Raw genomic sequence first — 56,124 nt, 5'->3', positions numbered from 1 at the left:
CGTGGGCACGCAGAAGGCGGCGACAATGTTGGAGGCGCCGCGCTGGGACCGCGCGCTGCTGGCGGAACTCGCGCAGGCGATGGCGGATGGGTCGATCTGCGGCCTCGGTCAGGCGGCGATGAACCCGGTGCTGTCCCTGCTGCGGCACTTCCCGACGGAGGCGATGCCGTGACGCGCTTCGTCCTCGACGGCAGGGAGGTCGAGGCCGCGCCAGGCGAAACGATCTGGACGGTCGCGCAGCGCCAAGGCACGGAGATCCCGCATCTCTGCCACCACCCGAAGCTGGGATACCGGCCGGACGGCAATTGCCGCACCTGCCTGGTGGACGTTGAGGGTGAGCGCACCCTCGTCGCCTCCTGCATCCGCGCGCCGCGGGAGGGGATGACGGTGCGCACCGCCTCGGCGCGTGCGGAAGCCGCGCGACGGATGGTGTTCGAACTGCTGCTTGCGGACATGCCAGGGCCGGAGGGGCGTGATGCTACTTCGACCTTCGCGCGATGGGCGGCGTCACTCGGCGTCACGCGGTCGCGCTTCGCCGCGGATGCGCGGGCGGCACCGGATCTCTCGCATCCCGCCATGGCCGTGGCGCTCGATGCCTGCATCGCCTGCGGCCTGTGCGAGCGCGCCTGCCGGGAGGTGCAGCATAACGACGTCATCGGACTCGCACGTCGCGGAGCAAACGTGACGGTCGCCTTCGACCTGCTCGACCCGATGGGTGCGTCCTCCTGCGTTGCGTGCGGGGAATGCGTGCAGGCGTGCCCGACCGGGGCTCTGTTGCCGAAATCCGTGCTCGACGATCGCGGCCACCGTGCCGCCGAACCTGCGCGGGAGGTCGCCAGCGTCTGCCCGTATTGCGGTGTTGGCTGCCAGGTTGGCTTCCGCGTGCGCGACAACAGGATCGAGGAAGTGGTCGGTCACGACGGCCCCTCCAATCATGGACGCCTTTGTGTGAAGGGCCGCTTCGGCTTCGACTACCTGGCGCATCCGGATCGCCTGATGCGGCCGCTGATCCGCATCGACGGTGCGATCAAGGATCCCAAGGATTGCATCGACCCGTCCCGCGCGCGCGCGAAGTTCCGCGAAGCGACGTGGGAGGAAGCGATGGATCGCGCCGCATCCGGCCTGCGCGTCATCCGCGACCGCGTCGGCCCGGACGCGCTGGCCGGCTTCGGCAGCGCCAAGGGATCGAATGAGGAGGCGTATCTTTTCCAGAAGCTGGTCCGCACCGGCTTCGGCACCAACAATGTCGACCACTGCACGCGGCTGTGCCATGCGGCGTCGGTCGCGGCGCTGCTGGAAGGCATCGGCAGCGGTGCGGTCACCGCGCCATTCACCGCGGTGCGCGATGCAGATCTGATCTTCATCATCGGCGCGCGGCCGACCGAGAACCACCCCGTCGCTGCAACCTTCATCAAGGACGCGGCCGCGCGCGGCGCGACGCTCGTCATCGCCGACCCGCGCGGCAGTTCGCTCGACCGCTTCGCAACGGAGGTCCTGCGTTTCGCGCCTGGCGAGGACGTCGCGCTGCTCAACGCCATGCTGCACGTCATCCTGACAGAGAACCTTCAGGACGAGGCGTTCCTGGCCGCCCGCGTCGATGGCTTCGCCGCGCTGCGCACCCATGCGGAGGCCTATGCGCCCGAGGCTATGGCTGGACGCTGCGGCGTGCCTGCCGAGCAGATCCGCCGCGTCGCGCGGCTCTATGCGCGCTCGCCGGCGGCGCTGACGCTTTGGGGGATGGGTGTTTCGCAGTCGATCCATGGCACCGACAATGCACGGGCGCTGATCGCCCTGGCGCTCGTCTGTGGCCAGATCGGGCGGCCCGGCACGGGGCTGCACCCCCTGCGTGGGCAGAACAACGTGCAGGGTGCCTCCGATGCCGGGCTGATCCCGATGATGCTTCCGGACTACCATCGCACCGGCGACGATGCGGCACGCGCGGCGATGGAGGCGCTGTGGCATGCCGTGATCGATCCGCGCCCCGGCCTGACTGTGGTGGAGATCCTCCAGGCCGCCGAACGTGGCGCGATCCGCGGCATGTACGTCATGGGCGAGAACCCCGCGATGTCCGACCCGGACCTCGAGCATGCGCGCGCGGCACTCGCGCGGCTCGACCATCTCGTTGTGCAGGACCTGTTCCTGACGGAAACGGCGGCGCTCGCTGACGTGGTTCTGCCCGCCTCGGCCTGGCCGGAGAAGGACGGCACCGTCACCAACACCAACCGCCAGGTACAGATGGGCCGCGCCGCCGTGGCACCGCCGGGCGAGGTTCGGCAGGACCTCGCCATCATCGTGGAGATGGCCCGCCACCTTGGCCTCGATTGGAACTACGAGCACCCGCGCGACGTTTTCGCCGAGATGACGCAGGCCATGCCGAGCCTTGCCAACATCACCTGGGACCGGCTCGAACGCGAAGACAGCGTCACGTATCCCTGCTCCGACCCCGGCATGCCGGGCGAGGCGATCGTCTTCCACGACCGCTTCCCCACCCCGGATGGCCGCGCGCTGTTGGTGCCGGCCGGCTTGTCGCATCCGGAGGAGACGCCCGACACCGAGTTCCCCTTCGTGCTGACCACGGGGCGCCAGCTTGAGCACTGGCATACCGGCACGATGACGCGGCGCGCCGGCGTGCTGGATGTGCTGGAGCCGTCGGCCACCGTCTCCCTCGCACCCGGTGCGTTGCGGCGCCTGGGCATTGTGGCCGGCGACAGGCTGCGCATCACGACGCGGCGGGCCTCGATCGAATGCGTGGCGCGCGGCGATCCCGCCCTGCCGGACGACGTGATCTTCCTGCCCTTCGCCTTCCGCGAGGCAGCCGCGAACCTGCTGACCGACGCAAGGCTCGACCCCTATGGGAAGATCCCCGGCTACAAGCTTTGCGCCGCGCGCGTTGAAGCAGCCTGACTTGTGTCGTTCCGGCGGCCGGGCTGTTGCGACCATGGCGTCGCGCGCCGAGGCCGCGGAACCGGGAACGAATGAAGAACCACAGCGGCGCCACGAAGGGCGACTGAACGACGACGAGCGCGGAATCTCGCAGGCGGCAGACGCGTCCACGGCAAGGCGATCCAGCCAGGATCGCCGCCCGCTTCTCGATCCGTAAGCAATGGCTTGGGAATGGTGGGCGCCGTAGGATTCGAACCTACGACCCGCTGATTAAGAGTAAGCGATAGATCACCGCCACGATCCGCCAAATCCCGCCAGATACCTTGCATTCATTCGGGTCCGCAAATAAGTTGGCCGCCACAAACCACCACGCGGACCCGATGCGGACCCAACCGCCGGGTCCGCGTGGGGTCCGCAAGATCGGGGTCCGCGACCGTGCCGAAACTGACCGACCGCTTCCTGACCACCTTCAAGCCCGCGCCGGGCAGCAAGGACCGCATTGCGTTCGATACCGAGTGCCAGGGGCTTGGGGTCCGCGCGACGGCCGCCGGGACCAAGACCTTCATCGTCCAGTGGACCGACCCTGCGACCAAGCTGAAGCGCCGCGAGCCGTTGGGCGTATGGGGCAGCATCACGACCGACCAGGCCCGCGAGGCCGCCCGCGCCCGCCTCGGCGATGTGGCGAAGGGCATCGACCCCCGTGTGGTGCGGCTGGAACAGCGCGAGGCTGCCGCCCGCGACAAGGCCGAGCGCGCCCTGACCCTCGAAACCCTGGTTGATGATTGGGCGAAGCTGCACCTGACGCAGAAGCGCCCGCGCTATGCGACCGAGGCGGTGCGCGCGATCAAGCACGCTTTCGCCAAGCACCTGAAGCGCCCGGCTGCGCGCCTGTCCAAGGCCGAGGCCGTGGCGGTGCTGGATGACCTATTGAAAGCCGGCAGCGCCGCCATGGCGGGCCGGACGCTGGCCTATGCGCGCGCCTGCTACGCCTGGGCTGAGAAGCGCGGGAAGGTGGGCGGCAACCCGTTCGAAGGTATCCCCATCGGCGCCGGCATCGTCGCCCGTGAGCGCGCCCTGACGGCCGAGGAAACCGGCCGCATCTGGAATGCCGCCGCCGGCATGGGCGAGCCGTGGGGGCCGCTGTTCCGCGTCCTGCTGCTGACGCTGGCCCGGCGCGATGAAGTCGCGGGGATGCGGTGGTCCGAACTGTCCGCCGACCTCGCCACATGGACCATTCCCGGCGCGCGCATGAAGCGCGGGCAGGCGCATGTGGTCGCCCTGCCGGAAGCCGCCCGCGCCGCCCTGCGCGACGTGAAGCGCATCAAGGGGCAGGATCTTGTTTTCAGCACCACCGGCGAGACGCCTGTGAGCGGCTTCACGAAGGCGAAGGCCGCGCTCGACAAGGCCGCGAAGGTGAAGGACTGGCGGCTTCACGACATACGCCGCACGGGCGTTTCCGCGCTCGCCGCCATGGGGTTCAACCCGGTGGTCGCGGACATGCTGTTGGCGCACCAGCCGGTGCGGCTTTCGACTGTGGCGCGCGTCTATCAGCGGCATGATTTCGCCGCCGAGCGCGAGGCGGCGTTGACGGCTTGGGCCAAGCATGTGGCGCACTGCGCGGCCGGTAAGGACGATGCCGCCGAGAATGTCGCGGACCTTGCCGCACACCGGGCGACGCGCGGGGTGGCCTGATGACCGCTCGCGTGCGGCGCGCTGTGAAGGTGGCCGAGTGAGGTTCCCTGCTCCTAATTCCCTTCTTCCTTTCGCGTGCGAGAAAATTCACTCCACCTCGCCCCGCCACCGAAGACCGCTGCTTGCGGTTCCCTCCCCCAAAAGTTTCCGACGTGCGTTTGCAGGCCGGGTTTCTGCATTTGCAGGGGGAACGTGGGGGAACGGGGGAACAGCCTAGAGTTTCCTGGCTTTCACGCGTTCCCCCATGCCCAACACGTGGGGGAACAGGGGGAACGCGCTCCGCCCGCCAGACGAGGCGCGGTGCGGCGTGAATTCCAGTTTCCATGCGCGCGGCTGCGAAAGTTGCGAAACCTGCGAAAGCGCGCCGGGCGGTCGAGAAGCGCACGGGATAAAGATCCCGCCTGGCGCCGTTCTTCGCCCCTCGGCAGGCACCCTTCGGCCCGCACCGCTGCGCTGCTCACTCGTTCGTCCGTAGTCCCAACCGTGCGATCACCGCATTCCATCGCGCCGCCTCGCGTGCCTGGTGCGCGGCCAAGGCGGCGGGCGACGTGCCGAGCATCTCGCTGCCCGTCACATCCAAGCCTCCGCGCGCCGATGGGTCGGTTGCCAGCGCGCCGCGGATCACTTCGGCCAGCCGCTCAGCGCTGGCGCGCGGGAAGCCGGCGGGCGCGACCACGCCTGTCCAGCCGAAGAAGGCGGTATCCGGCACACCGGCCTCCTCGAAGGTCGGCACATCGGGCAGCGTCGGCAGGCGCGCCTCTCCAGTCTGCACGATGGCGCGCAGCCTGCCGTCCTGCAGGTGCGGTAGCGCGGCCGAAGGCACGTTGAACATCGCCTGCACCCGACCGGCCACGAGGTCGAGCGTCGCCGGCGGAAAGCCCCGATAGGGCACGTGCGTGATGCTGAGGTCGAGCCGCGCCTTCAGTTCCTCCATGGCGAGATGGGTCACCGTCCCAGGCCCGATCGAGGCATAGGTCACCGCGCCGGGGTTGGCCCGGACATGCGCAACGAAGCCGGCCCAGTCGCGCACCGGCAAGGAAGGATGGACCGTCAGCACGAAGGGGACGCGGGTGATCAGCGTGATCGGTGTGAAGTCCCGCACCGGGTCGTAGGACAAGGCGGGGTTCAGCACCCGAGCCGTGGTGGTCGGCCCGCCCAGCACGAAGCCGAGCGCATGAAGATCGCGCGCCTGTGCCACCACGGCCGCCGCGATCGTGCCGCCGGCGCCCGGCCGGTTCTCGACGATGAAGGGCTGGCCGAAGGCCGCAGCGAGATGCGGCGCGAGGCCGCGAGCGAGCAAATCTGCCTGGCCGCCCGGCGGCAGGCCGACCAACAGGCGCACAGGCCGGTCGGGCCAGGGCGATTGCGCGGCTGCACGGCGGGCAGCGACCAATGCAAGCGAGGCACCGACGACGCGCCGGCGGCGCAGGTGGCCGAGCGCGGCGCGCTGCGGCATTGCCCATGGTGGCGCGGGGCGTGGGTGTGCAGACATGGGGGCACTCCTTCCGGAATCGCTGTTGATCCTGGGGTGGTGCTCCGCGCCTTGTCGGTTGTTGCGCTTGCGGGGCGTGCGAAGATTGCACGCCCGCGCCTGCCCATGTCTAGCGTCCAGCGGGCCAAGGCTGTTGGGTTCCAGCACCCAGGGGGCTGATGAGGACTTCATCGCCGCGCGCCGCATCCTCCTGGAAGGGCGGTAGAGCGCCTCATTAATCACCCTTGCCGTTGAAGCTGATGCAACCGTCGTCCGTGATTGCTGGGCTCTGAAATCCCACGACGCTCTCGATACGGCCACTACGGCCTGCCGCCGAGACTGAAGCGCAGGGGGCAGGCCAACGTTTCGGTGATCTCCCGCAACGCATCAGGCCGCTTGCTCCGGCTCACCGCCGGCTCGGGTCACCGCTTGCCCGCCGGGGGCCTCGTCCTCAGGGTCGGCGGCGCGGGGAGCGAAGTCGCAGCTCCCTCCCGTCATCCATGCCCAATACTCACCCAAGCGCCCGAGCTCGCGCGCCGCATCGCCCACGGCGACCAAGCCAAGCACGTCGTCGGCAAGTTCGTCGCGGTGCGACCAGACCTGTTCGAAGCAGCGATGGCGCTCAACAGGATCGGCGGGTGGCGCCGGTAGGATAACAAAAGTCACAGACGGGATGCTCGCAGGCGTGATGCGCTGCCAGTACTGCGAACTTCGCGCTCCCCGTTGTGACCCTCGTCACCGCGGCGCGTCATGTCACCTATGCATCGCACCGATGGGCGTTGCGCCGTGTTAGCCTTTCAGGCGCTCGTGCCGCATCAGCCAATCGCGCAGGATGCGCTCCGTCTCTGTTACGGAGATGACTTTGCCTGCTCCGCCTTCAGCCCCCCCCGCGATCAGGCGGCGGATGGCGCCGGCGCTCGTCGCCAGCGCAGCGAGGCCGTCGCTCATGTCGGCATGAACGGGACCTGCGCGGGCCGGTTGAAGCTCGGCAAGCCCCGCGCCGCGTCGAATGTCTTTGGCGGACGGGACGCTGCTGGCATCAGAAGTAGGGTGAGGAGAAAGGGGCGAAAGGCCATCCGCGACCGACAGCGGGTGCCGGCGACGCCACGAGCCATCTACGTCACATGCGATTTGCGAGCACCGGCACCCGCTCACCGCCGCGAACGATAGCGACGCAATGCACCGATCGCGGTGCGGTTTGTGCGGCCCGTCGCAGCACGCAATCGGAACATGTGCGACAGGCGAACCGATCAATACTGAAACCCGGCTTCGGCGCGGAGCGTTGACCCCCGCAGCAATGGAGGCGTTCGTTATGGAATCGGTCGTCCCGGTCGCTTCGGCACAACAGAACTACCAGGGTGAACTGCAAGCTTATTGGAAGGCGTGCACAGCGATCCGGGAAGGCGAGACCGCTATCGGCGTTGCGGACCTGCTCACAATCGCCTGGACGCGCTCTCCAATTCTTCGCGAGCGTGTTCGACAGGTGCTCGCGAAGCACGGGGCAGTCTTCCACTAGGCGGGGCGCAAACGGCTGCCTCGCCGTCGCCTTGGAAGCCAGTCCACGCTTCCCGGTCAGCGGCGTGCAACATGAGCGGGCCGCCTGATTCGATGACGGAGTGTCCTATGTCCGACGTGGTTGCCAAGCCGGGAATTCTGCAGCTCACCGCTTCAATCGTGGCCGCGCACGTCTCCAACAATCCCGTGCCTATGAGCGATCTTCCCGGTCTTATTGCCGGCGTCCATGCCGCGCTGGCGGGGACCGGACAACCGGCTCCGGCCAAGGCTGAGGCCCGGCCGGAACCCGCCGTTCCGATCAAGAAGTCGGTCCATCGAGACTACCTCGTGTGCCTTGAAGACGGGAGGAAGCTGAAGATGCTGAAGCGGCACCTCGCGACGGCATTCAACCTCACGCCCGACCAGTACCGGGAGAGGTGGGGCCTGCCTTCCGACTACCCGATGGTCGCGCCAGCTTACTCCGAACGCCGCGCCGCGCTTGCCAGGGAGATTGGCTTGGGCGGGGACGGTCGCATGAAGCCGGCCCGGAAGAAGACATAGGACCGGCGCTACCCGCACCAACGGGGACGCGGCCCTCGGCCGAAATATGGCCCCGCCATTCCTTCGCGGATCAGCACTGCCGCAACATCCTGTCCGCGGCGATCGCGCACGATGGGCAGGGTCACGCCACCCGCTATCACCGCGGCCGCGTCCGCAGCACGCTATAGGAAGAAATCACCCGCCGCGAATGTCACAAGCCCCATGACCTTGATCTGGAAATTCGCGCCGTTCACGCCGTCCGTGTCGCCCTCGACGAAGGTATTGCCGCCGGACTGGAAGGCGCGGAGCTGGCCGGCCACGCCGGTGAAGGAACCGGCGATGAAGGTGAACGCCGCATCACCGGCCGCGGCGCCATTCGCATCGATCACCGAGACGTCGATGCGGTCGCCTTCCGCCTTGCTGAAGCCAAAGATCGCGTCGCGGCCCGACACCAGGGTCGTGGAGTCGCCGATCGCGAGGTAACGGAAGCGATCCGCGCCGAGGCCCCCGTTCAGGATGTCTGCCCCGGCGTCGCCGGTCAGCGTGTCGGCCCCGGCCTCGCCGAGCATGCGGTCGTTGCCCGAGCCGCCTCGCAGGCTGTCATTGCCGATGCCGCCGAGCATGCGGTTCTCGGCGCTGTTGCCGTTCATCACGTCGGCGCCATTGCCGCCGCGCAGCCATTCGAAGCCGCTGAACTGGTCGCCCTCGGCATCGCCGCCGGCAGCGTGCCCGGTTTCGAGGTTTACCGTGACCGCGGCCGCGGCCCCCGCGTAGTCGAGCACATCGATGCCCGCGCCGCCGATGAGCAGGTCGGCGCCCGCACCGCCATTCACCCAGTCCTGGCCGTCACCGCCGTCGATCGAGTCTGAATCGCCTTGGCCGCTGAGGATATCGTCTCCGCCATGGCCCTCGATGACGTCATTGCCGCCGCCGCCGGCCAGCACATTGGCATCCCGGCCGCCGAGGATGGTGTCGCTCCCGAGAAGGGCGGTGACGGCGCCGGTGACGAGCCCCTCGCGGCTGTCGAAGAGGTTGTTGCCCTCGCCGAGGGAGACGCGCCCGAAGATGGTGCCGGTGTTGATGATCGTGTCGGCCTGGAACGACCCGGAATAGGCGTAGGGAAGGCCGGCGATGGTGCCGGAATTGGTCAGCCTTGTCTCGGCCCCGATGGCGCTGGCGACATTGATTGTGGCACCCGGGCCGGGGGCCGTGGCGGAGATCAGCCCGGTGTTGACGATCTCGACGCCGGAATTGCTGATTTGGATGGGGATGCCCCCGCTGATCGTCCCGGTGTTCAGGATGTACGCGAAGGGGCTGTCGATCAGCAGCACCCCGTAGGCGTCGCCGAAGATGCCCCCATGGTTCTCGACGGCCACGCCGCTGAGCCGTTCCCCCCAGAACCCATCGCCGCCGCTGACCTCGCCGAAGTTACGGAAGCGTTCGGGGGCGAACATCTTGATCGCCGCCACGTCGCTCAGGCTGGTCACGAAGGCGTCGGGCCCGATGTCGAGCGTGTGGCCGCCACCGCTGACGGAATCGCCCCACAGGTTGATCGCGGTTCCGAAGGCGGACACCACGTCTCCCCGGCTGGTGATCCTCACCGCGCAGTCGCTGGCATAGGTCGCACCGTTGAAGACGTTCTCGACCACCGCGTAGTTCGCCTCATAATAAGAGATGTTTGCGACCTGACCGGTGCTGAGCGCGATGGTCGGCTGCGCAATGAAGTAGGAAGCCATGACCGTTCCTTCCCTTCGAGCGGGTGCAGTGGCGCGGCGATGCTGTCGCGCGGCGTGCGACGCATGCGACGAGATCAGCCTTGGCTGCGACCACTGGAAGCGTCGTCGGTTAGGTGGCGGCCTGTCCCGCCACATGACCATCCGGATCTAGTGCCGACACTCCCGCGACGGGTCCGTCAGGCATCTGTGGGAAGCCTAGGCGCCCGCCAAGTCGTTCTGCAATGGCAATCACGGAGGCGGGAGCCAGCGGGGCATCTGTGCCCGCCCTGGTTTCAAACGACGCGCGAGCGTCGGCCGTGGCGAGGCGAGATGGAACGCCGCAGCGGTGGACGTTCGCATGCCGACCGATTTGCCGCTGTTCGGCGCTGCGACGGCAAGGAGGCTGCCCCATCGTCCCCGGCCTCGTGGCTGAGCGATGCGGGCTTTCCGACTCTCGGCAGGGCACTGGCCGCGCATCTCGGGTGCGTCGAGACCGACCATACGGACCCCGCTCGCTTCCGCATCGGAGCGTGCTCCGTCGATTGCGCGGCATCGTGACGCCTAATCCTGGCGGCGACGCCGCTGCCGTGAGCTCACGCGGCAGCTGCCGCTCAGCACGAACAGGAAAGCGACGTGCCGCGCCGGGGGGGCGTGATATCGGTGCGTGGCGTCAATGCATCTCCGCGAGGCCAAGGACCATGAGCCGCCGATCCGCCATCCTGCTGACCTTGCTGGTCACCGCCTGTGCTCCCCAAGCTCCTCTGCCGACCCTGCCCGGCACGTCAAATTTCATGATGGGACGCGATCCCATCGTCGTCATCGGCCAGTCCATGGTCGTCTTCTTCCGCGCACCGCAAGCGAACCAGCCGGCCGCCGCCGCGCGCGCCATCGCGGAGCTGGAGTGGCTGGCCGACACCACCCCGCGCAATCCGCGCTGGCAGACGGCGAGCGGCGCAGGCCTCAACGAGCTGGAGCAGGCGCGGGCGGAAGCCCGCAATGCCCTTGGCATTCCCCGCAACGCGCCGACCCAGGGAGTCATCAACGGCCTGTGGACCGCCGCTGACGCTATCGATGCGAACCACCAGACCGCGCTCGCCGCCGCGCTGCCGGTCAGCCTGTTCCCGCTCGGCCCGGCGGCGACCGTGCAACGCCTGTCCCAGCCGCCCTTGGTGCCGAGCGTGATGCAAGCAGCCTGGGCGCTGTCCAGCGGACCAAGTCCGCGTGGCCGCCGCTGAGACAGGGCAATGGCTGAAGGCTGCGGGGCGGCTTCTGCGGTCCGGCGATGCGCGCAGCATTACCGAGATCGCTGAGTCAGTGGGCCACTTTGACGCTTCGTCATTCAGCCGGAGGTTTCGCCGGACCTTCGGCACAACGGCGAGCGCCTGGCGCAGCGAGGGCCGACTTCACAGGGACGACCCAATCAGGTCGCGCGGGTTCGGCCTTTCCGATTTCCTGCATTGAGTGGAAGGCGCTATCGCCTCGCGGCTCATCAATCGGTCGAATCTGCTGCGGCATTTGGCGGCGTCTATGAAGCGCCGAGGCGGCCGAGTCGCCAATCGCGCACCAGCGTCGCTGCCGCGCGTGTTGTAATCCGCCCGGCGTGCAGCGTGTCAGCCACGACTTCGCATGTCGCCGCAACCGTCGGCGCGTCGTGGTGCTGCAGTGCCCGCCCCAACTCTGTCCAGAATGCCCGTCCCGCCGCCAGGCCACGGTATGCGGGATGGAACGCAAGGTCGGCGACCGCCTGCTCCGCAAACATCGTGTCGAGCTCCGCGCGCCTCGCGTGGAGCGGGAATGTGTAGAGATAGGCAGGATGCTTGCGAGCCACGAGCGTCTGCGTAGCAAATACGGACCGGCGGGGCGCGTAGAGCGTGAGGACCAGCATTCGGAGGTGCCGATCATCCACCTCATTGCGGCGCGGTTGATCGACCGGTCGGATCTGCTGCGGAAGTTGGCGGCGATAGGCGAGGACGGGATCGAGACAGCGAAGCCGGGCGCAGAGGTGAAGATGCCCGCGACGCGCGATTTTCAATAAATATCCGCCACGATCCGCCAGTAACCGTCATGTCTATCGTCTGAAATTACTGTTACACTGTTAGTATAACGACCTGACTGTTATGCTCTCGGCGAAGCAGAGCCGTCGAGGGCCTCCCATGGCTATAGCATCCCGCTACATCATCGGCCTTCCATACGATCCCGGCATGGGCGTGGGGCGCTATCCGAACGCGGCATCGCTCGGCACCACGCCTGGTGTCGTCAATATTCCGGGCGTGCAGCCTGTGGCCGGCGGCGGCAGCGGGACGGTTACGCCTATCTCGTCTGCTGTCGCGAGCGGTGGTGGCGCCGCCAGCGGGGGAGGGGACAACCTGCTGGCGTCGCTGCTGCTGGGCGGCTTGGGCGCGCTGCAATACCTGCCGGACGCCTACGACGCGCTGTTCGGCGATCCGGCTGCCCAGACCGCTTCGCCGGGGGCGTTCGATACCGGCACCTTCACCGGGCCGGGCGGCGTGGCGGTTTCGAACGCGGCGTTCGGCGGCCTCCGGACACCGTGTGGTATCATTCTGACTCGGTGAAGGGGCGATCCCGGTGCCGCTGGCGGGGCACCGGGATAGGGTCACTTGGCACCCTCGCTTCCAGTGGGGAACGGACTTCTTGGTGCGAACAGAAGCCCCAGCCAGGGACCTAGAAGCGACGCTGACGACCACCTGAGGCGCTCTGCACGACGCCCCACGATCGTCAGTTCCCTATCGCCCAGCGGGCCGAGAGGTTGCGCCTTGGGCCCACGGCCCTGCCCAACCAGCCACGATCCCCACACCTGCGTGACGCCCTGGGACCGTCACTGCAGACCCATCCCATCGTGCGGGCGCGCCGCGCGAGTGACACTATGCTGGCCGTCCGCTTTGCCCATTGGGATCCATGAATGTGCCACGTCTCGAATCAGCCGGCCATCCGGCAGCCCGCGATGACGCTCAAGGACACCGTCGGCTGAGCATGCGGCCGACGAACGAAGGGATTGTCGCCGGTCAGGACGCCGCCGAGGCCGGACTTGCGCTAACCACCGCCGCGCCTGGAGGACCGAGACGAGCTAACCCTCGGAAGCGGCGCCGCTGCGTTCACGAAGTCCGGCCATGGATCGGTTGGCAGCCGCCCAGGCAGCAAGGCCGCGAGGTGGAACTGGTCTGGACGAGCCACCTTCGCCAGGCTGCCCCAGGAGACAGGACGGGCGATCGGTGCGCCGGGCCGCGCGCGCGGCGACCAGCCTGCGACCGCCGTCGCCAGCCGATCGTTGCGGAGGTAGTCGAGGAAGATGCGCCCGCCCCGCGCCGCCTTCGCCATCCGCGTGGTGAAGGTGTCCGGCGCCTGGCGCTCGAGCGCCCTGCACAGTTCGAGCGCGAAGGCCTTCGCCCCCGGCCAGCCTAGCGGGGGACCGCGGCGCGGCGCGGCGATAGGCACCACGACATGAATCCCCTTTCCTCCCGACAATCGCGGAAAGCCCGTCAGGCCGAGCGCGGCGAGTTCGTCGCGCAGCCGCCGCGCCGCGGCCCGGACGTTCGCGAAGGTGACATCCGGCCCCGGGTCGAGATCGAAGATCAGCCTGTCCGGCGTGTCCGGGGTCGCGGCCATCGCGCCCCAGGGGTGCAGTTCCGTCGCCGCGATTTGGGCCAGCGCCAGCAGTCCGCCTTCATCCTCGATCATCAGATAGGGCTTCGCCTGACCCGGGATCGTCACCTGCTTCAGCAGCGGCGACATGCCGCGCATGGCGTGGCGCTGGAAGAAGCGCTCGCCGTTAACGCCCTCCGGCGTACGCAGGATGGACAGAGGGCGGCCACGCAGATGCGGTAGCATCAGCGGCGCAAGGCGCGCGTAGTAGTCGGCCAGCATCGCCTTGGTGATCGCCGGCTGGTCGCCCGAGGCCGGCCATAGCACACGATCGGCGTTGGTCAGCCGGGGGGCCGCCGGCGCGACGGGTGCGGTCCGAAGGGCCGGCCTTGGCGGCGTTGCCGCGGCCCGCCATGGCTTCGAGCGCTCGGCGGCGTCCTGCGGCGGGCGTGTTGGCATCTGCACCTCCTGCGCCGGCTTGTCCTCCCGGAGGGCTATAAAGCTCGCGTGACGCAGCAGGCCATCTTCCGTCCAGCCAGCGTAAGCGACCTGCGCAACCAACTCCGGCGCTGCCCAATGTACGTCACCCAGCCGCGCCGGCTGGCGGCCCTCGAATGGGCTGCTGCGCTGTTCAAGCGGCCTCAACGCGGCAACTAGATTGCGCGATGTCGCTTCCCCGAAGCCCGTGCCGACACGGCCGAGATAGACGAGCCGGCCTTGGCGCCGCGCGCCCGCCAACAGCGCCCCGAGACCCGTGCCACGCCGGTTCAAGCTCCAGCCGCCAATCACCACCTCCTCGTTACCGCGACACTTGGTCTTCACCCAATTGCCGCTACGGCCTTCGGCATAGGGCCGGTCAGCGCGCTTCGAGACGACGCCTTCCATCGACAATTGGCACGCGCTGCGCAGCACGGCCTCACCGGCTACCGCGAAATCCTCGACATAGCGGATGATTGCGCCACCCTTCCCGACAAGGAAGTGGAGAAGCCGGTCCTTGCGCTGGCGCTGAGGCAGGCCACGCATGTCGCGCCGGCCCTCGTACAGCAGGTCGAAGGCGAAGAAGACGATGGCGCCGCGACGCTCCTCGGCCAGGATCGCCTGGAGACGACCGAAATCCGGCATGCCATCGTCGTTCAGCGCTACGGCCTCGCCATCCAACACGCAGTCGGGCAGGGCGGCTGCGGCCGCGGTCAGGTCGGGAAAGCGGGCACTCCAGTCCAAGCCTGTGCGCGTCCGCAGCATCACCGCGCCGCCCGCCACCGCACATTGCAGCCGGTAGCCGTCGAGCTTCAGTTCATGGATCCAGGCGACGCCAGAGGGCGGCGTTTCCGCCGCCACACAATGCTGCATGGTGAGAAAGCTGGGCACCGCAGCCCCCGACCGTTGCCGCGCGGATGGTGCTGCGGCACCCGCGGCGTCGGCATCGCGTTCCTTGATCAACAGCCAGTTCCGCCCAGGATTCCAGTCCTTCGGCTTCGGCTTCATGCGAATCAGCGCAAAACCACCGTGCAAGCGTTGGCCGACGAGCACGAATTTCAGGTGACCCTCCGCCAGGTCCTCGTCCACCGTTTGTCGATCGAGCGGTGCCCAAGCGCCTCGGTCCCAAATCTCAACGGTCCCCGCACCATACTGGCCCCGCGGGATGGTGCCAGCGAAGCTGCCATAGCTGAGGGGATGGTCCTCCACCTCCACCGCCAGGCGTTTGATGGCGGGGTCCTGCACCGGTTCATTGGTGACCGCCCAGCTTTTCAGGACACCACGCCATTCCAAGCGGAGGTCGTAGTGCAGCCGCCGCGCGGCATGCTTCTGCACAACAAAGCTGAGTCGCTTTCCGCTTCGCCTTGTCGCCGCGCCGGGTTCGGGCGTGCGGGCAAAGTCCCGCTTCGCGCGGTAAGCCTCCAGCGCCCGCGCCATGTCAGCCGGCGCGACGGCGGGCAGGCCTGGCACGGCCGCCCGTCGCTTTGGCCTTCGCGGTCTTCGTCGCCGGTGCCTTCGTCCGTGCGGTTGCCGCGCGCGTCGGCTCCTTCGTCTTGTCGCCGGTCAGGCTGCGCTTCAGCGCCTCCATCAGGTCGATGACGTTGTCCTTCGCCGGTGGCGGGGCTGAGACTCCGCCGTCGCCGCCATCCTGCTTGCTCCGAATCAGCTCGCGCAACGCATCTTCATAGTGGTCCACGAATCCGGCGGGATCGAAGGGCCCCTGCTGCTGAGCGATGATCTGCTCCGCGATCTGCACCATCTTCGGATCGGCCTTGCGCGCCGGGATGTTGTCGAAGGCCTCCGCTTCCGGGCGGATTTCGTCATGGCTGCGTAGGGTGGTCACGAGGATGCCCCCACCGCGCGGTTCCAATGCGACCATGCGTTCCCGCGTATGGATGACGACACGGCCGATCGCGATCTGGCCGCTCCGACGCAGGGCTTCGCGGATCACCACGAAGGCTTCGATGCCGGCCTTCTCCGATGGCGCCAGGTAATACGGGTCCTCCCACCAGATGCGATCAATGCCCTCGACCTTCACGAATTGCTCAATGTCGATGGTCTTGGTGCTTTCCAGGCGGACGCTTTTGATCTCCTCATCCGTCAGCAGGACGTAGCGATCCTTCTCGATCTCGAAGCCGCGCACCAGGTCGCCGCGCCCGACTTCCTTGCCCGTCTCGGCATCGACCGTGATCTGGCGGATGCGGTTGCCGGTATCCGGGTTGATCAGCCGAAAACTCACGTCGCCAGCACGCGACGTGGCTCCGTAGAGAGCGACGGGGCAGGAGACGAGGGAGAGGCGCAGATGGCCCTCCCAACTCGGACGCTGTGCCATCACGGATCAACGCTTCCATATGGCTGTGGTTGCAGCGACGCCTTGCGCCTGGGCATCGGGCCCGGGACGCGCCGGAGATGAGCCGCAGCACACGCTGACAATACTAAGAATCATCGGAACGCCAGCCACCGAGCACGTTCCCGGCTCGCTCTGAGGACACCGCGCTGGGCTACATCAGCTCGGGCCTCACGCTGCGGCAGCACCACCGATGCTTGTGCCCTGGCCTCGCCCGTCTACGCTGCGATGACACGCGGACGCTGGCGCGGGCACCGGCGGGCCGGCGCCTGCGCATCCCTGGCCTGGTGCTGATGCGGCAGCAACCGATGACGGCGAAGGGCGTGATCTTCGTGACGATCGAGGATGAGCACGGCCAGGCCAATGTCGTGGTCTACACCCGCGCCCGAACTGACGCCGAAGAGCGCCGCGCGACCTGCGCTTTCGCAGCTTTCGCAGCTTTCGCGGGCGCGTGTTCTAGAAACCAAAACCGCGGGCCATGCCGCGCCAGGCGGTGACTGGTGGCTAGCTCACGCGGCGAAGGCTCTGGTCGAGACGCTGAGCGCAGGTGCCGAGCGCGAGGCCGACGACGAGGGATGGATCGTATTGGTCCGGCCATCGGGCGAACGCCACGTGCTCTCACCGGGCATTATCGCGCAGTTGGAAGGCGCCGGGTTGATGCCGGACCTGCCGCGCGCCGTGTCTGCGTCCTGCTTCGCGGCCCATGCCCGCCCGCCGTGCTGGTCCGATCCGGCCGACCTTCCGGTTGAAGGCGACCGCTGCACCTGCGGCGGCCGGCGCTGGTGGACGATGAAGACGATCCCCGACGGGTGGTGCTGCGCCACCTGCCATCCGCCGATCCATCTGCCGCCCGAAGCTGTGCGGGAAGTCGAAACGTGACGCCGCGCTACCGAGCGGCGGGCTTTCGGTGCCCGCCCCATTCATCGCCAACCGAGAAGGAACCGCAAGAATGACTCACGCTTTGAGCGCCGTGACCGCGCTGCGCGTCACCATCCCCGACAATGATGTGCGCAACCCTATGGTGCTCGTTGACCTGAACCTCAGCGACATGTGCGTCGTTCGGGTCGGGATGCAGCGGCGGAAGTCCGGCCTCGTGATGCATCGGCCGCGCGCAGCGGACGGCAGCGAAGGGATTAGCGTCGGGGGCGATCTTTGGCAGCGGATGGCTGACGCTGCCCTCGCCATCGTCCTTGCCACCCCTGAAGCAAAGGCTCGGATCATCGACGTTGAGGCGAGGCACCCCAGTGGCCCTCGGCAGCACAAGCTGCTGGAAGCGAAACCCGTAGTGCTTGCGCCATCCCACGAGATGGAGGCTGCCGCGGCGTCCGCGCGCGCGAGGACGGCGGGTTAGCCAGTTCATTTCGGAGAATCCGAATGATGGAGGCTTCGCCATGGGCGGCATGAATAGCGGTAGGCGCAGCGGGCGTGGGACGGTGGAAGGCTGCGCGTCCATCGTCCTGAGCATCAACACGATCCTCCGCGCCACTGGAGGCCGTTCCCCGTCGGGATTGCTGGCGACCGTCATGGTGAACGGGCAGCCGCAAACCATCATGGTGCGTCTCGAACTCGACCCCGAGGCAGGAACGGGCGCGCTTACCCTGAAGTACGATGTACAGCACGCCAGCGCCGCCACCGGGCCGCAGCACTATGCGGTGCGGCTGGTCTCTACGCCTTGCCCGTTTGGCGGTCGCCGGTGGTGGGCGCTCTGCCCTGCGACGGGCCGCCGCGTGGTGAAACTCTATCTGCCGAATGGTGGCCGGCGGTTCCTGAGCCGCGCCGCCTATGGAATGCCGTACCAGTCGCAGCGCGAGACGGAAGCCGGGCGGGCATGGCGAGCGATCCGCGAGGTGGACCGGCGGCTTGGATTGCCGCCTGCCGGAATCGGCGCCGCGCTGAAGAAACCGAAATGGATGCGCTGGCGCACCTTCAACCGGCTTTGCGATCGGCGCCTTGCAGCAGAGGACGCGCTTGATACGGACATGCTCCGCACCATGGATCGCTTCGCGCGGTATCTGCCCGGTTGAGTGGCCCGGACGGTAGTGGGTGAGCGTGTGGCCGCCAGCGCGAGAGCGCGAGAGGATCGGCAACGCGATCCTGGCAGCGGTGCGAGCGGACGCCGAGGCGCAAGCGGTGCTGCGGTAGTTGGTTCGCGAGCCGGGGCGGGCTTTCCGGCCAGTACGCGCAGACGCGCGCGCGGAGCGGGAGGCTGGCTGGCTGGCTTGAAGCCTACATCCGCAATCGCGCCTCGATCGCCTGAACCCGGCGCTCTAGAGCGGCCGTCCTGTTCAAGGCGTTGATCGCGTTCACTTCGGCGCGCTCCGACCTGGCAGACGCGCTTTCCCCGCAGCTAGCCAGCATGCCGACACTGAGCGTGGCCGCCACCCCGGCCATGAAGGACCATACCCTCATCCTATCCCCCCTGGTTGCCGGGCCTTAGCGCCCATGCCCGGATGATCACCAGGACCATTGTACCGGCCAACAAAATGCGGCGCGAGGCGCGCGAATTTCGCCCACCGGGTCCGCATGGGGTCCGCAAGGATTTTCGAGGCTGTGGATAACTTGGCTAAGTGTTGGTGGGCGCCGTAGGATTCGAACCTACGACCCGCTGATTAAGAGTCAGCTGCTCTACCAACTGAGCTAGGCGCCCGCCGGGAACCGGCCGACGCGCCGTCCGGTTCCAAGGACGCGCTTCATAGCCTGCGCGACGGCTTTGTCCAGCCCCTTTTGCGCAGTCGCCGCGATCACTCGCGCATGGGGCCGAGTTCGGCATCCCGGTGCACATAGGCCGACAGCAGCAGCCCAAAGCCCAGCATCACCGTCAGCATCGCCGAACCGCCATGGCTGATCAGCGGCAGGGGCACGCCGCCCACTGGGATCGAACCCGTCACCATTGCGACATTCACGAAAACATAGAGGAAGAAGTTGGTGCCGAGCCCAATCGCCAGCAAGCGCCCGAACTGGTGCTTGCTGCGGAACGCCACCAGGTAGCAGAAGGCCACCACCAGCAGCAGCATCGCCAGCGTCGTCAGCGCGCCGACCAGGCCGAATTCCTCGGCAATCATGGTGAAGATGAAGTCGGTCTGTTTCTCGGGCAGGAAGTTGAGGTGACCCTGCGTGCCCTGCAGGAAGCCCTTGCCCCACATGCCGCCCGATCCCAGCGCGATCTTCGACTGGATGATGTTGTAGCCGGCGCCGAGCGGATCGCTCTCCGGATCAAGGAAGGTCGTGATGCGCGCCCGCTGGTAATCGTGCAGCCGCTCATAGGCGATGGGCGCCGCGACCCCCGCCGCCCCGAACAGCAGCGCGAATTTCCACCACCGCATGCCGGCGGCCCAGAATACCGCGGCCCCCACCATGCCGGTGATCAGCGCAGTGCCAAGATTGGGCTGCTTCAGGATCAGCCCGACCGGCACCAGCACAGCGATCGCCGGCGGTATGAGGAACAGCGGATTGCCCACCTTCTCCCACGACGCCCGGTGGAACCAGGCCGCGAGGGCGAGCACCAGCATGATCTTCATCAGCTCGGACGGCTGCAGCTGGATCGGGCCGATGTCGATCCAGCGCTGCGCCCCCTTGCCGACATTGCCATGCAGCAGCACCAGCACGAGCAGGCCGATAGCCCCGAGATACCCCAGCCAGGCAAAGCGCGCGATTACCCGGATGTCGATCATCGCCAGGCCGAGCATCAGCACCAGGCCGAAGCCGAAGCGAATGGCGTGCTTCTGCGCATAGGTGTCCGGATTGCCGCTGCCGGCCGAGAGCAGCGCGACATAGCCGATCGCCGCCACGGCACCGAGCAGCAGCACGAAGGACCAGGGGATCTGCCAGAATTTCTCGAGGATCCCGGCCCCGCGATCGCGCGTGAGCAAACGGCGTTCAAAGATCATCGCGGCGCCTCCGCAACGCGCTGGCCCTGGCGCGCCGGCCCCAGGCGCTGGAAGGCCTCGACCATGATGTCGCGCGCCAGCGGCGCGGCCGCACCCGACCCGCTGGTCCCGTGCTCGACGATCACCGACAGGGCGAAAAGCGGATTGTCGTGCGGCGCATAGGCGACGAACAACGCGTGCGGCCGCCACTCGCGCGGCACGGCATTGACGTTGAAGCCGCGCTCGCGCTGCTCACGTGTCACGCGGCGCACCTGTGTGGTCCCGGTCTTGCCCGCCATCTGGCCGTACTGCGCTGGCAGGCGGGACGCCCCCGCGGTGCCGCCGCCATTGACGACGGCCCACATCGCCTCACGGATCAGCCGCAGATCGGCGTCGGGAATGCCAAGGCTCGGCCAGTCCTCCGTCCGGCTGCCGCGCACCGGGCGGCCGCCGATCGCCCGCGTCAGATGCGGCTGCACCGCCCGGCCGGAAGCGAGACGAGCAGCCATCACCGCCATGGACAGTGGCGTCAGCTGGTAGAAGCCCTGGCCGATGCCATGCACGATGGTATCGCCGATCGACCAGGGCTTGCCCTGGGCCTGCCGCCAGCCCCGCGTCGGCACCAGGCCGCGCCGCGTGCCGGGAAGCTCGATCTCGAGATCGACGCCCATGCCGAAACGGTTCGCCATGGCCGCGATGCGATCCATGCCAGTCCGCCGCGCCATCTCATAGAAATACACGTCGCAGGACGCCATGATGGCGGTGCGCATATTCACGCCGCCATGGCCGTTGCGATTGTGGCAGTGGAAGCGCGTATCGCCGAAATCCAGGTGCCCCGGGCAACTGACGATGTCGCCCGGGCGGCAGACCTTCGCGTCCAGCGCCGCCAGCGCGACCATCATCTTGAAGGTCGAGCCCGGTGCATAGAGCCCGTTCGTTGCCTTGTTGATCAGCGGCGTGGTGCGCGCCGCGGTCCATTGCCGCCACTGCGCCGCGCTGACACCGGAATTGAAGATGTTCGGGTCGAAGGATGGCTTGGTCGCCATCGCCAGGACCTCGCCATTGCGGGCATCGAGAAGGACGGCCGTCGTGCCTTCCTCGATCTTGCCGCGGATCGCCTTCTGCAGCTCGGCATCGACGCTGATCTGTACGTCCTGGCCGGGAATGCCCTCCCGCCGGTCCAACTCGCGGATGACACGGCCGACGGCGTTCACCTCGACCTGCACGGCGCCGGCGCGGCCGCGCAGGATGCGGTCATGGTGGCGCTCGACGCCGGCGCGGCCGACGCGGATGCCGGGCAATTGCAGCAGCGGATCGTCGCCCACGTCGCTTTCCGCCGGGGCGGCGACATAGCCGACGACATGGGCCAGGTGCTCCGTCTCCGGATAGATGCGCGTGGTGCCCATATCGACGGTGATGCCGGGCAGGTCGGGCGCATTGACCTCGATCCGCGCCATCTCCTCCCAAGTCAGGAACTCTCGCAGGATGACGGGCACGAAGCGGCGGTTGCGCCGGATCTCGCGTTCGATCCGCGCCTTCTCATGATCGCCGAGGGGCACGATCTTGGAGAAGGTCTCGAGCGTCGCGGCGTGGTCGGCCGTCTGCTCCGCGACAAGAAGGGCACGCCAGTTCAGGCGGTTGCCCGCCACCACCTTGCCGTTGCGGTCCAGCACGCGCCCGCGCGGCGGGGCAAAAAGCCGGGCGCTGACGCGGTTTTCCTCCGCAAGCGTCGCGTAGCGCGCGCCTTCCTCCACCTGCAGGCGATAGAGCCGCGACGCCAGGAAGCCGAAGGCGCCGAGCTGTATCGCGCCCAGCACGGCGGCGCGGCGGGTGAAGATGCCGCGGCGGCGCTCCTCCTCCTTGCGGACGGTCCTCTCGCGCCCGAGCAGCCCGGTCCCGCCCCAGGGACGCCAGGTCATGGCGCCACCTCGGCGTGGCGCATCGCCTCATGGATCCGAGTCAGGACAAGGGCGATCGCCGGATAAAGGCCGCAAGCCAGCAACGCCGCATGCAGGGCCGGCGCAATCGGCGACAGGTGGAGCGCGAGCAGCGACTGCAGGCCCCAGTAGAAGCAGGTCGCGCCGAAGGCCGCCACGCAGAAGCCGAGCCAGACCGCGAGGAAGGATTGCCGCGCCAGGAAATGCCGGAACCGCAGCGCCGCCGCGTGCAACGCCAGCAACACGACCACCCCCGAACCCAGCGGCGCCAAGGTGAGCAGATCCATCAGCAATCCCAGGAGGAACACCACCGGCGGCATCATTGCCCCCGGCCGAAACACCGACCAGAAGGCGACGCAAGGCAACGTCACCGCCAGGACCGGGGATGGCAAGTTGATCGGCGCCGCCGCCAGCACCATCAGGAAAGCGGTCGAGAACCCCGGAAACGCCAGCCGCGCGAAGGCATCGATGCGCCGCAACAGGCCGGGTGCCGGGGCCGGCCGTCCCTGCGGGCGGCGGGCGGGGGGCATTGCCATGGCATTCCCCTCAGCGGCGACCGGGCCGAGGTTCGGGCCGCGCCACCGCCTCGGGCGGGATGATGCCGCGCAGGCCGTAGTCGAACAGCCGAACCGCATCCAGCCGGTCAAGTCGGGCGAAGAGTTCGACCTCAGGCACGCCCTGGGAGGACAACCGCACGATCCCGACCGGTAGTCCGGCGGGGAAGGCGCCGGCCTCGGCGCTGGTGACGATGCGCTCGCCATCCACCGGGATCACCCCTTCCGGCCAATGCGCGAGCCGCGGCCGCGTCGCATTGTTGCCGGCCATGATGGCGCGCGCCCTGCTCGACTCGAGCGTGACCGGAATGCGGCTGTTCATGTCGGTGGCAAGCAGGACCCGGGCCGAACGGCTGCCGACCTCGGTCACCCGGCCGACGAATCCGCGTTCGTCCAGCGCCACCTGGCCCTTGCGGATCGCATGCTGCGGCCCGGTCGCCAGCAGTACGGCACGGGCATAGGTACCGCCGCCATCGGCGACGACGCGCGCTGTGACGAAGGCGGGCGCCGCCTCCGGCAGGAAATTGAGCTGCCGCCGCAACATCTCGTTCTCGGTTTCGAGAGCAAGGGCCGAGGCATGCCAGCGGCGCAGCCGCTCATTCTCCTCCCGCAACTGGGCATTTTCCTCCCGCAGCGTGGCGAGGCTTTGCACCTCCTCCACGGCGGACCGTACGGCGGCCATGGGTTCGGCGAGCGCGGCGTAGATCGGGGAGAGCGCGTCGGAGAGATGCGTACGCAGGCGTTCCGCCAGCAGAGTATCGGCCTTGCCGAGGAGCATGACGCCGAAGGCAGCCGCGATCATCAGCGGCAGCGAAAGCCGCGCCAGGGCCTGCCGGAGCGGAATGCTCAGCCGGATCACGCGCCCCTCATCCCCCTGTCAGGACTTTGAAGCCTATGGGCCCCACCGGAACGGCGGGGCCGGGACTCACATCAATACATCGAACTCAGGACGTGGCGAAGCCGCTTGATGTCCTCAAGCGCGCGGCCGGTGCCGAGGGCGACGCAGGACAGTGCATCCTCTGCCACCACGACAGGCAGGCCGGTCGCATCGCGCAGCACCTGGTCGAGCCGGTTGAGCAACGCTCCGCCGCCGGTCAGCACGATGCCCTTGTCCACGATGTCGGCGGCCAGCTCAGGGGGCGTGTTCTCCAGCGCGACCTTCACCGCCTCAACGATCTGGGCGACCGGCTCGGACAGGGACTCGGCGACCTGGCGCTGGCCGACCACGACCTCGCGCGGCACGCCGTTCATCAGGTCGCGGCCCTTCACCTCGGCCAGCGGGCCGTCCTCGCCATCCTCCGGCGGGGCGGCGGCGCCGATCTCGAGCTTGATGCGCTCGGCCGTGCTCTCGCCGATCAGCAGGTTAAACTGCCGACGGATGTAGGAGATGATCGCCTCATCCAGCTTGTCGCCGCCGACGCGCACGGAGCGCGCGTAGACGATGCCGCCGAGCGAGATGACGGCGACCTCGGTCGTGCCACCGCCGATATCGACGATCATCGAGCCCGATGGTTCGGTCACCGGCAGGCCGGCGCCGATCGCGGCAGCCATCGGCTCCTCGATCAGCAGCACCTTGCGTGCCCCGGCCGATTCGGCGCTTTCCTGGATGGCGCGTCGTTCCACCGCCGTCGAACCCGACGGCACGCAGACGATGATCATCGGCGAGGCGAAGGACCGCCGGTTGTGAACCTTGCGGATGAAATGCTTGATCATTTCCTCCGCCACCTCGAAATCGGCGATGACGCCGTCGCGCAGCGGACGGATGGCGGCGATGTTGCCCGGCGTGCGGCCGAGCATCAGCTTGGCCTCCTCACCCACGGCAAGCACCTGCTTGCGGCCGCGCAGGTCGGAGATGGCGACCACGCTCGGCTCATTCAGCACGATCCCGCGACCCTTCACGTACACGAGCGTGTTGGCAGTGCCGAGATCGATGGCCATGTCGGCGGACAGGAAGCCGAACAGGCGAGAAAACATGCGTACCGGACCTTCCGACGGGGCCGTACAGCCCACGGTGCGGGCCTGGGCCGCAGTCGCGACTGATGGGGCTTGAGAGGATGGGGGGCTTTACCCCCCCCTGGCCCGACTCTCAAGACGGATTCCCCACGCCACAATCCCGCCGCGCAACCGTACCGGCCGCGGGGCGTTCTTCCGTCAGTCGTTCCAACGGGAGACAGAGATGAAAACCACCGGTTTCGCGATCCTGGCCGTTGCCGGCCTCGCCCTTGGCGCCTGCGGGCAGACGCCGGGCGAACGTGCCCTCACCGGCGGCCTTCTCGGCGCCGGCGGCGGCGCGGCGATCGGCTCGCTGTCCGGCAATGCCGGGGCGGGTGCGCTGATCGGCGGCGCGGTGGGTGCGGTCGGCGGTGCCGTCACGGCCCCGGCGCAGCCGCGCTCGGACTACTACTACCGCTGACCCGCTGTCTGGCGGAACCTGTTTGCGTCGAGCCGCAACTTGCAGAAGGCGCCGATCATCCCGAAATCGGGATGATCGGCGCACATCAACGGGCAGAGCCGGCAGCGTTGCCAGCTCTGTCCGGCAAGCCTTTGGCCTCAGGCGCGGAGCACCACCGGCGGTTCGGTGCGCTGCCGCTTCACCAGCAGCTTGTTCAGGGCGTGCACATAGGCCCGGGCCGAGGCGACGATGGTGTCGGTATCGGCCCCCTGCCCGTCGACCATCTTGCCGTCCTCCTCCAACCGCACGGTGACGCGCGCCTGCGCGTCGGTGCCACTGGTGACGGCCTGCACGGCGTAGAGCTTCAGCGTCACCTCATGCGGGAAGGCCTGGCGCAGCGCGGCGAAGGTCGCATCCACGCCGCCATCGCCCGTCGCCATGCCGTCGGCGCGCTCGCCATCGACCTCGATCGCAACCGTTGCCATCGGCTTGGTGCCCATGCCGGTCGATACATTGAGGCCGGTCAGCCGAATGCGCTCATTCGCGCGGCCGACCTCGTCGTCGACCAGGGCGGCGATGTCCTCGTCGTAGACGACCTTCTTGCGGTCGGCGACGTCCTTGAAGCGCTTGAAGGCGTCGTTGAGCTGGTTGTCGCCGACGTCATAGCCCAGCGTCTTCAGCCGGTCGCGGAAGGCAGCGCGGCCCGAATGCTTGCCGAGGATGATGCTGTTGGTGGTCCAGCCCACGCTCTCCGGCGTCATGATCTCGTAGGTCGAGGCATCCTTCAGCACACCGTCCTGGTGGATGCCCGATTCATGGGCGAAGGCGTTGCGGCCGACGATCGCCTTGTTGGGCTGCACGTCGAAGCCGGTGATGGTTGCGAGCAGCTTCGAGGTCTTGAGGATCCGCTGCGAGGCGACACCCGTCGCGACGCCCAGCGCGTCGTGGCGCGTACGCAGCGCCATCGCCACTTCCTCGAGGCTGGCATTGCCGGCGCGCTCGCCGATGCCATTGATGGTGCATTCCACCTGGCGCGCACCGGCCTGGATCGCCGCCAGCGTGTTCGCGACCGCGAGACCCAGGTCGTTGTGGTTGTGGGTGGAGAAGATGACCTTCTCCGCCCCCGGCACCTTGTTCATCAGGGTCGAGAAGATCAGCCCCATATCGGCCGGCAGCGAATAGCCCACGGTGTCGGGGATGTTGATGGTGGTCGCCCCGGCCTTGATCGCCGTCTCCACGCAGCGGCAGAGGAATTCGAGGTCGGAGCGCGACCCGTCCTCGGCCGACCATTCGACGTCGGCGGCGTGGTTGCGGGCCAGGCTCACGCTGTCGGTGATGCGCTCAAGCACCTCCTCGCGCGTCATGCGCAGCTTCACGCGCATGTGCAGGTCCGACGTGGCGAGCACGATGTGGATGCGCGGCCGCGCGGCAGGCTTCGTCGCCTCGGCCGATGACAGGATGTCGGCGGTGTTGGCGCGCGACAGGCTGGCAATGACCGGACCGTCCTTGGCAAAGCGCTTCGCGATGGACTGCACGGAATCGAAATCGCCGGGGCTCGCGATGGCGAAGCCGGCTTCCAGCACATCTGCGCCCAGTTCGTGCAGTGCCTCGGCCATGCGCAGCTTCTCCTCGAGGTTCATCGAGAAGCCGGGGCTCTGTTCCCCGTCGCGCAGCGTGGTGTCGAAGATGATGATGCGGCCGTCGGCCAGGGTGCCGAACGAAGGATGATTGATGGCCATGGAATGCGTTTCCCGTTGGCGATGATGTGGATATGCGCGCTCGGTCCCAGGTCCCCCTGAGCGATGTCCGGCCAGCGTCAGCCGGGCGTCACGCCCAGGGGCGGATAAGTCGAAGAAGAAGGAGGCCGAGCGGGGCGCGCGCAGCGGCCGGGGCGGAAAGCCCCAGGGTCAGGCCGACCGGAATGGCGCGCAGGTTCATCGCGGGCCGGAGATTACGCATAGCGCCGCCCAGCGGCAAGCGGGGATCGCGCGGGCGCCGAGGCGGTTGCGGCAGCGGATGACGGCAGGCACAAGGTCGGCACAAGAATGGAGGAAACCGATGCTGCGCCGGATCGCCCTTGCCCTGCTGACGGGGCTGCTCGCCATGCCCGCCCAGGCCCAGAACTGGGCCCCGGACCGTCCGGTGCGCATCATCCTGCCCTTCCCGCCCGGGGGTTCGACCGACCTCGTGGCCCGGATCCTGGCCGACCGCATCAGCCGGTCCTCCCCGCAGCCCTGGGTGGTCGAGAACCGGTCCGGCGCCAACGGCAACATCGGCATGGAAGCTGCCGCACGCAGCGCCCCGGATGGCTACACCCTCGGCGCCTGCACCATCGGGAACTGCGCCATCAACCCGGCGATCTACCGCCGCATGCCCTATGACATCGAACGCGACCTGGTGCCGGTGTACTGGAGCGGCAGCGTGATGAACGTGCTGGCGGTGAACCCCGCCGTGCCGGCGCGCACGCTGCAGGAATTCATCACCTGGGCGAAGGCCAATCCGGGCCGGGTGAACTACGGATCCTCGGGCTTCGGTTCCTCCAACCACCTGATTCCCGAACTGCTGAACGGGCGGCTCGGCCTGACCATGGTGCATGTGCCCTTCCGCGGCGGCGCGCCGGCGCTCCAGGCGCTGCTCGCCAACCAGGTGCAGGTGATGATCGAGAACATCCCGACCAAGATCCAGGCGATCCGGGCCGGGCAGATCCGCGCCATCGCGGTGACGGGGCGCGAGCGCGACCCCTCCCTGCCCGAAATCCCGACCTTCGCCGAGGCGGGAGTGGACGGCATCGTGGTCGAGCCCTGGTTCGGCTACATGGCGCCCAGGGGCACGCCGGAGAATGTGGTCGCCGGCCTCAACCGCCTCCTGAACGAGGCGAATGCCGACCCGGAGGTCCAGCGCCGGTTGCGCGACCTCGGCGCCCGGCCGGAAGGTGGGACGCCGCAGCGCTTCGCGGAGCACGTCCGGGCCGAGGTCGCACGCTGGCGCGAGGTGGTCGAGCGCAACAACATCGAGAAGATCGACTGACCACGTGGCTGGTGGCGCCGATCGCGCCGCCAGCGCACCGCTATGCCACAGGTGGGTGCGTCGCCCACCAATGCCGGGCGATATCCGCCCGGCGGCAGACCCAGACATCCTTCTCCCGCGCCACGCGGGCAAGGAAACGCTGCAACGCCGCGGCCCGTCCTGGCCGGCCGACGATGCGGCAATGCAGCCCGACCGACATCATCTTCGGCGCCCCGGCGCGGCCTTCGGCCAGCAGGACCTCGAACGCATCGGTCAGGTGCCTTTCCCATCCGTCGGGATCGCCGAAGCCGGGCGGCACCGCGTACTTCATGTCGTTGTTGTCGAGCGTGTAGGGAATGACCAGGTGCGGCCTGCCCGCCGCGGTCACGTAGTGCGGCAGGTCGTCGTCGTAGGAATCGCTGTCGTAGAGGAAGCCACCATGCTCGGCGACGAGCCGGCGCGTGTTCGGGCTGATGCGCCCGGTGTACCAGCCGACCGGGCGGGTGCCGGTCAGGCGTTCGATGGTGGCGACGCAGCGGGCGATCTCGGCGCGCTCCGTCGCCTCGTCCATCGTGTGGTAGTCGATCCAGCGCCAGGCATGTGACGCGACCTCATGCCCGGCCGCGACGAAGGCTCGCGCAGCCTCCGGGTTGAGTTCCAGCGCGCGGCCGACGCCATAGACGGTCAGGGGAAGGCCGTGCGCGGCGAAGGCGCGCAGCACCCGCCAGACGCCGGCACGCGCCCCGTAGTCGAACTGCGATTCCACAGTGCGGTTGCGCTCGCCGATGATCGGCGAGCCGCCCGGCACCTCATGCAGGTAGAGCTCGCTGCCGGCGTCGCCATTGAGGATCGTGTTCTCGCCCCCTTCCTCGTAATTCAACACGAAGGACAGGGCGAGTTTCGCGCCGCCCGGCCATCGTGGGTCGGGCGGATTCGGGCCGTAGCCCAGGAAGTCGCGCGGATAGTCGGTCTCGGCGGCGAGGATATGGGGCTGGTCCGGCATGGTCGGCCTTCGCGTCGGGCGGGAGGCCGTGAAGGATGCCAGCGCTTCGGGGCGGTGCGAAGGGCCGCACCGCCCCCGTCGCATCACGCCGCCATCGGAGGCGTGAGGGCCCGCGCGCGCATCGCCCAGCCTTGTGCGACCGGGCTGCCTTCCTTGAGCGCGAGGCGCTCGGCCACCATCGCCTCGGCCATCCGTGCGTCGCCAGCGCGGATCGCCGCCTCGCACAACGTCCAGGACAGCACGTCGCGCTGGGCGTGGCTGCCGCCGAAGCGGTTGGCGATGCCGCGCACCGGCAGGATGTGACGCACCGCGCCGGTATAGTCGCCCTGGCCGAAGGCCGCGAGGCCACGCGCCAGCGGAAGCCCGACGTCGCGCGACATCATGGCATTCGTCTCCAGCCCCGCCGCCGCACGTTCAAGCGTCGCCATCGTCTCGCGCTGCGCCGCGTGATCGCCGGTGGCGACGAAGGTCATCATCGCGTGCACATCGTTGAAGGCGTAGATGCCGTGGGAGGCACGCGCGGCCCAGGGCTGGGACAGCAGCGACCAGCGGGCGCCCACATCATGCCCCAGCACCCACAGCCGCCACAGCAGCGCGGACCCGTCGATGGCCTCCAGCGCCTGGCCAAAGCCGCCCGCCGACACACGCTCATCGAACAGCCGGAGCGCCCCGGCGACGTCGCCCTGGTCGATGCAGAACAGCGCGACGTGCCACCAATTGTGGTAGGCGAAGAGGCTGTCCGGCGACCAGCCCGGCGCGGTGCTACGCATGAAGTCGGCACCTTCCGCGGCACGCCCCTGCATCTCCATCACATGCGCCACGGCATGCGCAGCCCAGCCGTCGCGCTTGTCGGAGACCAGCGCCTCCCGCCCGACCGCCTCGGCGCGGGCGTAGTCGCCGCATTCCTCCAGGCCGAAGGCATGCATGCCGAGAAGATATCCATAGCCCGGCATGTCCCGGTTCCAGCGCGGCAGCACGCGGGAGACGCGGTCGCGCAGCATCTGCGACTGGGCGAGGAAGAAATCGCCGAGTTGCGCGAACTGCACCGCCAGCAGGTCCGTCGGATGGGCGATGGCGATGCCGGCCCAGGTTTCAGTTGCCGCCGTGAGATCGCCGTCGGCCCAGCGCCGGGCGGCGGCGATATAGGCTTGCTCCCGCGTATTGGCGCGCGACGCCAGGCGTTCGGCGGCGGCCAGTGTCGGCTGCAACTCACTGTCGAAGGCCTTGTCGGTCGTGGTCGCGAGGATGCCTGCGCGCAACGCATGCCCCATCACGCAATCGGGCTGCTCGGCGAGCAAAGCGTCGATCTCGGCGATCGGGTCGGCCTGGTAGATGTGGAACTTGGTCATCGCGACATCGAGCCGGCGTGCGGCCTCGGTGGAACAGGTCAGCGGGTTGCCCCGCAGGTCGGTGGCCATGGCGGTCATCCTTGTCTGTCGTTGTTGACGGCGAGGGTGTCGCGCTGAAGGGGCCTTTCTCTCTACCCGTCCCGTGGTGCGGTCCGGTCGGTTTGAGAAAAAGCCCGCGTCTCAAGGCGTTGCGGATAGTTTGGCCGAGGCCCAAACCACCCGGCGTGATTCGGCGCACAAGCCGACTGCACCTGCGGTACAGTCATGCCATGAGCGCAACCACCCTGAAGCGGGAGAGCGCCCGCGACAAGATCCTGGAGTTGGCGGAGGCCGCCGTCCTGCAGAAGGGCTTCGGCGCGACCTCGATCGAGGAACTGATCGCCGGCGCGGGCATCTCGAAGAGCGGCTTTTTCTACCATTTCCCCGACAAGGGCACGCTCGCGAAGGCGCTGCTGCTGCGCTACATCGAACGCGACCGCGTCATCCTCGATGATCTGTTCGCACGCGCGGATGAGTTGAACGACGATCCGCTGCACGGCTTCCTCGTCGCGCTGAAGATGTTCGCCGACATGATGGCGGCGATGACCGAGGTGCATCCCGGCTGCATGGTTGCCTCGGTCTGCTACCAGGAACAACTGTTCGACCGGGAGGTGCGCGCGCTGGCGCGCGAAGCCGCGCTCGCCTGGCGCGTGCGATTCCGCGAAAGGCTGGATGCCATCGCGGCGCGGTATCCGCCGAAGGTGCCAGTCGATCTCGACGCACTCGCTGACATGATTGCCGTGGTGATCGATGGCGGGATCACCATTTCCCGCGTCATGCGCGACCCGCCGCTGCTGGCGCGGCAGGTCGTACTGTACCGTGCGTTTCTGCGCACGGTGTTCCTCGGCACATAGAAGAAAGGCGCCGAGGGTTTCCCCCCGACGCCCTTTTTGCATCCGCGATGCGTCGCGGCTTAGTTCTTCGCCTTGTCCACCAGGGCGTTCTTGCTGATCCAGGGCATCATGGCGCGCAGCTTCGCGCCCACATCCTCGATCGGATGCGCAGCGTTGCGGCGGCGGGTCGCCTTGAAGGAGGCCTGGTTCACCTTGTTCTCGAGCATCCAGTCGCGGGCGAACTTGCCGGACTGGATGTCCTCGAGCACGCGCTTCATCTCGGCCTTGGTCTCGGATGTGATGATGCGCGGGCCGGTGACGTATTCGCCATACTCGGCGGTGTTGGACACCGAGTAGTTCATGTTCGCGATGCCGCCCTCATAGATGAGGTCGACGATCAGCTTCACCTCGTGCAGGCACTCGAAATACGCCATCTCGGGGGCGTAGCCGGCCTCGACCAGCGTCTCGTAGCCGGCGCGGATCAGCTCGACCAAGCCGCCGCAGAGCACGACCTGCTCGCCGAACAGGTCGGTCTCGCATTCCTCCTTGAAGGTCGTCTCGATCACGCCCGAGCGGCCGCCGCCAATGGCGGAGGCATAGGACAGCGCGATTTCCAGTGCATTGCCCGACGGGTTCTGGTGGACCGCGACCAGGCACGGCACGCCGCCGCCCTTCTGGTATTCGCCGCGCACCGTGTGGCCGGGGCCCTTCGGCGCGATCATGAACACGTCGATATCCGTGCGCGGATCGAGCAGGTTGAAGTGCACGTTGAGGCCATGAGCGAAGGCGAGCGCCGCGCCGGGCTTCATGTTGTCGTGCAGGTGGTCGCGGTACAGGTCGCCCTGCAGCTCGTCGGGCGTCAGCACCATGATGACATCGGCCCACTTCGCAGCCTCGGCCGGGGTCATCACCTTGAAGCCGGCCGCCTCGGCCTTCTTCCAGGAACCGCCGGGACGCAGGCCGATGACGACCTCCTTCACGCCGGAATCGCGCATGTTCATCGCATGGGCGTGGCCCTGGCTGCCGAAGCCGATGACGGCGACCTTCCGGGCCTTGATCAGGTTCACATCCGCATCGCGGTCGTAGTAGACGCGCATGGCTGCGCTCTCCTTCTTCTACAGAACGTCCAGAAACTCAGTTGATTCCGCGCGGGCCCCGCGCGATCGCCACCGCGCCGGTCCGCGACACCTCTGCCAGCCCGATGGGCCGCATCAGCGCGCAGAAGGCGTCGATCTTCTCGGCATTGCCGGTCATCTCGAAGACGAAGCTCTCGACGGTGGCATCCACCACCCGGGCGCGGAAGGCATCGGCGAGGCGCAGCGCCTCCATCCGGTGCTCCCCCTTGCCCACCACCTTGATCAGCGCCAGTTCCCGCGTCAGGTGCGGGCCCTCCAGCGTCAGGTCCGACACCTTGTGCACCGGCACGAGGCGGTCGAGTTGCGCCTTGATCTGCTCGATCACCATCTCGGTGCCGCTGGTCACGACAGTGATACGGCTGATCCGCCCGGTCTCATCGACCGGTGCCACGGTCAGGCTGTCGATGTTGTAGCCGCGGCCACTGAAAAGGCCGATGACACGGGCCAGCACGCCGGCCTCGTTCTCCACCAGCACGGCGATGGTCGCCGCGCGCTGCGCGTTCCCGTTCTCCGACATGATACGCGCCCCTCAGACCAGGACCTTGCCTTCGTCGGTGACGCCGGCGACACCACCCTCCTGCTCGGGGCCGAGGATCATCTCGTTATGTGCCGCACCGGAGGGGATCATCGGGAAGCAGTTCTCATCCTTGGCCACCGCGATGTCGGCGATGACGGGTCCGGGATAGGCGATCATTTCGCGGATGCCGGCATCGAGGTCGGCCGGGTCGGTCACGCGGATGCCCTTGGCATGGAAGGATTCCGCGAGCTTCACGAAATCCGGCAGCGCCGCCGAGTAGCTCTCGGAATACCGCCCGCCATGCAGCAGTTCCTGCCACTGGCGGACCATGCCCATGTATTCGTTGTTGAGGATGAACACCTTCACCGGCAGGCGGTACTGCGCGAGCGTGCCCATCTCCTGGATGTTCATCAGGATGGAGGCCTCGCCGGCGATATCGATGCACAGCGCATCCGGGTGCGCGATCTGCACGCCCATCGCCGCCGGCAGGCCATAGCCCATCGTGCCGAGGCCGCCACTCGTCATCCAACGGTTCGGCTTCTGGAAACCGAAGTACTGCGCCGCCCACATCTGGTGCTGGCCAACCTCGGTCGAGATGAAGGTCTCGCGGCCCAGTTCCTTCGTGATCTCGTAGAGCCGCTTCACCGCGTGCTGCGGCTTGATGATCTTGCCTTCCTGGCGATAGCGCAGGCAGTCGATGCCGCGCCATTCGTCGATCTGCCGCCACCAGGTGGTCAGCGCCGCCTTGTCCTGCGCCTGGCCATCCGCCTTCCACGCGGCGATCAGCGCGGCGAGCACGCGGCCGGCATCGCCGACGATCGGCACCTCGACAGGCACGTTCTTGTTGATCGAGGACGGGTCGATATCCGCGTGGATCTTCTTCGACCCCGGCGAGAAGGCGTTGAGCCGGCCCGTCACGCGGTCGTCGAAGCGCGCCCCGATGTTCAGCATGACGTCGCAGTCATGCATGGCGAGGTTCGCCTCGTAGGTCCCATGCATCCCCAGCATGCCGACGAACTGCTTGTCGTCGGCCGGAAAGGCGCCGAGCCCCATCAGCGTGTTCGTGCAGGGGAAGCCCGTCATGTGCACGAAATCAGTCAGCAGGCGCGACGCCTCGGGCCCCGCATTGATCACCCCGCCGCCAGCATAGACAATCGGCCGCTTCGCCCCCTTCAGCAGGGCGATCGCCTTGCGGATCTGCTCGGCGTCCGGCTCGGTCTGCGGGCGGTAGGAACGGTGCTCGTTCTTCGGCGCCTCGGTATAGGGCGCCTTGTTGATCAGGATGTCCTTCGGCAGGTCGATCACGACCGGGCCCGGGCGGCCGGACTTCGCGACGTAGAAGGCCTCATGCACCACCCGAGCGAGGTCTTCCGACTTCTTGACCAGGTAGTTGTGCTTCGTCGCCGGCCGCGTGATGCCGGTAGTGTCGGCTTCCTGGAAGGCGTCATTGCCGATCAAGTGCGTCGGCACCTGGCCGGTCAGGCAGACCACCGGGATCGAATCCAGCAGCGCGTCCACCAAACCCGTCACCGCATTGGTCGCGCCGGGGCCGGAGGTCACCAGCACACAGCCCACCTTGCCGGTGGAACGCGCATAGCCCTCGGCCGCATGCACCGCGGCTTGCTCGTGGCGCACCAGGATGTGGCGGATGGCGTTCTGCTGGAAGATCGCGTCGTAGATCGGCAATACCGCCCCGCCCGGATAGCCGAAGATAACCTCGACGCCGTTGTCCTTGAGCGCGCGCAGGACGACCTCAGCGCCCGACATCGTCAGGGCGGCTTCGGTGCTGGCGGGCTTGGTGGCGGCGGACATCGGGTCTCTCTCTCTTTCCTGACAGGTCGTGCCGCCCGCGAGAGGGTCCCACGGGCGAGGGGGCGTCCTTAGACCTCACGCTGCGGCGCGTCAACGCATCCGATCAACAAAAGCGAAGACGTCGGCACTAAAACTTTCCGAAAATTGCGCCACACCCGCGATACGCGCATGGATCGTATGCGCCCGAGACACATCCGCGAGCGCATGGTGGCGAAACCAGGTCGCCTGCCGCTTGGTGTATTGCCCGGTGTTGAGGATGGCCCGCGCCGAAGCCTCGGCCAAGGTCATCCGCCCGGCCAGATGCGCGGCGAGTTCCGGCACGCCATGCGCGCGCATGGCCGGCAGCGCCGGGTCGAGGCCTTGCGCGACCAGGGCGCGCACCTCCTCGATCGCCCCGGCCGCGAGCATCGCGTCCCAGCGTGCCGCGATGGCCGCGCGCAGCGCATCGCGCGGCGGGTCGATCAGGATGGCCGCGAAGCGCCATGGCGCCGGTCCCGTGCCACCCCCGGCCTGCCAATCAGCGAGGCCCCTGCCCGTGCCTCGCCAGACCTCCCAGGCCCTGGCGATCCGTTGGCTGTCGGAGGGTCGCAGCCGCTCCGCCGTCTCCGGATCGGCCGTCAGCAGCCGCGCATGCAGCGCCGCCGGCCCGTCCTCAGCCAGCAACCGCCGCGCTTCCTCCCGTGCCGCATCCGGGATTGGAGGGATGTCGGACAAGCCCTGGGCCAGCGACGCGAAATAGAGTCCGGTGCCGCCACACAGGATCGGCAAGCGACCGGCCGCCTTGGCTTCCGCCATGGCAACGAGCGCCTCGCCGCGCCACCAGGCGACGCTCGCCGCATCGGCCGCCGGACGCACGCCATAGAGGCGGTGCAGCACCTGCGCTTCCTCGTCTGCCGTCGGGCGGGCCGTGATCACCCGCAGTTCCCGGTACAGTTGCATGCTGTCGGCGTTGATCACGATGCCGCCGAAGCGCTCGGCCAGCGCCAGGGCCAGGGCCGACTTGCCGCTGGCGGTCGGCCCGGCGACCAGCAGCGTGGGCGGTTGATCCGCGGTCATGGCAGGAGCATACCCCCGCGCGCATGGACCATGTTCTGACCCTGATCGCCCTGCCCGGCGGGCTTTCCACCGCGGCGCTGCACACCGCGCGCGACGCGCTCGCCGGTATCGGCGCCACGACCGGCACGCCGGATTGGCTCGCGCCCGGGGAAGCCGCGGACCTGCCCTTCGCCGGCCTGGCGGCCGACCAGGCAGATGCGGCCGCGCGCGCGGCGCTGGCCGGCCAGCCGGTCGATGTCATCGCCCAGGCCGTGGCCGGCCGGCGCAAGCGGCTGCTGATCGCCGACATGGACAGCACCATCGTCACGACGGAAACGCTGGACGAACTCGCCGGCCAGGCCGGCATCAAGGACCGCATCGCCGCCATCACGAAGCGCGCGATGAACGGTGAGCTGGATTTCGAGGGCGCGCTGCGCGAGCGTGTCGGCATGCTGAAGGGCCTGCCCGTCGAGGCCATGCAGCGCACCTGGGAAGAAACCGAGCTGATGCCCGGCGCGCGCGAACTGGTCGCGACGATGCGCAGCAGCGGTGCCCGCTGCGCGCTGGTCTCCGGCGGCTTCACCTTTTTCACCGGCCGCGTCGCCGCGCTGGTCGGGTTCCATGAGCACCACTCGAACACGCTCCTCGAAGCCGATGGCCGGCTGACCGGTCATGTCGCCGACCCGATCCTCGGGCGCAACGCGAAACTCGCCACGCTGAAGCGGCTCGCCGCGGAGGAAGGCATCGGGCTCGACGCGACGCTCGCAGTGGGCGACGGCGCCAATGACCTCGACATGATCCAGGCGGCGGGGCTCGGCGTGGCGTTCCGCGCGAAACCGGTGGTCGCCGCGGCGGCGCGGGCGCGCGTCGAACATGGCGACCTGCGCGCGCTGCTGTTCGCCCAGGGCTATCGCGGGGCGGAATTCGCCGAGGGTTGAAGCCGCCAGGCGGGTGCCAGCACCCAGCGCCCATCGAAGCGTTCCAGCAGGTCGCGCGACGGATCCATCCCGGCGCGGGCGCGGGCCAACGCTTCCGCATCGCCCAGCACGTAGAAGGTGCGCGGCTCGTGCTCGCCGGCCTCGAGACGCTGCGCGACCCGGGCGTTGAGGGCATCCACGGCGCGCGGGTCGAGCCGCGCCAGATAAACCGCATCCGTCTGCAACCCGAGCGTGGCGGCATAGACCGCCACTTCCTCCCAGTTTGTCGCCTGCATGCCGGTCGGCACGACACGAACGAAGGCGTAGCGGCGCGCCGCCTCGGCCCAGAACGGATCGGCCAGGCGCAGCGGCACGGTCGGCGGCTGCGGCATGAAGTAGTCGTGCAGCCGCGCGAAGCCGGGGCGCAGATCGGCTGCCTGCAGCATCAGCGCGGCGAACAGCACGAAGCCGGCGCGCCTGCCGCCGAGCCGCCGCACCAACGCGACGCAGGCGCCAAACAACGCGGTGTAGAGCACAGGCCAGAAGAAGCGCTCCGACGCGCGCAGCGCATCGGCGTGGGCGACGATCCAGTCGGGCAGCGGGATGACCGCGAACACCCGCCCGCCGATAGCGACGCGGTGCGACACCGCCAGCAGCAGCAGCCCGGCCAGCACCAGGATCAGCATGCGGTATCGCCGCAGCAGCGTGCCGCGTGGCCCCAGCATCCAGGCGATCAGCCCCGCCACGAGCACCGCCAGCGCACCAAGCCCAGGATAGGAGAGCCCCGCTTCGAGATGGTCGGCCGTCGTGATGTCGGGCAGCAGGGCGCTCCAGTAGCCGCCGTCGAAGGGCGCGAGCAGGTCGAGCTGCATCTGCCCATAGCCACCCCAGGTGCCGCCGAAGCCGCCGCCGAGCAGGAAGAAGCCGCCCGCCCACAGCCCGGCAATGCCCGATGCTGGCGCGGCGAGCGCCTCGGCCACGGTCCGCCAGCCACCGCGCCGCGCCGGATCGCCGGCCCGCGCCAGCCAATCCGCAGCCCAAAGCGCGCCGACCATCGGCAGGATATAGGCCTGGACCATCGCCGCCGCGGCCATCAGCGCCGCCCAGGCCAGCATCCGGCGGATCCCCGCCCCCGGCACGACGCAGAGCCACAGCCCCGCCAGCAGCAGGAACTGCCCGCCAAGAGCGAAATGCCCACCCAATCGCCCCAGCAGCAGGGGCTGCAGGACGAACAGACCCGCCCCGGCCAGCCGCGCCAGCGGGTCCCGCGTCACCCGCCCGATCAGCGCCCAGGCGATCAGCGCCTGCAATGCGCCGCAGCCGTAGATCCACAGGCCCCAGTACTGTGTGACCTCGACGACCGGCCACAGCGCCTTGAAGGCGAAGGCGAGCAAGGGAATGGAATCGGAATAGAAGACCGAGGAGGCCAGTTCCATGCCCCAGCCGGGATTGGCCCCCGGCGGCAGGTGCCAAGCGTCCCTCGCGAAGGCCGTCCAGCCCAGCCAGTACTGCACGGGATCGGGGCCGATCCGCCCCGACAGCATCCAGCCCGTGTCACTGGGCGGCAGGATATGCCCGCCGAAGGCGGAGTAGATGACGAACAGCCCGAGCAGGGCCGCGGCCAGCCCGCCGATCCAATCGGCGGGGCCGTCCTGCGGCGTCGGAACGGACTCGGTCATGCGCATCGCGGGGCACCATCAGTGCCCCGCGTGTCGAAACAACGGCGGGCGGGGCGCCCCTATTCGACCCGGGCGCCCGATGCGCGCACCAAGGGCGCCCAAGCCACCACCTCATCGGCGACGTAGGCCGCGAAGCGCTGCGGCGTCCAACCGCGCATCGGCGGGGTGCCCATGTCGTTGAAACGGGTGGAGGTGGTGGGATCGGCCAGCGCCTGCTCGATCGCCGCGGCCATGCGCGTGACGACCGGCTCCGGCAGGTTCGCCGGCCCGAAGATGCCGTACCAGGAATAGGCCTTGTAGTCGGGCAGTCCGACCTCAGCCGCCGTCGGCACGTCCGGCAGCAAGGTGGAGCGCTCCGCCTGGTTCACAAACAGCACCTTCGCCTGGCCGGCCTCGTGGAACGGCTTGAGCAGGGAGGGGATGTCGTGGGTGAACTGCGTCTCGCCCGCGATCAGCGCCGTGAAGCTCGCCCCGGCGCCGCGATAGGGCACGTGCTCCGCCCGCGCGCCCACGTGGCTGAGGAAGTTCGCGCTGGCGATGTGCCCTGTCGTGCCGATGCCGGAACTGCCATAGGAATACGCCCCCGGCCGCGCCTTCAGCGCCGCGACGAACGCATCGAGCGTGCGTACGTCCCAGCCCTTCGTCGTGACCGCGAGGCTGGTCGGGATGAACACGGTCGGCGCGATCGCCGTCAGGTCGCGCACGGGATCATAGGGCAGGTTCGCGTACAGCGTCGCAGCGATGCCTGTCGAGGACAGCGTGGCCAGCACGAAGGTATAGCCGTCCGGGGCCGACTTCGCGACGAAGTCGGTGCCGAGCGTACTGCCCGCGCCTGGGCGGTTCTCGATGACCACGTTCTGGCCCAGCACCTCGCCGAGCTTCGGCGCCAGCATGCGCATGGTGACATCGGTGCCGCCGCCGGTCGCGAAGGGCACGATGATGCGGATTGGCCGGTTCGGCCAGGCGCCGGACTGCGCCCGCACGATGCCGGGCGCGGCCACCAGCCCGGCGGCGCCGGCGAGTATGACGCGCCGGCGCATCGACACCGGCTGGCTGAGGGTGATGGGCGTCGGCTTCATCGTGATGGTCCCTTCCGGATCGGGGGGAGGAAATGGATGGTCGTGATATGGCGTTGTTGTTCGTGCGGCGGCACCGGCAAGCGTCAGAAGGACCCGCCATTGACGGGCAGCACCTGCCCCGTGACGTAGTCGGCAAGGTCGGACGCGAAGAACAGCACCGCCTTGGCGATGTCCTCCGCGCTCCCCATGCGCCGCAGCGCCAGGCCGTCGATGACGCGCTTCTGGCCCTCGGCGCCGTAGCTGTCCCATTGGCTGCGCGTGCCCGGCGAGACGGCGAACAGCCCGGGTGCCACCGCATTCACCGTGATGCCGAACGGCCCGAGTTCCTGCGCCATCTGCCGCGTGAAGCCAACCATCGCGTGCTTCGCGCTGGTATAGGCCTGCAGCCCGGTGCGCGAGGCGCGCAGCCCCGCGCCCGAGCTGATGTTGACGATGCGCCCCGCCCCGGCCCGCTTCATCCCCGCCGCCGCGGCGCGAACGGTCAGGAAGGCGGCATCGAGGTTCACGTCGAGGATGGCACGCCAATCCTCGTATCGCGTCTCCTCGATCGGGGCGAAGCGGCGACCGAGCACGCCGCCGGCATTGTTGACGAGCACGCCGACCGGCCCGGACGCGGCCTCGATGCCGGCGACCCACCCGGCGACCGCGTCATGGTCCGTCAGATCGACGACCGCCGTGATGATGCCTGACAGCCCGGCGGCCGTCTCGGCCAGGCCCGCCGCATCCAGGTCCATCGCAAAGACCTGCGCGCCACGCCGGGCGAAGGCCCGTGCCGTCGCCTGGCCGAAGCCCGTCGCGGCACCCGTGATGGCCACGACCCGGCCGGTGAATTCGAGGTCCACGCTCACTCTCCCTTCTGGATGGCGATGCGCCGCCGGCGGTCCTGCGCCGCCCCGCGCGCGCGTTCCGCCAGAACGATCAGGGCCAGTTCGGCCGCTGCCTCGATGTGGCGGATACTGGCGCGCTCGCTGGTGTCGGCATCGCGCGCGGCGATGGCTTCGGCGATGGCGCGGAGTTCCACGACGCTCTGCGCGGTCCGCCCCGGCCAGCGTGTCGAGCTGAACCGGTACAGCGCCAAGCGGTTGTGGATGGTGCCGAGCGCCTGGCGCAGCGCCTCATTCCCCGCACCGTCCAGCAGCACTGCGTAGAAGTCCGCATTGGCGTCCATCACGCCGGAGATCTGCCGCTGCAGCCAGGCCTGCTCCAACGCATCGACGGCGCGCAGCAGGGCTTCCGCCTGCGCCGGCGTGCCGCGCTGCGCACAGAGCCGTCCAGCCTGGCCCTCCAGCATGGCGCGCAGTTCGTAGAGGTCCCGGGTTTCCCGTTCGGTCAGCACGGCGACGGTCGGCCCGCGATGCGGCACGACCGTGATCAGCCCTTCGGCCTCCAGCTGGCGCACCGCCTCCCGCACCGTGGTGCGGCCGACGCCGGTGAGCTCGCCCAGCATGCGGTCCGGAAGCCGCTGGCCCGGCAGCAACTCGCCCGCCACGATGGCCGCACGGATCTGCTCGGCCGCCGTCTGGCGGACGGAGAGGGTCTGCGGATCCGAAAGGGTGGCGCTGCTCGACACGGCGCGGCAGCCTGCGACCGTGTCTGCCGATCGTCAACCTGATTGACAGACAATCTGTCACGCCTGACCCTGACCACACAGGCAAGGGACGACAGCCATGGCGGATTCCATCGTGATCTGGGGCTCGGGGGCGATCGGCGGCACGATCGGCGCCCATCTGGCCCGCGCCGGGCACGAGGTGCTGTTTGTCGACGCTGTTCCGGAGCACGTCGCAGCGATCGAAGCCGGGCGCCTGACCATCGAGGGCCCGGTGGCGCAGTTCACCACCGGCGGCCGCGCCGCCACCCCCGACCGGGTCACCGGGCGGCACAAGCTGATCATCCTTGCGGTGAAGGCCCATCACACCGAGGCCGCGACGCGCGCCCTTGCCCCCCACCTTGCCGAGGACGGTGCCGTCGTCTCCTGCCAGAACGGGCTGAACGAGCTGGTGATTGCCGACATCGTCGGGCGACAGCGCACCATCGGCGCCTTCGTCAATTTCGGCGCGGATTACCTCGAGCCCGGCCGCATCATGTACGGCGTGCGCGGCGCCGTCGTGGTCGGCGAGCTGGATGGCTCACGCACGCCCCGCATCACCACGCTCCACGCCGCGCTGCGCGACAGCTTCGAACCCGATGCGGTGCTGAGCGACAACGTCTTCGGCTACCTCTGGGGCAAGGCCGGCTATGGCGCGATCCTGAAATCATCCGCGCTGACCAATGATTCCATCGCCGACTTCATCGCCGACCCCGCGCGCAAGGCGTTGGTGATCGGCCTGGTGCGGGAGATCCTGTCGGTGGCCGCGGCGGAGAAGGTCGCACCGCTCGGCTTCGACGGCTTCGACCCCACACCCTTCGCCGGCACCGACATGGCGGCGATCGAGGCGACCATGGCGCGCATGGTCACCTACAATCGCGGCTCAGCGAAATCGCATAGCGGCATCTGGCGCGACCTCGCGGTGCGCAAGCGGCCGACGGACGTCGCGGCGCAGCTCGCACCGGTACGCGCGGCAGCACGCCGGCATGGCGTGCCGACGCCGCTCGCCGACAAGCTGGTGGAGCTGATCACTGGGATCGAACAGGGACGGCTGGAGCAGGGCGGAGCCTTGGCCGATGCGCTGGGGGCACTCGCGCCGCCGCTGTAAAGACACGGAGGGGGCGTTGCCCCCTCCGAACCACCCCCACCAAAGGGCAGTGCCCTTTGGAATGCCGTGACTTGGTGCCCGTTTAGCCCGGGGCGCCGCGTTCGCCGCGCAGGCGCAAGGGCACGAAGCGCTGGCCGCCCGCGCCTTCCACCCCGAACAGAGCGACGCCACGGTTCTGCTGGCGCAGCCGGGCGATGCGCTCCTGCACCTCGGCCGGTGTCGCCACACGCTCCTGCTGCACCTCGACGATCACGTCGCCGGGCCGCAGTTCCCGCTCAGCGGCGGGGCTGTTCGGCGCCACCTCGACGATCACGACGCCGCGCTGCTCGGGCCGCAGGTTGAAGCGCTGGCGCAGCTCATCGGTGATCGGCGCCACCAGCAGGCCAAGGCCGGTCAGTTCCACCGGACGTTCCGGCTGCGGCGGGGTCGGCGTGCTGCCGCCAGCCGCCTGCGCCTGATCCGCCGGCAACTCGCCGAGCGTGATGGTGACCGTCTCCTCCTTGCCGTCGCGCCAGATCACGACGGGCACCTGCACGCCCACGTTGTTGTCGGCGACGATCCGCGGCAGGTTGCGCATCTCCCGCACATCGACGCCGTTGAAGCGCAGGATGACGTCGCCCGAGCGGATGCCGCCCGCCGCCGCCGGCCCGCCTTCCTGCGCGCGAGCGACAAGAGCACCACGGGCACCGTTGGGCAGGCGCAGCGCCTCGGCGATCTCGTCCGTCACTTGCTGGATGTTCACGCCGAGCCAGCCGCGCCGCACGCGCCCGCCGTCGCGAAGCTGCGCGACGATGCGCTGGGCGAGGTTGGACGGGATCGAGAAACCGATGCCGATCGACCCACCCGACGGCGAGTAGATCGCGGTGTTGATGCCGACCACCTGGCCGGCCATGTTGAACAGCGGGCCGCCGGAATTGCCGCGGTTGATCGCCGCATCGGTCTGGATGAAGTCGTCATACAGGCCCTGCCGGATGTCGCGACCGCGCGCCGAGACGATGCCCGCCGTCACCGAGCCGCCGAGGCCGAAGGGGTTGCCGATCGCAAGCACCCAGTCGCCGACCTGCGCTTCGTCGGAATTGCCGAAGGTGACCGCGGTCAGCGGCTTGTCCGTGCGGATGCGTAGCACCGCGATGTCGGTGCGCGGGTCGGTGCCGAGCAGCTCAGCGCGGATCGTGGTGTTGTCGGACAGGATAACGTTGATCTCATCCGCGCCGTCGATGACGTGGTTGTTCGTCACCACGATGCCCTGCTGCGCATCGATGATGAAGCCCGAGCCGAGCGACTGACCGCGGCGCTGCGGGCGCTGCTGCGGCGTCTGCGGCCCCTCACCCTGGCCGGGCGGGCGGTTGCGGTTGAAGAAGTCGCGGAAGAATTCCTCGAACGGACTGCCAGGCGGGGCCTGCGGCATCTCTGGCGCATCGGGCCGGCCGGGCCGGGCCTGCACCGCCTGGGTGGTCGAGATGTTGACCACGGCGGGCAGCAACTGGCGCGCCAGGGGCGCGAAGGTTTCCGGCGCACGCTGCGCGTCGGCGGGCGAGGCGATCGCGGCGATCGCCAGAGAAGCGGACAGGAACAGAGCAGCGAAGCGCACGGTCGGGAACCTCATGCGGAATGATCCGGGTCGGGTCGAGGACGAAGGATGTGGCGATCCGGATGTCGGATGGAAGCCGGTATCATGCAACGAAATGCTGCCCGAACGCCATGAATGGCCATTCACCCACCCTTGAGCATCCAGGCGAGCGCGACACCCAGCACGGCCGCGACCAGCCCGCCCAGCCGCAACCGCTGCTCCGGCGCCTCGGCGAGCGTCATGAGCGCGCGGCGCATCGCGGCGGGTGCCAGGGCATAGGCCATGCCCTCCAGGGCCAGCACGACGGCCACGCCCTGGAGGAGTCCGGTCAGCGTCACTGCGGCGCCGGCGCGCCCGTGGCCGGAGCAGGCGCCGGCGACCGGGCCGCGGCGGGCGCAGGCGTCGTTGCCGTCGCCCCCGCGGGTGCCGGCGACACCGGCGCTTCGGGCCGTCCGCCGCTGCCGCGGAAGTAGCGGAAGAACTCGGAATCAGGCGTCATCACCATGCGGGTGTGCCCTTCCGAGAAGGCCTCGCGATAGGCCTGCATGCTGCGCCAGAACTGGAAGAACTCGATGTCGCGGCTGAATGCCTCGGCCACGATGCGGATCGCTTCCTGTTCGCCCTGGCCGCGCAGGACGTCGGACTGCGCCTGCGCCTCGGCGAGCAGCACGGTGCGCTCGCGCTCCGCGCCGGCACGCACGCGCTGGGCCACTTCGGCACCTTCCGCGCGGGCTTCCCGGGCGACGCGTTCACGCTCGGACTGCATGCGCGACAGGATCGCCTGGGTGTTCTCCTCCGGCAGGTCGGCGCGGCGGATGCGCACATCCACCACCTCGATGCCGAACTGCCGTGCCTCGGCGTTCACCTGGCCGCGGATTTCACCCATGATGCGCGGACGGTCGGTGGACAGCACCGACAGCAGCGGCTCGTTGCCCAGCACGCGGCGCAGGGACGACGATACGATCGAGTTCAGCCGCGCGCGGATGCCTTGCTCGGTCGCGCCGACCGTTTGGTAGAACACCAGCGGGTTGGTGATGCGGTAGCGCGTGAAGCTGTCCACGATCAGCCGGCGCTGGTCGCCCAGGATCACTTCCTCGCCCGGCGCGTCGAAGTCGAGCAACCGGCGGTCGAAGGTGATGACCGACTGGATGAAGGGCAACTTCACATGCAGGCCCGGGCTCTCGATGACCCGGATCGGCTCGCCGAACTGCGTGATCAGCACCTGCTGCGTCTGGTGCACGGTGAACAGCGACGACGCCGCCGTGACGACGACGGCCGCGAGCGCCCCGAGGGCGATGAAAGAGCGGTTCATCGCGGCGCCCCCTGCTGGGTGCGGGGCTGGACGGCGGTGCCGCTGCCAGGCGGCAGGGGTGCCGGCCGCACCGTCGGCAGCGTGCCCTGTTGCGGGCGCGGGACAGCAGCACCTTCGCCGAGCGGCAGGAAGGGCACCACGCCCTGCAGCCGGTCATCGACGATCACCATCGGGTTGCGCCGCAGGATGTCCTCCATCGTCTCGAGATAGAGGCGGCGCACGGTCACGTCCTGCGCCGCCTGATAGGCGGTGAGCACCGAGGTGAAGCGCGCGGCCTCACCTCGTGCGCGGGCGATCTGGCTTTCGCGCACGCCCTGGGCTTCCTGCACGATGCGCTCGGCCTCGCCGCGGGCGCGGGGGATGATGTCGTTGCGGAAGGATTCCGCCTCGTTGCGGGCGCGCTCGCGATCGGCATTGGCGCGCTGCACATCGCGGAAGGCATCGACCACCTGCGCCGGCGGATCGACCTTCTGCAGCTGCACCTGCGTGATCTCGATGCCCGCGTGGTACTGGTCCATGATCGCCTGAGTGCCCCGCAGCACCTCCTGCTCGATCTGCGCGCGCGCCTCGGTCAGCGCGGGCTGGATCGGCGTGCGGCCGATCACCTCGCGCATCACGGATTCGGCCGCGGACTTCACGGTGGCTTCCGGGTTACGGGTGTTGAACAGGAAATCGCCGGCATTGCGGATGCGCCAGAACACCGCGACGTCGATGTCGATGATGTTCTCGTCGCCAGTCAGCATGAGCGATTCGGCCAGCACGTCGCGCGCCGGCTGCACCCGGCCGGACACGACGCCCACCTCCGGCGTGCCGATGAAGCCGATATCGACGCGGTTGATGCGCGTCACGCGCGGCGTCGTCACCGTCTCGACCGGCCAGGGGACGTGATAGTTCAGGCCCGGGAAGGCGACACGGTTGAATGCGCCAAAGCGCATCACCACGCCCTGTTCGTCCGGCTGCACGCGATAGAAACCCGAGGCACCCCAGAAGGCCACCAACACCAGACCGAGAAGGATCAGCCCCTTCCCCCCGCCCCTTGGCAGGTACCGGCGCACGGCGTCTTGCGCCTGGCGGATCATGTCATCGAGGTCGGGTCCGCGCCCACCGCCGGAGGGGCCACCGGGACCGCCGCCACCGGGCGGGGGCGGCGAGCCCCACGGCCCACCGGGCTTGGGGTTTCCCCAGGGACTCTGACCGCCGCTGTTGTTCCAGGGCATTCGACGTTGGGCCTCCGCGTTCGATTCCAGGTGGTGACGTCGCGCCCGGCGCCTGCCATGTGGGGATGCATGGAACGCCGCGGCCGACCATATGCGTGCCGGCCGGGCCGCCGGGGGGCGACCCGTTTGAAGCGTCAACCTCGCCCGGCGGAGGCGATATTGTCCAGTAACGAGGGCTTTTCAAGCGATGGCTGAGACTCTGGCGGAAGCAGTGACGGCGGCCCTGAGATCCGTGAAGGACCCCGCGACGGGGCGCGACGTGGTCTCCGCGGGCATGGTCCAGGGCCTCGCGGTGCGTGACGGGCTGGTGCAGTTCTCCCTCGAAGTGCCGCGCGAGCGCGCCGCGCAGATGGAACCGGTGCGCGCCGCCGCCCAGGAGGCCGCCGCATCCGTCCCCGGCGTGTTGAACGCGACGGTCGTGCTGTCCGCGCACCGGGAGGCCGCGCCGCAGCCGGCCACACCACGCCAGGCTGCCAAGGCGCCCTCGGGCCAGGGACCGATGCTGCTGCCTGAGGTCGGCGCTATCGTCGCCGTCGCCTCCGGCAAGGGCGGCGTCGGCAAATCCACCACGGCGGTCAACCTCGCGGTCGCCCTGGCGATGCAAGGCCTCAAGGTCGGGCTGCTGGACGCCGACATCTACGGGCCGTCCCTACCGCAGATGCTCGGCACGCGGGAACGCCCGCGTTCGACCGGCAACCGCATCACGCCGCTGTCCCGCTGGGGGCTGAAGGCGATGTCGATCGGCTTCCTGGTCGATGAGGAAACGCCGATGATCTGGCGCGGCCCGATGGTGATGGGCGCGCTGGAACAGATGATGGGCCAGGTCGAGTGGGGTCCGCTCGACATCATGATCGTGGACATGCCGCCGGGGACCGGTGATGCCCAGTTGACCATGTCCCAGCGCGTGCCCCTGGCCGGGGCGGTGATCGTTTCCACGCCGCAGGATGTCGCGCTGCTCGATGCCCGGCGCGGCGTGCGGATGTTCGAGAAGGTGAACGTCCCCGTCCTCGGGCTGATCGAGAACATGTCCTACTATTGCTGCCCGAACTGCAACCACCGCGCCGACCTGTTCGGCCATGGCGGCGCGAAGCGCGAAGCGGAACGGCTCGGCGTCGAGTTCCTGGGCGAATTGCCACTGAAGCTCGCCATCCGGGAACTGGCCGATGCCGGCACGCCGATCGTGACCGCGAGGCCGGAGACGGAAGAAGCCGCGACCTATCGCCGCATCGCCGCGCGGGTGTGGGAGAAGGCGCGTGCGAAGGCCGAGGCCGGGCCCGCCATCGTGGTCGACTGACCCCGTTTTGGCGCGGGCGGCCTTCCGCGCTACACCCTCGCCCAATGGCGGCCGGCACCCCCTGCCCGGCCGCCTCCGCGACGAGGAAGCCCAGCATGCCGCAGTACCGTTCCCGCACCACCACCCATGGCCGCAACATGGCCGGCGCGCGGGGCCTCTGGCGCGCGACGGGAATGAAGGACGGGGATTTCGGCAAGCCGATCATCGCCATCGCCAATTCCTTCACCCAGTTCGTCCCCGGCCATGTCCACCTCAAGGACCTCGGCCAGCTGGTCGCGCGGGAGATCGAGAAGGCCGGTGGTGTGGCCAAGGAATTCAACACCATCGCGGTCGATGACGGCATCGCCATGGGCCATGACGGCATGCTCTACAGCCTGCCCTCGCGTGAGCTGATCGCCGATGCCGTGGAATACATGGTCAACGCGCATTGCGCGGATGCGCTGGTCTGCATCTCCAACTGCGACAAGATCACGCCGGGCATGCTGATGGCCGCGATGCGGCTGAACATCCCGACCGTCTTCGTCTCGGGCGGACCGATGGAGGCCGGCAAGGTCGTCCATCGCGGCGTGAAGCGGTCGGTCGACCTGATCGACGCCATGATCGTCGCGGCCGACAGTTCCGTCACCGATGAGGAAGTGCAGGTGATCGAGCGGTCGGCCTGCCCGACCTGCGGGTCCTGCTCGGGCATGTTCACCGCCAATTCGATGAACTGCCTGACCGAGGCGCTGGGCCTCGCGCTTCCGGGCAACGGCACCGTCGTCGCGACGCATGCAGATCGCGAGCAGCTGTTCCTCGAAGCCGGGCGCCGCATCGTCGAGATCACCCGCCGCCACTACGAGACCGACGACGCGACCGTCCTGCCGCGCGCCATCGCGACGCGCACCGCCTTCGAGAACGCGATGACGCTCGACATCGCCATGGGTGGTTCGACCAACACGGTACTGCACCTGCTCGCCGCGGCGCAGGAGGGCGAGGTACCCTTCGCCATGGCCGATATCGACCGGCTGTCCCGCCGCGTGCCGGTGCTGTGCAAGGTGGCACCCTCCGTGCAAAACGTGCATGTCGAGGACGTCCATCGCGCCGGCGGCATCATGGGCATCCTCGGCGAGCTCGACCGCGCCGGGCTGATCGACACCTCCGTCTCCCGCGTCGATGCGCCGAACCTCGCCGAGGCGCTGGCCGAATGGGACGTGAAGCGCAGCCCGACCGAGGCGGTGCAGACCTTCTTCCGCGCGGCCCCCGGCGGCATCCCGACCACCGTCGCCTTCAGCCAGTCGGCGCGCTGGGATGACCTCGACAGCGACCGCGAGAAGGGCGTGATCCGCGATCTCGAGCACGCCTTCTCGAAGGATGGCGGGCTCGCCGTGCTCTACGGCAACATCGCGGAGGAAGGCTGCATCGTGAAGACGGCGGGGGTCGATGCGTCCATCCTGAAATTCACTGGGCCGGCGCGCGTCTTCGAAAGCCAGGATGCGTCCGTGGAAGCCATCCTCGGCGGCGCGGTGAAGGCCGGCGACGTGGTGCTGGTGCGCTACGAAGGCCCGCGCGGCGGCCCGGGCATGCAGGAGATGCTGTATCCGACGAGCTACCTGAAGTCGAAGGGCCTCGGCAAAGCCTGCGCGCTGGTCACCGATGGGCGCTTCTCGGGTGGGTCCTCAGGCCTGTCGATCGGGCATTGCTCGCCCGAGGCGGCCGAGGGCGGGCTGATCGGCCTGGTCGAGGATGGCGACACCATCGAGATCGACATTCCGAACCGCCGCCTGCACCTCGCTGTGTCGGACGCTGTGCTGGCACAGCGCCGCGCGGCGATGGAAGCGAAGGGTGCTGAAGCTTGGCAGCCGGCGGCACCGCGCAAGCGCAACGTCACCGCGGCGCTGAAGGCCTATGCCGCGCTGACCACCAGCGCGTCGCGCGGTGCGGTGCGCGATGTCTCGGGCGTCCGCCGCCGCTGAGCAAGCCGCCCCGGCCGCGGGAGAAGAACGCGGCCGGGGTGCACGACCTAACCGATGCGGGGGGCAGGCACCGGCAGGCCGAAGCGCGATGCGACGGACAGGATCTCCTGCCGGTGCGCATAGGCGACGAAGACGCCCATGCACCAGGTGAAGATCGCTTCCTTGAACAGCTGGCCGCCATCACCGTAGGGGTCGATTCCGATCGGCCCGATGGTGTGGAAGAAGATCGCGCCGGACATCAGCCCGATCGTCAGCAGCCCACCCCAGGCCCGCGTCCAGGGTATCAGCACCAGCACCGAGGCGAGGATCTCCATGCTCGCGACCGTCAGCCGGAACGGCTTCTCATAGGCCGGGATGCCGAACCAGGTAGCGAGCGGCTGGAAGATGTATTCGACCGACCCCGGATGGCCGGTCAGCTTGTACTGCTCGTACCAGAGGAACTCATAGGCGATCCAGAATGCCGCCGGCCAGGCGAGCAGGCGCAGGATGCGGTCGGTGCGGGTCATCGCGGGCTTCCCAGGGGATGGTCTGCCCGGGATTTCGCCATCGCTGCGCAGATGGTTACGCGCGCGGCGTCACCGGGTCTGCGTCATCCGCCCCACGACGAAGCCGAAGGCGAAGGTGCCGAGCAGGATCGCCCCCACCTCCCCCACCAGCGCATGCATCAGCGGCAGGCCCACCAGCAGCGCGAAGCAGAAGCCGCCGATGAAGATCCAGCGCCGCGTCGAAGGCCCGAGGGCCGCCCAGCGGCTCGCCGCCGCCTTCTTTGTGCGCCCCCGCGGCTTCGGCGCCGCACGGGTCTTCGCGCTGCCGCTCATGCCACCGGGCCGAGCAGTTCGGCCTCTTGCGCGCGTTCGTAGAGCCGGCCGATCAACGTGGCGAAGACCGGATCGACCGCCATCGCCGGACCCATGCGCGGCAGGGTGTCGGCACGGGTGACGCCATGCTCCCGCCAGGCCTGGCCACCGGACAGCACATTCTGGAGGAACCCCTGCATGCGGTCACAGGCTATGGCGAAGCGGGCCTCGGGGGTCTCGCCGGCCTCGAATTCCTCCCACAGCGCGCGCAGCCGGCTGCCGAGTTCCGCCGGCAGCAGCCCGAAGACCACCGCCGCCGCGGCTTCTTCCCGCGCGGCCTGGCTGGCGCGGCCGGCGGCGTCATAGGCGAAGGTGTCGCCGGCCTCAATCTCCACCAGGTCGTGGATCGCCACCATGGTCAGCGCGCGGCCGAGATCGACCGGCCCCGCCATCTCCGCATGCAGCAGCACGCCGATCAGCGCGACGGACCAGCAATGCTCCGCGCTGTTCTCCCGCCGCGTCGCGCCATCGGGCAGCACGACGCGCCCACGGCGCTCGACCGACTTCAGCCGGTCGACGACCGCGAGGAAGTCGAGGATCGCCGCGGCACGTTCAGCCTGCATCGCGGCCGAGCGTTTCCATCAGTTCCCGCCATTCGCGCTTGGACAGGCCGGACCCTTCCTGCGTGACGGCCTCCCCGGCCAGCATGCGCTTCACGATGCCCATCATCTGCGCCGACAGCGTCACGGCGCCGAGTCGATAGTCGCGGAAGGCATCGAAGGCCATCGGCACCCAGGCCTTCACCGTGTCCAGCATCGCCTCGGCATAGACGCGGATCTCGTACTGCGCGTGCGCGTCGGCACGCAGGGACAGGAAGTGCAGCAGATTGTGCAGGTCGGTCTTCCAATACCACTGCGTATAGGCGTTGAGCGTGAGGTTCATGCGCGCCAGTTCCCGCGCCAGCCCCTGCCGGCCGGGATCGCGCGGCGCGCCGTCGTCGTCCTCGTTCAGCATGTCGAGATAGTGGTCGTAGTTGCGCGTCGCATCCTCGCGCAGCAGGTCGAGCACGCGGGCCGCCTCGGCCCCCTGCAGCACGTCGCCGCGGCCCTGCCGGTTCACCGCGGATTGCGCGGCGAGCTGATCCGGCGCCGGGATGTAGAATTCCCGGTCCAGGATTGAATAGCGCGCGGAATATTCGTTCACATTGGCCGTGCGGTGCCGGATCCACTGCCGCGCGATGAAGATCGGCAGCTTCACGTGGTACTTGATCTCGCACATCTCGAAGGGCGTGGAGTGGCGATGCCGCATCAGGTAGCGGATCAGGCCGCGATCCTCATTCGCCGCGCGCGTGCCGCGGCCATAGGACACCCGCGCCGCCTGCACGATGGCGGCGTCGTCGCCCATGTAGTCGATCACCCGCACAAAGCCGTGGTCGAGCACGGGGATGGCCTGGAAGAGCATCGCCTCCAGCGCCGGCACGCTCGGGCGGCGCGTGCGGCCCTCGGCGGCGCGCGCGGCCTCGATCTCCTGCTGCTGTTCGTCGGTCAGCGCCATCGCGATCCCCTCTCACCAGACCGCCTAATAGGCGGGGCGCGGAGTCGGGCGCCAGAGCAGGATTGGAGGGGCGCCGCCCCTCCAGACCACCCCGTCAGGGGGCAACGGCCCCCTGGACCGCGGGATATTGGCGCCTGCGGGCAGGGGGTGCAGCATGGCGGCAAATCCATTTCGGGAGCCGCCATGTCACCGCTCGACGCCATCCGCCGCGACCATGCCGAACTGACCGTCATCCGGCAGGATTTCCATGCGCATCCGGAACTCGGCATGAACGAGCACCGGACGGCCGAGATCGTTGCACGGAAGTTGGAATCCTGGGGGATCGAGGTGCATCGCGGGGTCGGCGTCACCGGCGTGGTCGGCGTGCTGCGCAACGGCACCGGCAACCGCGCCATCGGCCTGCGCGCCGACATGGACGCCCTGCCGATCGAGGAACTGAACGACGTCGGCTACCGCAGCACCACCAAGGGCGTGATGCATGCCTGCGGCCATGACGGGCACACCACCATGCTGCTTGGCGCCGCCAAGTACCTGGCCGAGACGCGCAATTTCGACGGCATCGTCCATTTCATCTTCCAGCCCGGCGAGGAAGGCTGCGGCGGCGCGCTGGCGATGCTCGAGGACCGGCTGTTCGAACGTTTCCCCTGCGATGCCATCTACGGCATGCACAACCGCCCCGGCATGCCGGTCGGGCAATACGGCATCCGGACCGGCCCGACCGCGGCCGGCGGCGCCTTCTTCGACATCCTGGTCTCGGGCAAAGGGGCGCATGGCGCGCGGCCGGAGGCCAGCATCGACCCGGTGCTCGCCGCCTGCCACATCACCACGGCGCTGCAGTCGATCGTCAGCCGCACCCTTTCCCCGCGCGACCCCGCCGTCGTCAGCGTGACCAAGGTGCTGGGCGGGGAGGCGTACAACGTCATCCCCGAGACCGCGACCATCTCCGGCACCGCGCGCTTCTTCACCCGCGAGGTCGGCGAGCAGATCGAGGAGTCGATGCGCCGCGTCGCCGAGGGCGTGGCCGCCGGCTTCGGCGCGACCGCGGCCCTGTCCTGGCGGCTGATCTTCGCGCCCACCATCAACGACGCCACCCAGACGGAAGCCTATGCCGAGGCCGCCGCGGAGCTCGTGGGCACGGAGAAGGTCGCGCGCGACAACCCGCCCGGCATGGGGTCGGAGGATTTCTCCTTCATGATGGAGAAGGTCCCCGGCGCCTATATCCATGTCGGCAACGGGCCGGGTGCCATGCCGCACAACCCGCGATACCAGTTCAATGACGAGACGATCCCCTATGGCGCGGCGCTCTATGCCCGCGTGGTGGAACGCGGGCTGTCTCGCGACGGCGAAGGTTGATCGAAATCCCCTCGAAATCCGCAACGCACTCGCCTATATGAACCGCGTCACCTCGGTGACTATGGCGATAAACGGCGTATGGAATAAGCGTTGCGGACCCGGGGGCGGTACCCGGCGCCTCCACCATCATCCGGCCAGTATCGTGGCCGGCGGAGGGGGGCGAAATAGGCTCGACGCGCGCGGTAAAGATCCGTCTTTTGCCCGGCATGGTACCGCCGTCATCGGACCAAATCACAAGTGCCAACGATAACAGCCGCGAGGCTGTGGCGCTCGCTGCCTAAATAGGTAAGCGCGGTTCGGGGGGCACCGGGCAACAGAAGCCCCCCACTTCCCTTTGCATCACGCCGCGTCCGGGCCTAGATGGCCGCATGAGCGACGACGCCGCACCACCCGAGAGCCTGCTGCCCTACGATGTCTGGGCCGAGGAAGCCCTGCGCGAGGTCGCCATCCGCGCGATCGAGAGCGCGGCCGCCGACGGCCTGCCGGGCGAGCACCATTTCTACCTGACCTTCCGGACCGACCATCCCGGGACCAGCGTGCCGGGCCACCTCAAGGCCCGTTACCCGCAGGAGATCACCATCGTCCTGCAGCACCAGTTCGAGGATCTGCGCGTCGATCGCGCCGCCGGCCGCTTCGAGGTGACGCTGTTCTTCGGCGGCGTTCCGTCGCGCCTAGTGGTGCCCTTCGGCGCCCTGACCATGTTCCACGACCCCCATGTCCGCTTCGGCCTGCGCTTCCCCGTCCTCGGCATGGACCAGCCGGTGATGGAGGACGTGCCGGAGGAGGAGACGCCCGCCGCCGCACCGGCTGAGGAACCCCCCGCCGGCCCGGCCCAGGTGGTCAGCCTCGATGCCTTCCGCCGCAAGCCGGCCAAGGATGGCTGATGCGCGGGCGCGCCTGTTGGCGCCCCACCCCCGCCTGCGCTAGACCCGGCACGCTGCGCGCCCGTTGCGCGCCCGGAGACCGCGCATGACCCCGCCCCTCGACGCTGCCAGCCCCGCCCGCCCGGAAGGCTACCGCTTCAGCACAATGTTCCCGCTGGGCGAGGACGCCACGCCCTATCGCGAGCTCGACATCGGCGGCGTCTCGGTCATCGAGGTGGACGGCAAGAAGGTTCTCAAAGTCAAGCCGGAGACGCTGTCCGAACTCGCCTTCCAAGCCTGCCACGAGGTCTCCCACCTGCTGCGCCCGGCGCACCTCCAGCAGCTCGCCAATATCCTGAAGGACCCGGAAGCGAGTGCGAATGACCGCTTCGTCGCGCTCGACCTGCTGAAGAACGCGAACATCGCCGCTGGCGGCGTGCTGCCGATGTGCCAGGACACCGGCACGGCGATCGTCTTCGGCAAGAAGGGCCAGCGCGTCTGGGTCGAGGGCGATGAGGAGGAGGCGCTGTCCTACGGCGTCGCGCGCACCTACACCGAGACCAACCTGCGCTACTCGATGATGGCGCCGATCTCGATGTTCGAGGAGACGAATTCCGGCAACAACCTGCCGGTCGAGTTCTCCATCATGGCGCAGCCCGGCGAGCATCACGCCGATGAGATGCACCTGATGTTCATCCTCAAGGGCGGCGGATCGGCGAACAAGACCTTCCTGTACCAGCAGACCCGCGCGGTGCTGAACAAGCCGAAGCTGCTCGCCTTCATCGAGGAGAAGATCAAGACGCTCGGCACCTCGGCCTGCCCGCCCTATCACCTGTCCATCGTGATCGGCGGCACCTCGGCGGAGATGAACCTCAAGACGGTGAAGCTCGGCTCCACCAAGTGGCTCGATGCGCTGCCGACCAAGGGCGACAAGTCCGGCCACGCGATCCGCGACACCGAACTGGAAGCCGAGATCCACAAGCTGACGCAGAACCTCGGCATCGGCGCGCAGTTCGGCGGCAAGTATTTCTGCCATGACGTGCGGGTGATCCGCATGGCGCGGCACGGCGCCTCGCTGCCGATCGGCATCGGCGTGTCGTGCAGCGCCGACCGCCAGATCAAGGCGAAGATCACGCCGGAGGGCGTGTTCATCGAGCAGCTCGAGCACGAGCCCGCGCATTACCTGCCCGAGCACACCGAGGACATCCTCGGCGGCGAGGTCGTGAAGATCGACCTCAACCGCCCGATGGAGGAGATCCGCGCGACGCTGTCGCAATATCCGGTGAAGACGCGCGTCTCGCTGACCGGCACCATCGTGGTGGCGCGCGACATCGCTCATGCGAAGCTGCAGGAACGCATCGACGCGGGCCAGGGCCTGCCGCAATACATCAAGGACCACCCGGTCTATTACGCCGGCCCGGCCAAGACGCCGCAGGGCTATGCCACCGGCTCCTTCGGCCCGACCACGGCGGGGCGGATGGATTCCTATGTCGAATCCTTCCAGGCCCATGGCGGGTCGCTGGTCATGCTGGCCAAGGGCAATCGATCGAAGCAGGTGCTCAACGCCTGCAAGAAATATGGCGGCTTCTATCTCGGTTCGGTCGGCGGGCCGGCGGCGCGGCTTGCCCAGGACTGCATCCGCAAGGTCGAGGTGCTGGAGTACCCCGAACTCGGCATGGAGGCGGTGTGGCGCATCGAGGTCGAGGATTTCCCGGCCTTCATCGTCGTCGATGACAAGGGCAACGACTTCTACGAGGGGTTGGAGTGAGCGAGACTGGGACACGCCGGCTGCCGGCACGCTTCGCGCCGCTGGCCACCGGCTTCTTCCTGACTTTCATCATGACCTTCGTGGTCTCCGGCGTCTCGACCGTGCTGGCCCTGGGGCCGACGACGGAGGTGCTGGACCGCTGGCCGACGGCCTGGGCAACATCCTGGGTCATCGCCTTCCCTACGGTGCTGATGGTCCTGCCCTTCGTGCGGCGCCTGGTGACGCGGATCGTCAAGGTTCCGTTGGGACACGAGGAGAAGGTGCGATGACAAGCCTGGTCGCCCTCCTCCATGCCGCCGCGATCCTCGCCGCCGGGCTTTTCTGCACCTTCTCGACGGTGGTCATGCGCGGGCTGGACACGGCGCCCGCGCCGGCGGC

At 68.6% G+C, this 56,124-nt stretch carries 52 protein-coding genes, 1 tRNA gene and 1 other RNA gene (2 of these 54 running past the window's edge); 24 read left to right on the top strand and 30 right to left on the bottom strand.

Translation table 11 applies throughout. The features are described from left to right. The 3 genes from AC2YHJ_RS11255 to AC2YHJ_RS11245 all read left to right on the top strand — a co-directional run. A protein-coding gene (locus tag AC2YHJ_RS11255; protein WP_487396073.1) for an NADH-ubiquinone oxidoreductase-F iron-sulfur binding region domain-containing protein crosses the window boundary here: on the top strand, positions 1–172 show its 3' portion. Its footprint begins 1,532 nt before the window's first position; only the last 172 of its 1,704 coding nucleotides appear in the window; the start codon falls outside the window, past its left edge; the stop codon is at positions 170–172. Beyond that, positions 169–2,904 carry a formate dehydrogenase subunit alpha gene (gene fdhF / locus AC2YHJ_RS11250; protein ID WP_487396071.1) on the top strand — a complete coding sequence of 912 codons (2,736 nt, stop codon included), beginning with the start codon at positions 169–171 and terminating at the stop codon, positions 2,902–2,904. The genes AC2YHJ_RS11255 and fdhF overlap by 4 nt, the downstream gene beginning before the upstream one ends. Positions 2,905–3,318: 414 nt before the next feature. Continuing rightward, on the top strand, positions 3,319–4,575 hold the full coding sequence (locus AC2YHJ_RS11245) for a tyrosine-type recombinase/integrase (RefSeq protein WP_487396069.1): 1,257 nt from the start codon (positions 3,319–3,321) through the stop codon (positions 4,573–4,575). 457 nt (positions 4,576–5,032) lie between these two features. On the opposite strand, the gene AC2YHJ_RS11240 is transcribed toward AC2YHJ_RS11245, so the two are convergent. Further along, complete coding sequence (locus AC2YHJ_RS11240) at positions 5,033–6,067, bottom strand: Bug family tripartite tricarboxylate transporter substrate binding protein (protein WP_487396067.1); 1,035 nt, start codon at positions 6,065–6,067, stop codon at positions 5,033–5,035. Positions 6,068–6,835: 768 nt separating this feature from the next. Further along, on the bottom strand, positions 6,836–6,994 hold the full coding sequence (locus AC2YHJ_RS11235) for a hypothetical protein (protein ID WP_487396066.1): 159 nt from the start codon (positions 6,992–6,994) through the stop codon (positions 6,836–6,838). A 675-nt stretch (positions 6,995–7,669) separates the two neighbouring features. On the opposite strand from AC2YHJ_RS11235, the gene AC2YHJ_RS11230 reads away from it, so the two are divergent. Then, complete coding sequence (locus AC2YHJ_RS11230; protein WP_487396064.1) at positions 7,670–8,101, top strand: Ros/MucR family transcriptional regulator; 432 nt, start codon at positions 7,670–7,672, stop codon at positions 8,099–8,101. 161 nt (positions 8,102–8,262) lie between these two features. Here the strand turns inward: AC2YHJ_RS11230 and AC2YHJ_RS11225 are convergent, their stop codons facing one another. Further along, positions 8,263–9,816 (bottom strand): calcium-binding protein, encoded by a 1,554-nt coding sequence (locus tag AC2YHJ_RS11225; protein ID WP_487396062.1) that lies wholly within the window; start codon positions 9,814–9,816, stop codon positions 8,263–8,265. Between the two features lie 677 nt (positions 9,817–10,493). Here AC2YHJ_RS11225 and AC2YHJ_RS11220 point away from each other — a divergent pair. The 4 genes from AC2YHJ_RS11220 to AC2YHJ_RS11205 all read left to right on the top strand — a co-directional run bounded on the left by AC2YHJ_RS11220 (position 10,494) and on the right by AC2YHJ_RS11205 (position 12,368). Continuing rightward, positions 10,494–11,030 (top strand): hypothetical protein, encoded by a 537-nt coding sequence (locus tag AC2YHJ_RS11220; RefSeq protein WP_487396060.1) that lies wholly within the window; start codon positions 10,494–10,496, stop codon positions 11,028–11,030. Further along, the gene (locus AC2YHJ_RS11215) at positions 11,017–11,256 is read left to right on the top strand and encodes a helix-turn-helix domain-containing protein (RefSeq protein ID WP_487396058.1); all 240 of its coding nucleotides are present in this window, start codon (positions 11,017–11,019) and stop codon (positions 11,254–11,256) included. Before AC2YHJ_RS11220 ends, AC2YHJ_RS11215 begins: the two co-directional genes overlap by 14 nt. A gap of 259 nt (positions 11,257–11,515) precedes the next feature. After that, complete coding sequence (locus tag AC2YHJ_RS11210; protein ID WP_487396057.1) at positions 11,516–11,830, top strand: hypothetical protein; 315 nt, start codon at positions 11,516–11,518, stop codon at positions 11,828–11,830. A 118-nt stretch (positions 11,831–11,948) separates the two neighbouring features. Continuing rightward, positions 11,949–12,368, top strand: coding sequence for a hypothetical protein (locus AC2YHJ_RS11205; protein WP_487396055.1), 420 nt, complete (start codon positions 11,949–11,951; stop codon positions 12,366–12,368). 478 nt (positions 12,369–12,846) lie between these two features. Here the strand turns inward: AC2YHJ_RS11205 and ligD are convergent, their stop codons facing one another. Together ligD and ku are read right to left on the bottom strand one after the other, a co-directional pair. After that, on the bottom strand, positions 12,847–15,342 hold the full coding sequence (gene ligD / locus AC2YHJ_RS11200; RefSeq protein WP_487396053.1) for a DNA ligase D: 2,496 nt from the start codon (positions 15,340–15,342) through the stop codon (positions 12,847–12,849). Further along, a complete protein-coding gene (ku, locus tag AC2YHJ_RS11195) occupies positions 15,311–16,204 on the bottom strand; it encodes a non-homologous end joining protein Ku (RefSeq protein WP_487396183.1) in 894 nt (297 codons plus the stop codon). The genes ligD and ku overlap by 32 nt, the downstream gene beginning before the upstream one ends. A gap of 360 nt (positions 16,205–16,564) precedes the next feature. On the opposite strand from ku, the gene AC2YHJ_RS11190 reads away from it, so the two are divergent. The 3 genes from AC2YHJ_RS11190 (at position 16,565) to AC2YHJ_RS11180 (ending at position 18,243) form a co-directional block, all read left to right on the top strand. Next, entirely contained in the window at positions 16,565–17,098 is a 534-nt protein-coding gene (locus tag AC2YHJ_RS11190; RefSeq protein ID WP_487396051.1) for a hypothetical protein, read from the top strand. Positions 17,099–17,168: 70 nt separating this feature from the next. Beyond that, a complete protein-coding gene (locus AC2YHJ_RS11185; RefSeq protein ID WP_487396049.1) occupies positions 17,169–17,570 on the top strand; it encodes a hypothetical protein in 402 nt (133 codons plus the stop codon). 40 nt (positions 17,571–17,610) lie between these two features. Further along, positions 17,611–18,243: a hypothetical protein gene (locus AC2YHJ_RS11180; protein ID WP_487396047.1), complete on the top strand. Its 633-nt coding sequence runs from the start codon at positions 17,611–17,613 to the stop codon at positions 18,241–18,243. A gap of 547 nt (positions 18,244–18,790) precedes the next feature. Here AC2YHJ_RS11180 and AC2YHJ_RS11175 read toward each other — a convergent pair. The 6 genes from AC2YHJ_RS11175 to AC2YHJ_RS11150 all read right to left on the bottom strand — a co-directional run bounded on the left by AC2YHJ_RS11175 (position 18,791) and on the right by AC2YHJ_RS11150 (position 24,550). Then, positions 18,791–18,866 (bottom strand) — tRNA-Lys (locus AC2YHJ_RS11175). Positions 18,867–18,960: 94 nt separating this feature from the next. After that, positions 18,961–20,106 carry a rod shape-determining protein RodA gene (gene rodA / locus AC2YHJ_RS11170; protein ID WP_487396045.1) on the bottom strand — a complete coding sequence of 382 codons (1,146 nt, stop codon included), beginning with the start codon at positions 20,104–20,106 and terminating at the stop codon, positions 18,961–18,963. Continuing rightward, entirely contained in the window at positions 20,103–22,004 is a 1,902-nt protein-coding gene (gene mrdA, locus AC2YHJ_RS11165; RefSeq protein ID WP_487396043.1) for a penicillin-binding protein 2, read from the bottom strand. Before mrdA ends, rodA begins: the two co-directional genes overlap by 4 nt. Further along, positions 22,001–22,552, bottom strand: a complete 552-nt coding sequence (locus AC2YHJ_RS11160; RefSeq protein ID WP_487396041.1) for a rod shape-determining protein MreD — start codon at positions 22,550–22,552, stop codon at positions 22,001–22,003. Before AC2YHJ_RS11160 ends, mrdA begins: the two co-directional genes overlap by 4 nt. Positions 22,553–22,568: 16 nt before the next feature. Further along, the gene (mreC, locus tag AC2YHJ_RS11155; protein WP_487396039.1) at positions 22,569–23,435 is read right to left on the bottom strand and encodes a rod shape-determining protein MreC; all 867 of its coding nucleotides are present in this window, start codon (positions 23,433–23,435) and stop codon (positions 22,569–22,571) included. Between the two features lie 71 nt (positions 23,436–23,506). Beyond that, positions 23,507–24,550: a rod shape-determining protein gene (locus tag AC2YHJ_RS11150; RefSeq protein WP_487396037.1), complete on the bottom strand. Its 1,044-nt coding sequence runs from the start codon at positions 24,548–24,550 to the stop codon at positions 23,507–23,509. 202 nt (positions 24,551–24,752) lie between these two features. Here AC2YHJ_RS11150 and AC2YHJ_RS11145 point away from each other — a divergent pair, with 202 nt between their 5' ends. Further along, a complete protein-coding gene (locus tag AC2YHJ_RS11145; RefSeq protein WP_487396035.1) occupies positions 24,753–24,989 on the top strand; it encodes a YMGG-like glycine zipper-containing protein in 237 nt (78 codons plus the stop codon). 137 nt (positions 24,990–25,126) lie between these two features. Here AC2YHJ_RS11145 and AC2YHJ_RS11140 read toward each other — a convergent pair whose 3' ends face one another. After that, on the bottom strand, positions 25,127–26,707 hold the full coding sequence (locus AC2YHJ_RS11140; protein WP_487396034.1) for a 2-isopropylmalate synthase: 1,581 nt from the start codon (positions 26,705–26,707) through the stop codon (positions 25,127–25,129). A gap of 319 nt (positions 26,708–27,026) precedes the next feature. Here AC2YHJ_RS11140 and AC2YHJ_RS11135 point away from each other — a divergent pair, with 319 nt between their 5' ends. Next, positions 27,027–27,995 carry a Bug family tripartite tricarboxylate transporter substrate binding protein gene (locus tag AC2YHJ_RS11135; protein WP_487396032.1) on the top strand — a complete coding sequence of 323 codons (969 nt, stop codon included), beginning with the start codon at positions 27,027–27,029 and terminating at the stop codon, positions 27,993–27,995. Between the two features lie 40 nt (positions 27,996–28,035). Here the strand turns inward: AC2YHJ_RS11135 and puuE are convergent, their stop codons facing one another. Both puuE and AC2YHJ_RS11125 read right to left on the bottom strand, forming a co-directional pair. Next, complete coding sequence (gene puuE, locus AC2YHJ_RS11130) at positions 28,036–28,977, bottom strand: allantoinase PuuE (RefSeq protein WP_487396031.1); 942 nt, start codon at positions 28,975–28,977, stop codon at positions 28,036–28,038. An 83-nt stretch (positions 28,978–29,060) separates the two neighbouring features. Then, on the bottom strand, positions 29,061–30,395 hold the full coding sequence (locus tag AC2YHJ_RS11125; RefSeq protein WP_487396030.1) for a tetratricopeptide repeat protein: 1,335 nt from the start codon (positions 30,393–30,395) through the stop codon (positions 29,061–29,063). 200 nt (positions 30,396–30,595) lie between these two features. Between AC2YHJ_RS11125 and AC2YHJ_RS11120 the strand changes: the two genes are divergently transcribed. Continuing rightward, positions 30,596–31,219 carry a TetR/AcrR family transcriptional regulator gene (locus AC2YHJ_RS11120; protein ID WP_487396028.1) on the top strand — a complete coding sequence of 208 codons (624 nt, stop codon included), beginning with the start codon at positions 30,596–30,598 and terminating at the stop codon, positions 31,217–31,219. Positions 31,220–31,278: 59 nt separating this feature from the next. Here AC2YHJ_RS11120 and ilvC read toward each other — a convergent pair whose 3' ends face one another. From ilvC to miaA, 4 genes are all read right to left on the bottom strand, one after another. Beyond that, positions 31,279–32,295, bottom strand: a complete 1,017-nt coding sequence (ilvC, locus tag AC2YHJ_RS11115; protein WP_487396026.1) for a ketol-acid reductoisomerase — start codon at positions 32,293–32,295, stop codon at positions 31,279–31,281. 37 nt (positions 32,296–32,332) lie between these two features. Further along, complete coding sequence (ilvN, locus tag AC2YHJ_RS11110) at positions 32,333–32,851, bottom strand: acetolactate synthase small subunit (protein WP_487396024.1); 519 nt, start codon at positions 32,849–32,851, stop codon at positions 32,333–32,335. Between the two features lie 12 nt (positions 32,852–32,863). Beyond that, complete coding sequence (locus tag AC2YHJ_RS11105) at positions 32,864–34,663, bottom strand: acetolactate synthase 3 large subunit (RefSeq protein ID WP_487396022.1); 1,800 nt, start codon at positions 34,661–34,663, stop codon at positions 32,864–32,866. Between the two features lie 90 nt (positions 34,664–34,753). Then, on the bottom strand, positions 34,754–35,719 hold the full coding sequence (gene miaA, locus AC2YHJ_RS11100) for a tRNA (adenosine(37)-N6)-dimethylallyltransferase MiaA (RefSeq protein ID WP_487396020.1): 966 nt from the start codon (positions 35,717–35,719) through the stop codon (positions 34,754–34,756). 23 nt (positions 35,720–35,742) lie between these two features. Between miaA and serB the strand changes: the two genes are divergently transcribed. Next, on the top strand, positions 35,743–36,636 hold the full coding sequence (gene serB, locus AC2YHJ_RS11095) for a phosphoserine phosphatase SerB (protein WP_487396018.1): 894 nt from the start codon (positions 35,743–35,745) through the stop codon (positions 36,634–36,636). Here serB and AC2YHJ_RS11090 read toward each other — a convergent pair. From AC2YHJ_RS11090 to AC2YHJ_RS11075, 4 genes are all read right to left on the bottom strand, one after another. Next, a complete protein-coding gene (locus AC2YHJ_RS11090) occupies positions 36,606–38,294 on the bottom strand; it encodes a DUF6311 domain-containing protein (protein WP_487396017.1) in 1,689 nt (562 codons plus the stop codon). The genes serB and AC2YHJ_RS11090 overlap by 31 nt on opposite strands. Before the next feature lie 59 nt (positions 38,295–38,353). After that, positions 38,354–39,373, bottom strand: a complete 1,020-nt coding sequence (locus AC2YHJ_RS11085) for a Bug family tripartite tricarboxylate transporter substrate binding protein (RefSeq protein WP_487396015.1) — start codon at positions 39,371–39,373, stop codon at positions 38,354–38,356. Positions 39,374–39,456: 83 nt separating this feature from the next. Beyond that, on the bottom strand, positions 39,457–40,215 hold the full coding sequence (locus AC2YHJ_RS11080) for an SDR family NAD(P)-dependent oxidoreductase (RefSeq protein ID WP_487396013.1): 759 nt from the start codon (positions 40,213–40,215) through the stop codon (positions 39,457–39,459). 2 nt (positions 40,216–40,217) lie between these two features. Then, entirely contained in the window at positions 40,218–40,943 is a 726-nt protein-coding gene (locus tag AC2YHJ_RS11075; RefSeq protein WP_487396011.1) for a GntR family transcriptional regulator, read from the bottom strand. A gap of 97 nt (positions 40,944–41,040) precedes the next feature. Between AC2YHJ_RS11075 and AC2YHJ_RS11070 the strand changes: the two genes are divergently transcribed. Then, on the top strand, positions 41,041–42,066 hold the full coding sequence (locus AC2YHJ_RS11070) for a ketopantoate reductase family protein (protein WP_487396009.1): 1,026 nt from the start codon (positions 41,041–41,043) through the stop codon (positions 42,064–42,066). Between the two features lie 82 nt (positions 42,067–42,148). On the opposite strand, the gene AC2YHJ_RS11065 is transcribed toward AC2YHJ_RS11070, so the two are convergent. The 4 genes from AC2YHJ_RS11065 to hflK all read right to left on the bottom strand — a co-directional run bounded on the left by AC2YHJ_RS11065 (position 42,149) and on the right by hflK (position 46,003). After that, positions 42,149–43,672, bottom strand: coding sequence for a DegQ family serine endoprotease (locus tag AC2YHJ_RS11065; protein WP_487396007.1), 1,524 nt, complete (start codon positions 43,670–43,672; stop codon positions 42,149–42,151). A 107-nt stretch (positions 43,673–43,779) separates the two neighbouring features. Further along, positions 43,780–43,974: a DUF2065 domain-containing protein gene (locus tag AC2YHJ_RS11060; RefSeq protein ID WP_487396006.1), complete on the bottom strand. Its 195-nt coding sequence runs from the start codon at positions 43,972–43,974 to the stop codon at positions 43,780–43,782. Beyond that, positions 43,971–44,948 carry a protease modulator HflC gene (hflC, locus tag AC2YHJ_RS11055; protein ID WP_487396005.1) on the bottom strand — a complete coding sequence of 326 codons (978 nt, stop codon included), beginning with the start codon at positions 44,946–44,948 and terminating at the stop codon, positions 43,971–43,973. Before hflC ends, AC2YHJ_RS11060 begins: the two co-directional genes overlap by 4 nt. Then, positions 44,945–46,003, bottom strand: a complete 1,059-nt coding sequence (hflK, locus tag AC2YHJ_RS11050; RefSeq protein ID WP_487396003.1) for an FtsH protease activity modulator HflK — start codon at positions 46,001–46,003, stop codon at positions 44,945–44,947. The genes hflC and hflK overlap by 4 nt, the downstream gene beginning before the upstream one ends. 349 nt (positions 46,004–46,352) lie before the next feature. Between hflK and AC2YHJ_RS11045 the strand changes: the two genes are divergently transcribed. Together AC2YHJ_RS11045 and ilvD are read left to right on the top strand one after the other, a co-directional pair. After that, entirely contained in the window at positions 46,353–47,459 is a 1,107-nt protein-coding gene (locus AC2YHJ_RS11045; protein WP_487396001.1) for an Mrp/NBP35 family ATP-binding protein, read from the top strand. 95 nt (positions 47,460–47,554) lie between these two features. Continuing rightward, on the top strand, positions 47,555–49,411 hold the full coding sequence (gene ilvD, locus AC2YHJ_RS11040) for a dihydroxy-acid dehydratase (protein ID WP_487395999.1): 1,857 nt from the start codon (positions 47,555–47,557) through the stop codon (positions 49,409–49,411). Between the two features lie 47 nt (positions 49,412–49,458). Here the strand turns inward: ilvD and AC2YHJ_RS11035 are convergent, their stop codons facing one another. From AC2YHJ_RS11035 to thyX, 4 genes are all read right to left on the bottom strand, one after another. Continuing rightward, positions 49,459–49,917, bottom strand: a complete 459-nt coding sequence (locus AC2YHJ_RS11035; protein ID WP_487395997.1) for a hypothetical protein — start codon at positions 49,915–49,917, stop codon at positions 49,459–49,461. A 69-nt stretch (positions 49,918–49,986) separates the two neighbouring features. Beyond that, the gene (locus AC2YHJ_RS11030; protein ID WP_487395995.1) at positions 49,987–50,229 is read right to left on the bottom strand and encodes a hypothetical protein; all 243 of its coding nucleotides are present in this window, start codon (positions 50,227–50,229) and stop codon (positions 49,987–49,989) included. Continuing rightward, positions 50,226–50,831 (bottom strand): HD domain-containing protein, encoded by a 606-nt coding sequence (locus AC2YHJ_RS11025; protein WP_487395993.1) that lies wholly within the window; start codon positions 50,829–50,831, stop codon positions 50,226–50,228. Before AC2YHJ_RS11025 ends, AC2YHJ_RS11030 begins: the two co-directional genes overlap by 4 nt. Continuing rightward, entirely contained in the window at positions 50,821–51,762 is a 942-nt protein-coding gene (gene thyX / locus AC2YHJ_RS11020; RefSeq protein ID WP_487395991.1) for an FAD-dependent thymidylate synthase, read from the bottom strand. Before thyX ends, AC2YHJ_RS11025 begins: the two co-directional genes overlap by 11 nt. A 183-nt stretch (positions 51,763–51,945) precedes the next feature. On the opposite strand from thyX, the gene AC2YHJ_RS11015 reads away from it, so the two are divergent. From AC2YHJ_RS11015 to AC2YHJ_RS10990, 6 genes are all read left to right on the top strand, one after another. After that, a complete protein-coding gene (locus AC2YHJ_RS11015; RefSeq protein WP_487395990.1) occupies positions 51,946–53,115 on the top strand; it encodes a M20 aminoacylase family protein in 1,170 nt (389 codons plus the stop codon). 7 nt (positions 53,116–53,122) lie between these two features. Next, positions 53,123–53,444: a transfer-messenger RNA gene (ssrA, locus tag AC2YHJ_RS11010) on the top strand. Positions 53,445–53,483: 39 nt separating this feature from the next. Continuing rightward, the gene (locus AC2YHJ_RS11005; protein ID WP_487395988.1) at positions 53,484–53,999 is read left to right on the top strand and encodes an SspB family protein; all 516 of its coding nucleotides are present in this window, start codon (positions 53,484–53,486) and stop codon (positions 53,997–53,999) included. An 85-nt stretch (positions 54,000–54,084) separates the two neighbouring features. Next, entirely contained in the window at positions 54,085–55,746 is a 1,662-nt protein-coding gene (locus tag AC2YHJ_RS11000; protein WP_487395986.1) for a fumarate hydratase, read from the top strand. Beyond that, positions 55,743–56,015: a DUF2798 domain-containing protein gene (locus tag AC2YHJ_RS10995; RefSeq protein WP_487395984.1), complete on the top strand. Its 273-nt coding sequence runs from the start codon at positions 55,743–55,745 to the stop codon at positions 56,013–56,015. Before AC2YHJ_RS11000 ends, AC2YHJ_RS10995 begins: the two co-directional genes overlap by 4 nt. Then, positions 56,012–56,124, top strand: partial view of an anthrone oxygenase family protein gene (locus AC2YHJ_RS10990; protein ID WP_487395983.1) — the beginning only. The gene runs 346 nt beyond the window's last position; 113 of the gene's 459 nt are visible here — the first part of the coding sequence; it begins with the start codon at positions 56,012–56,014; its stop codon lies beyond the right edge, outside the window. The genes AC2YHJ_RS10995 and AC2YHJ_RS10990 overlap by 4 nt, the downstream gene beginning before the upstream one ends.

This window comes from Roseomonas sp. SRI_022, from assembly GCF_057586215.1.
This window is presented reverse-complemented; position numbering and strand designations above follow the sequence as displayed.

Bases quoted from the DNA above. Each gene is read 5' to 3' on its own strand.
- AC2YHJ_RS11150 (WP_487396037.1), bottom strand. From the start codon at position 24,550: ATGTTTTCTCGCCTGTTCGGCTTCCTGTCCGCCGACATGGCCATCGAT.
- thyX (WP_487395991.1), bottom strand. From the start codon at position 51,762: ATGGCGCTGACCGACGAACAGCAGCAGGAGATCGAGGCCGCGCGCGCC.
- AC2YHJ_RS11190 (WP_487396051.1), top strand. From the start codon at position 16,565: ATGAGCACGGCCAGGCCAATGTCGTGGTCTACACCCGCGCCCGAACTG.
- AC2YHJ_RS11090 (WP_487396017.1), bottom strand. From the start codon at position 38,294: ATGACCGAGTCCGTTCCGACGCCGCAGGACGGCCCCGCCGATTGGATC.
- AC2YHJ_RS11125 (WP_487396030.1), bottom strand. From the start codon at position 30,395: ATGGCCACCGACCTGCGGGGCAACCCGCTGACCTGTTCCACCGAGGCC.
- AC2YHJ_RS11015 (WP_487395990.1), top strand. From the start codon at position 51,946: ATGTCACCGCTCGACGCCATCCGCCGCGACCATGCCGAACTGACCGTC.
- ilvN (WP_487396024.1), bottom strand. From the start codon at position 32,851: ATGTCGGAGAACGGGAACGCGCAGCGCGCGGCGACCATCGCCGTGCTG.
- puuE (WP_487396031.1), bottom strand. From the start codon at position 28,977: ATGCCGGACCAGCCCCATATCCTCGCCGCCGAGACCGACTATCCGCGC.
- AC2YHJ_RS11160 (WP_487396041.1), bottom strand. From the start codon at position 22,552: ATGCCCCCCGCCCGCCGCCCGCAGGGACGGCCGGCCCCGGCACCCGGC.
- miaA (WP_487396020.1), bottom strand. From the start codon at position 35,719: ATGACCGCGGATCAACCGCCCACGCTGCTGGTCGCCGGGCCGACCGCC.
- AC2YHJ_RS11220 (WP_487396060.1), top strand. From the start codon at position 10,494: ATGAGCCGCCGATCCGCCATCCTGCTGACCTTGCTGGTCACCGCCTGT.
- AC2YHJ_RS11235 (WP_487396066.1), bottom strand. From the start codon at position 6,994: ATGAGCGACGGCCTCGCTGCGCTGGCGACGAGCGCCGGCGCCATCCGC.
- mrdA (WP_487396043.1), bottom strand. From the start codon at position 22,004: ATGACCTGGCGTCCCTGGGGCGGGACCGGGCTGCTCGGGCGCGAGAGG.
- rodA (WP_487396045.1), bottom strand. From the start codon at position 20,106: ATGATCTTTGAACGCCGTTTGCTCACGCGCGATCGCGGGGCCGGGATC.
- AC2YHJ_RS11140 (WP_487396034.1), bottom strand. From the start codon at position 26,707: ATGGCCATCAATCATCCTTCGTTCGGCACCCTGGCCGACGGCCGCATC.
- AC2YHJ_RS11225 (WP_487396062.1), bottom strand. From the start codon at position 9,816: ATGGCTTCCTACTTCATTGCGCAGCCGACCATCGCGCTCAGCACCGGT.
- AC2YHJ_RS11210 (WP_487396057.1), top strand. From the start codon at position 11,516: ATGGAACGCAAGGTCGGCGACCGCCTGCTCCGCAAACATCGTGTCGAG.
- AC2YHJ_RS11005 (WP_487395988.1), top strand. From the start codon at position 53,484: ATGAGCGACGACGCCGCACCACCCGAGAGCCTGCTGCCCTACGATGTC.
- AC2YHJ_RS11205 (WP_487396055.1), top strand. From the start codon at position 11,949: ATGGCTATAGCATCCCGCTACATCATCGGCCTTCCATACGATCCCGGC.
- AC2YHJ_RS11145 (WP_487396035.1), top strand. From the start codon at position 24,753: ATGAAAACCACCGGTTTCGCGATCCTGGCCGTTGCCGGCCTCGCCCTT.
- AC2YHJ_RS11230 (WP_487396064.1), top strand. From the start codon at position 7,670: ATGTCCGACGTGGTTGCCAAGCCGGGAATTCTGCAGCTCACCGCTTCA.
- ilvD (WP_487395999.1), top strand. From the start codon at position 47,555: ATGCCGCAGTACCGTTCCCGCACCACCACCCATGGCCGCAACATGGCC.
- AC2YHJ_RS11070 (WP_487396009.1), top strand. From the start codon at position 41,041: ATGGCGGATTCCATCGTGATCTGGGGCTCGGGGGCGATCGGCGGCACG.
- AC2YHJ_RS11085 (WP_487396015.1), bottom strand. From the start codon at position 39,373: ATGAAGCCGACGCCCATCACCCTCAGCCAGCCGGTGTCGATGCGCCGG.
- AC2YHJ_RS11240 (WP_487396067.1), bottom strand. From the start codon at position 6,067: ATGTCTGCACACCCACGCCCCGCGCCACCATGGGCAATGCCGCAGCGC.
- ku (WP_487396183.1), bottom strand. From the start codon at position 16,204: ATGGCACAGCGTCCGAGTTGGGAGGGCCATCTGCGCCTCTCCCTCGTC.
- AC2YHJ_RS11120 (WP_487396028.1), top strand. From the start codon at position 30,596: ATGAGCGCAACCACCCTGAAGCGGGAGAGCGCCCGCGACAAGATCCTG.
- AC2YHJ_RS11185 (WP_487396049.1), top strand. From the start codon at position 17,169: ATGACTCACGCTTTGAGCGCCGTGACCGCGCTGCGCGTCACCATCCCC.
- ilvC (WP_487396026.1), bottom strand. From the start codon at position 32,295: ATGCGCGTCTACTACGACCGCGATGCGGATGTGAACCTGATCAAGGCC.
- AC2YHJ_RS11000 (WP_487395986.1), top strand. From the start codon at position 54,085: ATGACCCCGCCCCTCGACGCTGCCAGCCCCGCCCGCCCGGAAGGCTAC.
- AC2YHJ_RS11105 (WP_487396022.1), bottom strand. From the start codon at position 34,663: ATGTCCGCCGCCACCAAGCCCGCCAGCACCGAAGCCGCCCTGACGATG.
- serB (WP_487396018.1), top strand. From the start codon at position 35,743: ATGGACCATGTTCTGACCCTGATCGCCCTGCCCGGCGGGCTTTCCACC.
- AC2YHJ_RS11035 (WP_487395997.1), bottom strand. From the start codon at position 49,917: ATGACCCGCACCGACCGCATCCTGCGCCTGCTCGCCTGGCCGGCGGCA.
- AC2YHJ_RS11135 (WP_487396032.1), top strand. From the start codon at position 27,027: ATGCTGCGCCGGATCGCCCTTGCCCTGCTGACGGGGCTGCTCGCCATG.
- AC2YHJ_RS11180 (WP_487396047.1), top strand. From the start codon at position 17,611: ATGGGCGGCATGAATAGCGGTAGGCGCAGCGGGCGTGGGACGGTGGAA.
- AC2YHJ_RS11045 (WP_487396001.1), top strand. From the start codon at position 46,353: ATGGCTGAGACTCTGGCGGAAGCAGTGACGGCGGCCCTGAGATCCGTG.
- AC2YHJ_RS11065 (WP_487396007.1), bottom strand. From the start codon at position 43,672: ATGAGGTTCCCGACCGTGCGCTTCGCTGCTCTGTTCCTGTCCGCTTCT.
- hflC (WP_487396005.1), bottom strand. From the start codon at position 44,948: ATGAACCGCTCTTTCATCGCCCTCGGGGCGCTCGCGGCCGTCGTCGTC.
- AC2YHJ_RS11030 (WP_487395995.1), bottom strand. From the start codon at position 50,229: ATGAGCGGCAGCGCGAAGACCCGTGCGGCGCCGAAGCCGCGGGGGCGC.
- AC2YHJ_RS11025 (WP_487395993.1), bottom strand. From the start codon at position 50,831: ATGCAGGCTGAACGTGCCGCGGCGATCCTCGACTTCCTCGCGGTCGTC.